Source organism: Rubellimicrobium rubrum (genome assembly GCF_006152115.1).
In the GTDB taxonomy this organism is placed as follows: Bacteria; Pseudomonadota; Alphaproteobacteria; order Rhodobacterales; family Rhodobacteraceae; genus Rubellimicrobium; species Rubellimicrobium rubrum.
The window spans coordinates 1-54020 of sequence record NZ_VDFU01000009.1; the positions used below are offsets into that span (position 1 = coordinate 1).

At 67.7% G+C, this 54020-nt stretch carries 57 protein-coding genes (1 of these 57 running past the window's edge); 32 read left to right on the forward strand and 25 right to left on the reverse strand.

Annotated elements, in window-relative coordinates:
- Positions 1-463, reverse strand: a 463-nt coding sequence (locus tag FHG66_RS09615) for a DUF72 domain-containing protein (protein ID WP_139076545.1), incomplete at its 3' end; no start/stop codon positions are given.
- Positions 464-1065: 602 nt separating this feature from the next.
- Between FHG66_RS09615 and FHG66_RS09620 the strand changes: the two genes are divergently transcribed.
- The gene (locus tag FHG66_RS09620) at positions 1066-1419 is read left to right on the forward strand and encodes a hypothetical protein (protein WP_139076546.1); all 354 of its coding nucleotides are present in this window, start codon (positions 1066-1068) and stop codon (positions 1417-1419) included.
- A gap of 6 nt (positions 1420-1425) precedes the next feature.
- On the opposite strand, the gene FHG66_RS09625 is transcribed toward FHG66_RS09620, so the two are convergent.
- Both FHG66_RS09625 and FHG66_RS09630 read right to left on the reverse strand, forming a co-directional pair.
- A complete protein-coding gene (locus tag FHG66_RS09625; RefSeq protein ID WP_246082542.1) occupies positions 1426-2139 on the reverse strand; it encodes a winged helix-turn-helix domain-containing protein in 714 nt (237 codons plus the stop codon).
- On the reverse strand, positions 2114-2404 hold the full coding sequence (locus FHG66_RS09630; RefSeq protein ID WP_139076547.1) for a hypothetical protein: 291 nt from the start codon (positions 2402-2404) through the stop codon (positions 2114-2116). Before FHG66_RS09630 ends, FHG66_RS09625 begins: the two co-directional genes overlap by 26 nt.
- 176 nt (positions 2405-2580) lie before the next feature.
- Here FHG66_RS09630 and FHG66_RS09635 point away from each other — a divergent pair, with 176 nt between their 5' ends.
- From FHG66_RS09635 to FHG66_RS09645, 3 genes are all read left to right on the forward strand, one after another.
- On the forward strand, positions 2581-3000 hold the full coding sequence (locus FHG66_RS09635; RefSeq protein ID WP_139076548.1) for a hypothetical protein: 420 nt from the start codon (positions 2581-2583) through the stop codon (positions 2998-3000).
- Positions 3001-3237: 237 nt separating this feature from the next.
- A complete protein-coding gene (locus tag FHG66_RS09640) occupies positions 3238-3882 on the forward strand; it encodes a ribonuclease HII (RefSeq protein ID WP_425471721.1) in 645 nt (214 codons plus the stop codon).
- A gap of 87 nt (positions 3883-3969) precedes the next feature.
- A complete protein-coding gene (locus FHG66_RS09645) occupies positions 3970-5079 on the forward strand; it encodes a site-specific DNA-methyltransferase (RefSeq protein WP_139076550.1) in 1110 nt (369 codons plus the stop codon).
- Between the two features lie 181 nt (positions 5080-5260).
- Here the strand turns inward: FHG66_RS09645 and FHG66_RS09650 are convergent, their stop codons facing one another.
- The gene (locus FHG66_RS09650) at positions 5261-6328 is read right to left on the reverse strand and encodes an A/G-specific adenine glycosylase (protein ID WP_139076551.1); all 1068 of its coding nucleotides are present in this window, start codon (positions 6326-6328) and stop codon (positions 5261-5263) included.
- Between the two features lie 73 nt (positions 6329-6401).
- Between FHG66_RS09650 and FHG66_RS09655 the strand changes: the two genes are divergently transcribed.
- The 3 genes from FHG66_RS09655 to FHG66_RS09665 are packed head-to-tail and all read left to right on the forward strand — an operon-like array spanning position 6402 to position 8760.
- Positions 6402-6893, forward strand: a complete 492-nt coding sequence (locus tag FHG66_RS09655) for a DUF721 domain-containing protein (protein ID WP_176556184.1) — start codon at positions 6402-6404, stop codon at positions 6891-6893.
- A 29-nt stretch (positions 6894-6922) separates the two neighbouring features.
- Positions 6923-7618: a DsbA family protein gene (locus FHG66_RS09660; protein WP_139076553.1), complete on the forward strand. Its 696-nt coding sequence runs from the start codon at positions 6923-6925 to the stop codon at positions 7616-7618.
- Entirely contained in the window at positions 7615-8760 is a 1146-nt protein-coding gene (locus FHG66_RS09665) for a CaiB/BaiF CoA transferase family protein (RefSeq protein WP_139076554.1), read from the forward strand. Before FHG66_RS09660 ends, FHG66_RS09665 begins: the two co-directional genes overlap by 4 nt.
- On the opposite strand, the gene lpxK is transcribed toward FHG66_RS09665, so the two are convergent.
- From lpxK to FHG66_RS09695, 6 genes are all read right to left on the reverse strand, one after another.
- Positions 8757-9746 carry a tetraacyldisaccharide 4'-kinase gene (gene lpxK / locus FHG66_RS09670; protein WP_139076555.1) on the reverse strand — a complete coding sequence of 330 codons (990 nt, stop codon included), beginning with the start codon at positions 9744-9746 and terminating at the stop codon, positions 8757-8759. The genes FHG66_RS09665 and lpxK overlap by 4 nt on opposite strands.
- Complete coding sequence (locus FHG66_RS09675) at positions 9746-10987, reverse strand: 3-deoxy-D-manno-octulosonic acid transferase (RefSeq protein WP_139076556.1); 1242 nt, start codon at positions 10985-10987, stop codon at positions 9746-9748. The genes lpxK and FHG66_RS09675 overlap by 1 nt, the downstream gene beginning before the upstream one ends.
- Positions 10988-11000: 13 nt before the next feature.
- The gene (locus FHG66_RS09680) at positions 11001-11246 is read right to left on the reverse strand and encodes a DUF4170 domain-containing protein (RefSeq protein WP_139076557.1); all 246 of its coding nucleotides are present in this window, start codon (positions 11244-11246) and stop codon (positions 11001-11003) included.
- A 66-nt stretch (positions 11247-11312) separates the two neighbouring features.
- Positions 11313-12656, reverse strand: coding sequence for a TldD/PmbA family protein (locus tag FHG66_RS09685; protein ID WP_139076558.1), 1344 nt, complete (start codon positions 12654-12656; stop codon positions 11313-11315).
- Between the two features lie 293 nt (positions 12657-12949).
- Positions 12950-14476 (reverse strand): DUF2125 domain-containing protein, encoded by a 1527-nt coding sequence (locus tag FHG66_RS09690; RefSeq protein WP_139076559.1) that lies wholly within the window; start codon positions 14474-14476, stop codon positions 12950-12952.
- A 178-nt stretch (positions 14477-14654) separates the two neighbouring features.
- The gene (locus FHG66_RS09695; protein WP_139076684.1) at positions 14655-15002 is read right to left on the reverse strand and encodes an HNH endonuclease; all 348 of its coding nucleotides are present in this window, start codon (positions 15000-15002) and stop codon (positions 14655-14657) included.
- Between the two features lie 204 nt (positions 15003-15206).
- Here FHG66_RS09695 and FHG66_RS09700 point away from each other — a divergent pair, with 204 nt between their 5' ends.
- The 5 genes from FHG66_RS09700 to FHG66_RS09720 all read left to right on the forward strand — a co-directional run bounded on the left by FHG66_RS09700 (position 15207) and on the right by FHG66_RS09720 (position 20018).
- Positions 15207-16472 carry a TIGR03862 family flavoprotein gene (locus FHG66_RS09700; protein WP_139076685.1) on the forward strand — a complete coding sequence of 422 codons (1266 nt, stop codon included), beginning with the start codon at positions 15207-15209 and terminating at the stop codon, positions 16470-16472.
- Positions 16473-16502: 30 nt separating this feature from the next.
- Positions 16503-18629 (forward strand): YjbH domain-containing protein, encoded by a 2127-nt coding sequence (locus tag FHG66_RS09705; protein ID WP_139076560.1) that lies wholly within the window; start codon positions 16503-16505, stop codon positions 18627-18629.
- A gap of 104 nt (positions 18630-18733) precedes the next feature.
- Positions 18734-19327 carry a YjbF family lipoprotein gene (locus FHG66_RS09710; RefSeq protein ID WP_176556185.1) on the forward strand — a complete coding sequence of 198 codons (594 nt, stop codon included), beginning with the start codon at positions 18734-18736 and terminating at the stop codon, positions 19325-19327.
- A gap of 98 nt (positions 19328-19425) precedes the next feature.
- Complete coding sequence (locus FHG66_RS09715; protein ID WP_139076562.1) at positions 19426-19656, forward strand: hypothetical protein; 231 nt, start codon at positions 19426-19428, stop codon at positions 19654-19656.
- Positions 19657-19787: 131 nt separating this feature from the next.
- Positions 19788-20018: a hypothetical protein gene (locus tag FHG66_RS09720; RefSeq protein WP_139076563.1), complete on the forward strand. Its 231-nt coding sequence runs from the start codon at positions 19788-19790 to the stop codon at positions 20016-20018.
- Between the two features lie 96 nt (positions 20019-20114).
- On the opposite strand, the gene FHG66_RS09725 is transcribed toward FHG66_RS09720, so the two are convergent.
- From FHG66_RS09725 to FHG66_RS09740, 4 genes are all read right to left on the reverse strand, one after another.
- Entirely contained in the window at positions 20115-21125 is a 1011-nt protein-coding gene (locus FHG66_RS09725) for a DNA polymerase III subunit delta (RefSeq protein ID WP_139076564.1), read from the reverse strand.
- Complete coding sequence (gene lptE, locus FHG66_RS09730) at positions 21122-21604, reverse strand: LPS assembly lipoprotein LptE (RefSeq protein ID WP_246082539.1); 483 nt, start codon at positions 21602-21604, stop codon at positions 21122-21124. The genes FHG66_RS09725 and lptE overlap by 4 nt, the downstream gene beginning before the upstream one ends.
- A 1-nt stretch (position 21605) precedes the next feature.
- Positions 21606-24158: a leucine--tRNA ligase gene (gene leuS, locus FHG66_RS09735; RefSeq protein WP_139076687.1), complete on the reverse strand. Its 2553-nt coding sequence runs from the start codon at positions 24156-24158 to the stop codon at positions 21606-21608.
- A gap of 147 nt (positions 24159-24305) precedes the next feature.
- Entirely contained in the window at positions 24306-25544 is a 1239-nt protein-coding gene (locus tag FHG66_RS09740) for a porin (RefSeq protein ID WP_139076565.1), read from the reverse strand.
- 254 nt (positions 25545-25798) lie between these two features.
- Between FHG66_RS09740 and FHG66_RS09745 the strand changes: the two genes are divergently transcribed.
- On the forward strand, positions 25799-26479 hold the full coding sequence (locus tag FHG66_RS09745) for a YggS family pyridoxal phosphate-dependent enzyme (RefSeq protein ID WP_139076566.1): 681 nt from the start codon (positions 25799-25801) through the stop codon (positions 26477-26479).
- Here the strand turns inward: FHG66_RS09745 and FHG66_RS09750 are convergent.
- Both FHG66_RS09750 and ribA read right to left on the reverse strand, forming a co-directional pair.
- On the reverse strand, positions 26448-26942 hold the full coding sequence (locus FHG66_RS09750) for a L,D-transpeptidase family protein (protein WP_139076688.1): 495 nt from the start codon (positions 26940-26942) through the stop codon (positions 26448-26450). The genes FHG66_RS09745 and FHG66_RS09750 overlap by 32 nt on opposite strands.
- A gap of 2 nt (positions 26943-26944) precedes the next feature.
- Positions 26945-28018: a GTP cyclohydrolase II gene (ribA, locus tag FHG66_RS09755; RefSeq protein ID WP_246082543.1), complete on the reverse strand. Its 1074-nt coding sequence runs from the start codon at positions 28016-28018 to the stop codon at positions 26945-26947.
- Between the two features lie 161 nt (positions 28019-28179).
- Here ribA and FHG66_RS09760 point away from each other — a divergent pair, with 161 nt between their 5' ends.
- The 4 genes from FHG66_RS09760 (at position 28180) to FHG66_RS09775 (ending at position 30837) form a co-directional block, all read left to right on the forward strand.
- The gene (locus FHG66_RS09760) at positions 28180-28866 is read left to right on the forward strand and encodes a response regulator transcription factor (RefSeq protein WP_139076568.1); all 687 of its coding nucleotides are present in this window, start codon (positions 28180-28182) and stop codon (positions 28864-28866) included.
- Between the two features lie 265 nt (positions 28867-29131).
- The gene (locus FHG66_RS09765; protein WP_139076569.1) at positions 29132-29455 is read left to right on the forward strand and encodes a hypothetical protein; all 324 of its coding nucleotides are present in this window, start codon (positions 29132-29134) and stop codon (positions 29453-29455) included.
- A gap of 180 nt (positions 29456-29635) precedes the next feature.
- The gene (locus tag FHG66_RS09770) at positions 29636-29956 is read left to right on the forward strand and encodes a hypothetical protein (protein WP_139076570.1); all 321 of its coding nucleotides are present in this window, start codon (positions 29636-29638) and stop codon (positions 29954-29956) included.
- Between the two features lie 92 nt (positions 29957-30048).
- Positions 30049-30837, forward strand: a complete 789-nt coding sequence (locus FHG66_RS09775) for an exodeoxyribonuclease III (RefSeq protein WP_139076571.1) — start codon at positions 30049-30051, stop codon at positions 30835-30837.
- Here FHG66_RS09775 and FHG66_RS09780 read toward each other — a convergent pair.
- Positions 30834-31472 (reverse strand): SGNH/GDSL hydrolase family protein, encoded by a 639-nt coding sequence (locus FHG66_RS09780; RefSeq protein WP_139076572.1) that lies wholly within the window; start codon positions 31470-31472, stop codon positions 30834-30836. The two genes, FHG66_RS09775 and FHG66_RS09780, sit on opposite strands and share 4 nt — an antisense overlap.
- A gap of 119 nt (positions 31473-31591) precedes the next feature.
- On the opposite strand from FHG66_RS09780, the gene FHG66_RS09785 reads away from it, so the two are divergent.
- Genes FHG66_RS09785 through FHG66_RS09795 form a run of 3 tightly spaced genes read left to right on the forward strand, consistent with a single transcriptional unit; the run spans position 31592 to position 33358 of the window.
- Entirely contained in the window at positions 31592-32479 is an 888-nt protein-coding gene (locus FHG66_RS09785) for a thioredoxin family protein (RefSeq protein WP_139076573.1), read from the forward strand.
- A gap of 25 nt (positions 32480-32504) precedes the next feature.
- On the forward strand, positions 32505-33146 hold the full coding sequence (locus FHG66_RS09790) for an LON peptidase substrate-binding domain-containing protein (RefSeq protein WP_139076574.1): 642 nt from the start codon (positions 32505-32507) through the stop codon (positions 33144-33146).
- Entirely contained in the window at positions 33143-33358 is a 216-nt protein-coding gene (locus FHG66_RS09795) for a Trm112 family protein (RefSeq protein ID WP_139076575.1), read from the forward strand. Before FHG66_RS09790 ends, FHG66_RS09795 begins: the two co-directional genes overlap by 4 nt.
- Before the next feature lie 3 nt (positions 33359-33361).
- Here FHG66_RS09795 and FHG66_RS09800 read toward each other — a convergent pair whose 3' ends face one another.
- Complete coding sequence (locus FHG66_RS09800) at positions 33362-34597, reverse strand: FAD-dependent oxidoreductase (RefSeq protein ID WP_139076576.1); 1236 nt, start codon at positions 34595-34597, stop codon at positions 33362-33364.
- Between the two features lie 176 nt (positions 34598-34773).
- Between FHG66_RS09800 and FHG66_RS09805 the strand changes: the two genes are divergently transcribed.
- The 4 genes from FHG66_RS09805 to FHG66_RS09820 all read left to right on the forward strand — a co-directional run bounded on the left by FHG66_RS09805 (position 34774) and on the right by FHG66_RS09820 (position 41178).
- Positions 34774-36096 (forward strand): amidase, encoded by a 1323-nt coding sequence (locus FHG66_RS09805; protein WP_139076577.1) that lies wholly within the window; start codon positions 34774-34776, stop codon positions 36094-36096.
- 122 nt (positions 36097-36218) lie between these two features.
- Positions 36219-37397, forward strand: coding sequence for an aminotransferase class I/II-fold pyridoxal phosphate-dependent enzyme (locus FHG66_RS09810; protein WP_139076578.1), 1179 nt, complete (start codon positions 36219-36221; stop codon positions 37395-37397).
- Positions 37398-37411: 14 nt separating this feature from the next.
- The gene (locus tag FHG66_RS09815; protein ID WP_139076579.1) at positions 37412-40405 is read left to right on the forward strand and encodes a DNA translocase FtsK; all 2994 of its coding nucleotides are present in this window, start codon (positions 37412-37414) and stop codon (positions 40403-40405) included.
- Between the two features lie 182 nt (positions 40406-40587).
- Positions 40588-41178 (forward strand): LolA family protein, encoded by a 591-nt coding sequence (locus tag FHG66_RS09820; protein WP_139076689.1) that lies wholly within the window; start codon positions 40588-40590, stop codon positions 41176-41178.
- Positions 41179-41255: 77 nt separating this feature from the next.
- Here FHG66_RS09820 and FHG66_RS09825 read toward each other — a convergent pair whose 3' ends face one another.
- Positions 41256-41585, reverse strand: a complete 330-nt coding sequence (locus FHG66_RS09825; RefSeq protein WP_139076580.1) for a hypothetical protein — start codon at positions 41583-41585, stop codon at positions 41256-41258.
- 240 nt (positions 41586-41825) lie between these two features.
- Between FHG66_RS09825 and FHG66_RS09830 the strand changes: the two genes are divergently transcribed.
- The gene (locus FHG66_RS09830; RefSeq protein ID WP_139076581.1) at positions 41826-42302 is read left to right on the forward strand and encodes a hypothetical protein; all 477 of its coding nucleotides are present in this window, start codon (positions 41826-41828) and stop codon (positions 42300-42302) included.
- Here the strand turns inward: FHG66_RS09830 and FHG66_RS09835 are convergent.
- From FHG66_RS09835 to FHG66_RS09845, 3 genes are read right to left on the reverse strand one after another with little or no spacing between them, the layout of a single operon-like run.
- Complete coding sequence (locus FHG66_RS09835) at positions 42299-42952, reverse strand: response regulator (RefSeq protein WP_139076582.1); 654 nt, start codon at positions 42950-42952, stop codon at positions 42299-42301. The genes FHG66_RS09830 and FHG66_RS09835 overlap by 4 nt on opposite strands.
- Positions 42943-44361: a sensor histidine kinase gene (locus tag FHG66_RS09840; RefSeq protein WP_139076583.1), complete on the reverse strand. Its 1419-nt coding sequence runs from the start codon at positions 44359-44361 to the stop codon at positions 42943-42945. The genes FHG66_RS09835 and FHG66_RS09840 overlap by 10 nt, the downstream gene beginning before the upstream one ends.
- 53 nt (positions 44362-44414) lie before the next feature.
- Positions 44415-44996, reverse strand: a complete 582-nt coding sequence (locus FHG66_RS09845) for a transglycosylase SLT domain-containing protein (RefSeq protein WP_139076584.1) — start codon at positions 44994-44996, stop codon at positions 44415-44417.
- Positions 44997-45225: 229 nt separating this feature from the next.
- On the opposite strand from FHG66_RS09845, the gene hspQ reads away from it, so the two are divergent.
- From hspQ to FHG66_RS09865, 4 genes are all read left to right on the forward strand, one after another.
- Positions 45226-45552, forward strand: coding sequence for a heat shock protein HspQ (gene hspQ / locus FHG66_RS09850; RefSeq protein ID WP_139076585.1), 327 nt, complete (start codon positions 45226-45228; stop codon positions 45550-45552).
- A 227-nt stretch (positions 45553-45779) separates the two neighbouring features.
- The gene (locus tag FHG66_RS09855; protein WP_139076586.1) at positions 45780-46238 is read left to right on the forward strand and encodes a GAF domain-containing protein; all 459 of its coding nucleotides are present in this window, start codon (positions 45780-45782) and stop codon (positions 46236-46238) included.
- 47 nt (positions 46239-46285) lie between these two features.
- Positions 46286-46960 (forward strand): GFA family protein, encoded by a 675-nt coding sequence (locus tag FHG66_RS22755; RefSeq protein ID WP_342777486.1) that lies wholly within the window; start codon positions 46286-46288, stop codon positions 46958-46960.
- A gap of 61 nt (positions 46961-47021) precedes the next feature.
- Positions 47022-47669 carry an RluA family pseudouridine synthase gene (locus FHG66_RS09865; protein ID WP_139076587.1) on the forward strand — a complete coding sequence of 216 codons (648 nt, stop codon included), beginning with the start codon at positions 47022-47024 and terminating at the stop codon, positions 47667-47669.
- On the opposite strand, the gene dapA is transcribed toward FHG66_RS09865, so the two are convergent.
- On the reverse strand, positions 47666-48538 hold the full coding sequence (gene dapA / locus FHG66_RS09870; protein ID WP_139076588.1) for a 4-hydroxy-tetrahydrodipicolinate synthase: 873 nt from the start codon (positions 48536-48538) through the stop codon (positions 47666-47668). The genes FHG66_RS09865 and dapA overlap by 4 nt on opposite strands.
- Before the next feature lie 180 nt (positions 48539-48718).
- Here dapA and FHG66_RS09875 point away from each other — a divergent pair, with 180 nt between their 5' ends.
- A complete protein-coding gene (locus FHG66_RS09875; RefSeq protein ID WP_139076589.1) occupies positions 48719-50851 on the forward strand; it encodes a lytic transglycosylase domain-containing protein in 2133 nt (710 codons plus the stop codon).
- Positions 50852-50914: 63 nt separating this feature from the next.
- Positions 50915-51874, forward strand: coding sequence for a BadF/BadG/BcrA/BcrD ATPase family protein (locus FHG66_RS09880; RefSeq protein ID WP_139076590.1), 960 nt, complete (start codon positions 50915-50917; stop codon positions 51872-51874).
- Here the strand turns inward: FHG66_RS09880 and rsmD are convergent.
- Together rsmD and FHG66_RS09890 are read right to left on the reverse strand one after the other, a co-directional pair.
- On the reverse strand, positions 51871-52434 hold the full coding sequence (gene rsmD / locus FHG66_RS09885) for a 16S rRNA (guanine(966)-N(2))-methyltransferase RsmD (protein ID WP_139076591.1): 564 nt from the start codon (positions 52432-52434) through the stop codon (positions 51871-51873). The genes FHG66_RS09880 and rsmD overlap by 4 nt on opposite strands.
- Positions 52435-52444: 10 nt before the next feature.
- Positions 52445-53656, reverse strand: coding sequence for an NAD(P)/FAD-dependent oxidoreductase (locus FHG66_RS09890; RefSeq protein WP_139076592.1), 1212 nt, complete (start codon positions 53654-53656; stop codon positions 52445-52447).
- A 74-nt stretch (positions 53657-53730) separates the two neighbouring features.
- Here FHG66_RS09890 and FHG66_RS09895 point away from each other — a divergent pair, with 74 nt between their 5' ends.
- A protein-coding gene (locus FHG66_RS09895; protein ID WP_139076593.1) for a peroxiredoxin crosses the window boundary here: on the forward strand, positions 53731-54020 show its 5' portion. Its footprint extends 202 nt past the window's final position; only the first 290 of its 492 coding nucleotides appear in the window; it begins with the start codon at positions 53731-53733; its stop codon lies off the right edge, out of view.

Consider the following 54020-nt stretch of genomic DNA (forward strand, 5'->3'; position numbering starts at 1 on the left):
GCAGGCCTCCGGCCTCCGGCGTGAACCAGGACAAATGGCGCGGCTCGCAGACGATGGCGCCGTCAGTGCGCTGCCTCAAGTCCTGGAAGAAGCCGTCCGCCACTTCCGGCTCGAAGGCGAGGCTGGGCGGGAGCTGCACCAGAAGGGGGCCCAGCTTCGATCCCAGTCCGCTGACCTCGGACAGGAACCGATCCAGGAGGTCGCCCGCCTCCCTGAGACGACGCTCGTGGGTGATGGCCTTAGGGACCTTCACGGCAAAGCGGAAGGTCTGCGGGACCGACGTCGCCCATCGCTCGTAGGTCGAGCGGCGATGCGGCTTGTAGAAGGACGAGTTGATCTCGGCCGCGCCGAACACCTGCCCATAGCGCTCCAGATGGCTTCCCGTGGTCGGGAAGGCGTCGGCGTGCTCCTTGGGAACGTTCCATCCGGCCGTGCCGATGTGAATGCTGATGCTGCGTGACATGGCGCTTCAAACAAGGGACCGGGCTGATAGTCAGATTTGGTGCCCTCGACCCGTCCTGGCAACCGGTCCAGCCACCCGCGGAGGCTGCGGTCAGACCTCCGGGTCGGCGGACGGTTCCATCTACCGCTATAGACTGCTCCCGCAGTCGCGCCGGTTGGGACTGCTCCGCAACGCTCGGGTGAGCGAACGGAAAAGATACCGGGTTCTTTAGATCATCGACCGAACACGGACCACTACGGCCGCAAGCAGTGCCCGGCTGATGCCAAAGGCCGACCTGATGGTGTTCTCGCGCGCTCGCTGATGCTGCTTTCGAGCTATAGCCGAGGAGGCCAATCGACTTGGAACCTTTATTCCAACCTCTTGATCGCGCATGACCCAAGTTCTTGGACATTGTTCTCGTAAGTTCCTAGAGGTTGACAACACGGGGTTCAGCCGGGGGCACCACCTCCTTTAGCCTTGATCAGCATGGGTCGAGGCCGTTTCCAGGGCGTGCCGGCTGGCTGAACACTGTGCATTAAGATTAAATGCACGATATTCGGGACTTCCCGAAGCTCAGGGCCTATCCCGGTCGCAGCCAAGCGACGTTTAAGGAAGGTGCCACCGTGAGACCGCCCCGCACTGCCACCCTGGACCTGATGATCGAATTCGTCATCGAGGAACTGATGTCAGGCGACGGGCAAAGGCGTCGGGCCATGGTACGCCGCATGGCCGAACGCTGGCCGGCCGAACCCGCCTTGGCTCTGGTCTATGCGGTCACCTGTGCCACCGAGACAATCGAGGACACGTTCGGCGACTCTGCGGGGCGGGAACCGATGATCCCCTTGGGATACCGCCTGTCCGCGCTCATATCGGCCGATGTCCATGCAGTGCAATGCATGGGACAGATCCCGTCGGTCGCCGCCGACCTTCTGCACTTCTGGCGGCGTGTCGATCCGCTTTTCCTTCGGATGACCTGATCGCTCTCAGACCATCCGGATAGCCGACTTGTCCACCGCCAGGGTATAGCCCTTCCGGGCAATGTTCCGGACCAGGAGCTCGCTGACCATCTGATTGCCCAGGGTGTCGCGCAACCGCTTGATCCGCGTGGCTCCAGCCGCCTCGTCGCAGTTGGCCGGGTCGCGGCCCGAGATCACGCCCTCGATCTGCGCGCCCGACAGCACTTCGTCGTCCATCCGTGCCTCGGCCAGGACCGCCAAGGTCTCGATGGCAGCCTCGGTCAGCTTGAATTCGAAGTTGTTGAGGTAGACCGTGTTCGACTCGCGCGAGATAAGGAGAGAGTTCACCTCGATCCCCTTGCGCTCGATCTGGCCCATGCGGCGGTTCAACGTGACCAGCATGACAAGGAAAGCGACCGCCGCGATCATCATGGCGGTCGCAAAGACCAGCAGCACGAAGATGATGGATCGGTAGGAACCCAGCACCTGCTCGAACGCCGTCCCCGACTGGGCCAGCACCTCCAGCAGCCGAATCTCGCGCTGGGTGGTGAAGTCGGCTTCCACGAACAGCCGCTCAACCCGCGCGTTGAAGGCATTGGCGTCTGGAAGATTGACGAACAGCAGCACCGCCGCCCCGAGCAGGATGGCGACGACGGCCGCGATCCCGACAATGACGGTCCGGTTGCCCCAGACCCGTGCCTCGGCCGAGGTGACGTCAGTATCGGAGGTAAAACTCGCCAGCGCTTTCACGTCTCTCCTCCAGACCCGACTCGCCAAAGGTAGCGATGACCTCGAGGAGTTGCCAGCCATCCGCAGCGAGTCGCGGCCGCAACTCCTGCTGGGCCTCCTGCACGGAGCAGCCGCCAAAGATCTCGGCTACCCCGTACTGAAGCTCCAGCGGCCCGGTTCGCGATGCCCTGTAATCGGCGTAGCACGGCTCCTGGGCGATGGCGCAGGTCGCAGCCAGGGCGCAAACGAGAGACAGGAGGAGAATGCGAAATCTCATGAGATACAAGTGTCCTAGCACGATCCGCTATTCAATAACCGGGTCCTAAACCCCGTGGTGCAGGGCTCGATCAGGCCCAAGCTTAGAGGGTGTCATTGTATGACGTCCACCTCTGGACGATCTGTCGGGCAAGCCGGTCTGCCCCTGTGGCCGATCTTCACGAAAGCCCTGCCGTCATGATTCGACCCTTCGCCACGTCAGCCGTCATCCTGGCGCTCGCCCTGGCGTCGAGCGAGCCTGTCCTGGCCCAAAGCCGGGCCGAGCGGCAGTCCATGGGGGCGGAACGGGGCTCGAATGGCGTCGTCATGGGCCTTGCGGCGCTGGCGGTTCTTGGTCTCGCGATCCATGCGGCGCAGGACGACGATGACGACAAGAAGGATGAGCGACCACGTGTGCCGGCCCGCTGCCTGGTGGACTGGCCCACCCATGATGGTGCCGTGGCGCTTTATGACGCGGACTGCCTGGATCTCGAATACCGGGCGGCTTCGCGCCTGCCGCTGGATTGCGCTGTGACGGTGCGGAGCCATGGACGATTCGTCTCTGGCTTCTCGCCCGACTGCCTGCGCGAGGAAGGCTGGCGGCTGCAGCGAGATTGACCGTTTCGGCCGAAGCCCCCTGTCTCGGGGCTGAAGGCCGGGAAGTGGCGCGGACCCGTCGCCCCAGTGGTCCGTGCCGAACTCAGGGAGGGGCCCTTCGGGGCCTCTCCCGACCAAAGGATCCGGATTGGCGCTGGCTCTTCGCCCCAGTCGGCCTGCGTCATGACGGGGGAGGAGCCCTTCGGGGCTCCTCCCGCAGATCCGGCCCGCTTGCTCCAGAGGGGTCAGGCCGGCCAGATGGGGCGCATGAGAATCACCCCCGACTTTGCCCATGAGGACGCTCTCCTCGCCCAGGGACACCGATGGATTGCCGGCGTGGACGAGGTGGGCCGCGGCCCGCTGGCCGGTCCCGTGGTGGCCGCTGCCGTGATTCTCGATCCCGAGCGCATCCCGGCGGGCCTTTACGACAGCAAGAGCATGACTGCCCGCAGCCGCGACCGCGCCGCTCAGGCCATACGCGAATCGGCGCAGGTGGGTCTGGGAGAAGCCTCGGTCGAGGAAATCGAGACGCTCAACATCCTCCGCGCCACCCATCTGGCGATGCGCCGCGCCTTGGCGGATCTGGGCAGGCCGGTGGATCATGCGCTGATTGACGGCCTGCAGCTGCCTCCGAATCTGGACTGCCCGGCGACCGGCCTCGTGCGCGGCGACTCGCGGAGCCTATCCATCGCAGCGGCCTCGATCGTGGCCAAGGTGTGGCGCGACGGGATCATGGTCACGCTGGCGCAACAGCACCCGGGATACGGCTGGGAGACCAACATGGGTTATGGGTCCAAAAGACACATAACGGCGCTACAGGCCTTGGGTCCGTCCCCATTCCATAGACGAACCTTCAGTCCCGTCCACAAGGTCTTGTGGCAAGCAGAAAAGGTAAGTTCCTGATCACTTTTGGCTTTTGACAGTCTCCTTCGCTGACCTCAACTTATCCCCAACCAGAGCGGAACAATTCGCCGGTTCATGAGGCAGTGAATGGCAGAAACGGCAGTGGCGGAGCGCCTGAACGGCGCTCTGAACAGGATACTTGCAGGCGATTGCATCGAAGTCATGCGTCGCCTGCCGGACGCGAGCGTGGACCTCGTGTTCGCTGATCCCCCCTACAACCTTCAATTGAAGGGGGAACTGCACCGGCCCGACAACTCCCGCGTCAATGGCGTGGAAGAAGGTTGGGACCGGTTCAGCAGCTTCGGCGATTACGACCGGTTCACCCGCGAATGGCTGCGCGAAGCGCAGCGCGTCCTGAAGCCCCACGGGGCGATCTGGGTGATCGGATCCTACCACAACATCTTTCGCCTCGGGGCCGAGCTCCAGAACCAGGGCTTCTGGATCCTGAACGACGTCGTGTGGCGCAAGTCGAACCCCATGCCCAACTTCCGGGGCAAGCGGCTGACCAACGCCCATGAGACACTGATCTGGGCCTCCAAAGCAGAGGCCTCGAAGTACACCTTCAACTACGACGCGCTGAAGGCGCTGAACGAAGGTGTGCAGATGCGGTCGGACTGGGTCCTGCCGATCTGCACCGGGCATGAGCGGCTCAAGGGCGAGGACGGGGCCAAGGCGCATCCGACCCAGAAGCCCGAGTCGCTCCTGCACCGGATCATCCTGGCGACGACCAACCCAGGCGACGTGGTGCTCGATCCGTTCTTCGGGACGGGCACCACGGGCGCCGTGGCCAAGCGCCTGGGCCGCGACTTCATCGGCATCGAACGCGAGGACTCCTACCGCAAGGCGGCCGAGGCGCGCATCGCCCAGATCCGCCGACTCGACAGCGTCGCGCTGGAGACGACCTCCTCCAAGAAGGCCGAACCTCGCGTCGCCTTCGGTGTCCTCGTGGAACGCGGCATGCTCCGTCCGGGCGAGGAGCTTTGGTCCTTGGGGGGGCGTCACAAGGCCAAGGTCCGAGCCGACGGCACCCTTGTGGGCCAGGACGTGAAGGGGTCGATCCATCAGGTGGGCGCGCATCTCGAAGGCGCCCCATCCTGCAACGGCTGGACCTATTGGCACTTCCGGCGTGACGGCGGCTACGTCCCCATCGACGTCCTGCGCCAGCAGGTCCGTGCGGAGATGGCCCAGCACCACTGAGATTCAGGAAATTGGCCCACCCGTTCTGGGTGGGCCTCAGATCCGCCGGAGCCGGCGAGCGCCCTCATGCGCCCGGCTCCCACCTGGGCCCTGCCGTCGGCTCGCTACCCGGCAGGGCCTTTTTTCTTCTTATCGCCGGACTGTGCCCCGGAATCAACACCACATCGTGGGGTTGAGTCGTTCAAGCCTGAACAGTCGGTTCAGCATCCGCGATCAATGGCGACGTCAGGGCCACGGCCAGCACCCGGCGCATGACCGTCGGGATCATGTCCGGACTGAAGCGGTCGGCCGGAACGAAGGACGCCTGGCCGGCTTGCGTGTCCAACGGCAGGCGCGCGACCATGACGCGCAAGCCCAGAGCGAAATGCGAGAACCCGTGTCGCGCCTCGGTGTTGAGCGCGGTCCAGGGGCCAGCGACAGGGGGCGGCGCCTCCTCTTCGCCGCGGTCCCAGGCCGAGCCGGGCCAGCCCAGCATCCCACCCAGCATCCGGTCCGCCCCCCGTGTCTCCAAGAGCCAGGCGCCATCTTCGCGCCGCCCGACATAGACGACCCCACGCCTTTGGGGCACCTCCCGCTTGGGCGGCTTCACGGGCCGGTCCTTCTGGACGCCCCGCTTGCGGGCAAGGCAGGGCTCGCGCCAGGGACAGACCACGCAGGCGGGCGAGCGCGGAGTGCAGATCGTGGCTCCCAGGTCCATCACTGCTTGGGCATGGTCGCCAGGACGCTCGGATGGCGTGAGGGAATCGGCATAGGCCCGGATCTCGTTGCGGGCGGCAGGAAGCGGTGTGGCGATATCGAAGACGCGCGTCATCACCCGCTCGACGTTGCCGTCCACCACGACGGCCCGCTGCCCAAAGGCGATCGAGGCGACCGACGCTGCCGTGTAGGCCCCGATCCCCGGAAGGGTGCGCAGCTCCGCCTCGGTTCGCGGGAACCCGCCACAGGCCGCGACGGCCCTCGCACAGGCCAAGAGGTTGCGAGCCCGGGCATAGTAACCCAGGCCTGCCCATTCGGCCATGACATCGGCGTCCTCGGCCGCCGCAAGCGCCTCCACCGTCGGCCAGCGGGCAGTGAAGCGCTCGAAATAACCTTTCACTGCCGCCACGGTGGTCTGTTGCAGCATGACCTCGGAGAGCCACACCCGGTACGGGTCCGGCTTGGCGCCCGAGCCCGGCGGCACGCGCCAGGGCAGGGTCCGGGCGTGGCGGTCGTACCATGCCAGCAGGTCGTTCGAGAGATCCGCGTTCATTCTTCCGTTCCGGGGGCTGTCGCCGCTGCACCCGCCGGCCTATCATCAAGCGGACCACAGGAAAGCTGATGTCGTGAGCCGTCACGGTTATTTCACCCCCGCCTCGGACCTCCTGCGCGCAAAGATCCGCGAGTTGGGAGAGGCGCGGGGCTTCTCGGCCACGCGTCTCCTCACCCATTGGCCCGAGATCGTGGGAGAATCCATTGCCGCCATCGCCAAGCCGCTGGAGGTTCGCCACCCCCGAGGCAAGAAGGCTGCGGAGGAGGGCGCGACGCTCACCATCCTGGCGCTGGGCGCTGCGGCGCTGCGGCTCGAGATGGAAAAGGAGCGGCTGCGCGAGCGGGTGAATGCCTGCTACGGCTACAACGCCATTGCCAAGATCCGGATCAAGCAAGCGGGGCCCGAGTCCTTCACCGCCGGTCCGGCCCCTGTCCAGCGGCCCCCTGTCACAAGCTCCGTGCCCCCGAGCCCGTCCGAACCTCTTGCCAATGGCGTGAGCGACACGGAATTGAGACTTGCGCTCGCTGCGCTCGCCGCCAATGTCCTGTCGAAGTCCCGGACCTGACGGGACACCCGCAATTTCGAGGCCCGTCCATGAAGAGACCCGTCCTTTTCGCCGCCCTGACTTCCGTGTTCGCTTTGGGGGGGACGGCGTTGCCGTTGTCCGCCTGGGCGCAGGAAGCCGCGACGCCGACCCCGGACGCTGCCTCCGAGCAGGCCGCTACCCCCGACCAGACGGCCGAGGCCGAGCCTGTCACGATCCCGGACATGGCGCAGGGTGCCGAGGACGCGCCGGTCACCATCATCGAATACGGCTCCTTCACCTGTCCGCACTGTGCGGCCTTCCACGCTGATCAGTACCAGCAGCTCAAGACCGACTACATCGACACCGGCAAGGTGCGCTTCGTCTTCCGCGAGGTCTACTTCGACCGATTCGGCCTATGGGCCTCGATGATCGCGCGTTGCGGCGGCGAGATGCGCTTCTTCGGGATCAGCGACATCCTTTACGACACCCAGCGCGAATGGATCGGTGAAGGCGACCCGGCCGCCATCGCCGACAACCTCCGTCGGATCGGCAAGACCGCCGGGATGGACGACGCCACGCTCGATGCCTGCCTCAAGGACGAGACGCAGGCCGAGGCGCTGGTCGCCTGGTACACCGAAAACGCCGAGCGCGACGGCATCCAGTCCACGCCGACCTTCATCATCAACGGCGAGACGCATTCCAACATGGCCTACGAGGAGCTGCAGCAGATCCTCGAGGCGGAGCTGACCGAAACCGCGCAGTGACCGCCGGACGCCCCCCGCTCGATGGCCTGAGGGTTCTCGAGCTTGCTCGCATCCTGGCCGGCCCTTGGGCCGGTCAGTTGTTGTCGGACCTGGGCGCGACCGTGGTGAAGGTCGAAAGCCCCGAGGGTGACGACACCCGCCGCTGGGGCCCGCCGTTCATCGACCATGACGGGGAGTCGGCGGCCGCCTACTTCCACGCCTGCAACAGGGGGAAGCGGTCGGTCGTCGCTGACTTCGCGACCCAGGAGGGCCAAGAGACCGTGCGCCGCCTCGCGGCCGGGGCCGACGTGGTGATCGAGAACTTCAAGCTAGGCGGTCTTGATCGCTATGGGTTGGGCTGGGAGGCGCTGTCCGCCTCGAACCCCCGGCTCGTCTGGTGCTCGATCACCGGATTCGGCCAGGACGGGCCTTATGCCCACCGGGCGGGCTACGACTACATCGTGCAGGGCATGTCGGGGCTGATGTCCGTCACGGGCGATCCCGGCGGCGAGCCGCAGAAGGTCGGGGTCGCCGTGACCGACATCTTTACCGGGCTTTATGCCGCCACGGCGATCCTGGCGGCGATCCATCAGCGGAACGCGACCGGAACGGGCCAGCGGATCGACATGGCGCTGCTTGACGTCGCCACGGCCATCACCGCCAATCAGGCCATGAACTACTTGGCCAGCGGCGTCGCCCCCATGCGGATGGGCAATGCGCATCCGAATATCGTTCCCTATCAGGTTTTTTCCTGTGCCGACGGGCACGCGATCGTGGCGGTGGGCAACGATGGCCAGTTCCGCCGCCTTTGCAGCCTGCTCGGGCTCGAAGCCCTGGCGAGCGACCCGGCCTATGCGACGAACCCCGCCCGCCTGATCCACCGAGCGACCTTGGTGCCGATCCTTCAGGATGCCATGCTTCGGCTGACGCGCGACGATCTCCTCGGGCGGTGCGAGGCGCAGGGCGTTCCGGCCGGTCCGATCAACGACATGGCCGATGTCTTTGCCGATCCGCAGGTCGTCGCGCGAAGGCTGCGGATTGACCCGGATGGCGTGCCGGGGGTCCGAACTCCTATCGTCTTCTCGGACGCTTCTCTCTCGCTCGACCGGGCTTCGCCGCGCCTTGGGGAGCATCAGGACACCCTGTCCGCCCCCTGGGGCTAGCCAAGGCCCAACCGGGCCAGCGCCGCATCGAGCGGGCCCCAATCGTCGAGGTGCAGCCGCACTGGCACGGTGAGCACGCGGGCGCGAAAGGCCGGAGGCAGCCGCGCGGCGTCCTTTTCGGTGGTGACGAGTTGCGCGCCCAAGCGAGCCGCATCGGCCTCGAGCCGCTGCAGCAGCGACGGCCCCAGCGGCTGGTGGTCGTCGAAGGACCTGGTTGCCACGATGTCGGCCCCAAGATCCCGGAGGGTGGCGAAGAACTTCTCGGGCTGCCCGATGCCGGCAAAGGCCAAGGTTCGGAGGCCGGCCCAGGGCATCCCTGTGGGCAGCGGGCGCAACTCGCCCCGGATATGCGGACGCCCGTCCATCATGGGCCCCCAGCGGTGCGTGAAGCGGTCCTGGGCGGCGGCGTCTCCGACCGAGATGACCGCATCCGCTCGCGCCAGCCCCACGCGAACCGGTTCGCGCAGCGGTCCAGCCGGGATCGCCCGTCCATTTCCCCAGCCACGCGCCGCGTCCACGACAATGCAGGACAGAGTCTTTCGGACGGACGGGTTCTGGAAGCCGTCGTCGAGTAGCACTGCCGAAGCACCGGCGGCTTCGGCCGCCCGGACACCCGCTGCGCGGTCCCGCGAAATCCAGGTGGGGACAAAGGCCGACAGGAGCAGGGGTTCGTCGCCCACCTCCTCGGCGGAATGGGAGGGAAGAACCTGCATGGGCCCGGCCAGCCGGCCTCCATGCCCCCGCGACACCACATGCACCGCGACGTTCCAGGCCAGGAGCCGCTCGGCCAGCGCGATGGCCAACGGGGTCTTGCCCGTCCCGCCCGCATCGAGGTTCCCCACGCAGATCACCGGAACGGCGGCCTCGTGGGGCGCACCCCGGGCCAACCGCCGCGCCGTCAGCCCGGCGTAGAGCATCCCCAACGGGCTCAGGACGCGGGCGGGCCAGCCGCCGTCCGGATCATACCACCAGTGTGGCGGACGCATCAGGCGCTCGTCACCGCGCCAAGCGCGGGCATGGTGACGCCAAGGTCGCCGGTGGTCTGTTCCCGGGCCAGATGCTCGCGGATCAGGTCGGCCACCCTGTTCGCCACATCTGCGCCTTGGGTTGCCACGTCCCAGCCGGCATGGGCCATGGCCGCGGCACGGTCGGATGCGAGCAGCGCCTCGACCGCGCGGCCGAGTTCGGCGCCGTTCAAGACGACGCGCGCCGCGCCCGCGGCATCCAGGCGCGCCCAGACCTCATCGAAGGGGGCCTTTGCCGGGCCATGAATCAGGGCCGACCCCAGTGCTGCGCCTTCGAACGGGTGACGACCGCTTGGGCCGCCCAAGAGCGTGCCGCCCATGAAGGTGACAGGGGCCAGCCGAAGCCACATCCCCATCTCGCCGGTGCCGTCGGCGAGGTACACCTGCGTGTCGTCCTCGGGCTCGTTGCCATCGGCCCTCAAAGCCACCGTGAGGCCGGCCTCGGTCAGTGCCTTGGCCATGGCAGGCGCATCCTCGGTGGACCGGGGAGCAAGGATGAGAAGGAGCCGATGGGCGCTGCGGCTCGCGTGGCGATGCGCTGCGACCACGGCGGGCAGTTCGGACAAGGGCAGATCCCCGGCCAGCCAGACGGGGCGGGCACCGATGGTCTGCGCCAGGTCGCGCCTCTCGCGTTCGTTGCAGGGGAGGACGGGTGATGGGGCATCCAGCGGCGGCGCGATCTCCAGCCGGTCCTCGGGCAGGCCCGCGCGCCACAGCCGCTCGGCGGCGGCGTCGCCCGTCACCAGCGCCCGATCGAACAGCGGCACCACCGCCCGGCCGAGGCCCGGCCATCGGGCCCCGCGCTCCAGCAGTTGCGGTTCTGGCGCGCCCTCGACCAGCAGCTTCGGCATTCGCGCCAGGGACAGCAGAGCCGGCCGCAGCCCGCCGCCGGCCCAAAGCAGCAGGTCTGGCCGCCAATGGTCCAGAAAGGCGCGCGCAGCCGGCATGGTGTCCACGGGGGCCGGCCGCAAGATCACGCGTGGGGGCGTGGCGGGCGGTTCGACGTACCGGGGCAGGGTCAGCAGAAGGGAGGTTTCGGACTCCAGGCGTTCGGCCATGGCGAGGACAGGCGGCAGGCGCTCTGCACTGTCGGCGTGGACCCAAAGGAGCGGCCCGTCCGGACGGGGCGGCTCCGCCTCTGTGCTTGAGCCGCCGGGACCAGCCAGCAGCAGGTAGGCCCCGAGCGCCAGGGATCGGGGCATCGCGTGCCGCAGGTCAGTGCCCAAGCTCTTCGGTGGCGGAGGCGGCCACCTCCTCGTCCCGGAGTCGGTGAATATGGGCAATGAAGTAACGCATGTGGGCGTTGTCCACGGTGCGCTGCGCTTCGGCCTTCCAGGCCGTGAAGGCCGAGGCGTAGTCGGGGAACATGCCCACCATGTGGATCTTGTCGACGTCACGAAACACGTTCTTCGTGGGATCGACGAGTTCGCCGCCAAAGACGAGATGCAGGCGCTGGGTCATGGAATGCTCCTTTGAAGAACGCGCCGCACCCTAAGCAAATAACCCTGAGGGTCAAGTTAACGGCGATCAGTCCCCCGCGAGCGTCATGCTCTCGACGAGAAGGGATGGGACCACCCGAGTCAGCCAGGGTCGCGCGTCATTGGCCGGAATGATGCGTCGCAGCATGTCCCTAAGGTTGCCCGCGATGGTGCATTCATTCACCGGATAGGCGATCTCTCCATTCTCCACCCAGAAGCCCGACGCCCCGCGGGAGTAGTCGCCCGTGTTCGGATTGATCGTCGAGCCGATCAGAGAGGTCACGAGAAGGCCCGTGCCCATCTGCCGCATCAGGTCCTCGGGGGTGGCTTCGCCTTGGGTGAGGGCAATGTTCGTGACGGATGGCGATGGCGTGCCGCTCGGGCTTCGCGCGGCGTTGCCCGTGCTCTCGAGTCCGAGGCGCCGGGCCGAGGCGAGGTCCAGCGTCCAGGTCGCGAGCTGCCCTTTGTCCACGATCGGGCGCGAGCGGGTCGGCAATCCTTCTGCGTCCCACAGTCGCGAGGCCGGGCTGCGCGGACGGTGCGGATCCTCGGTCAGGGACAGGTGATCGGGCAGGACCTGCGTTCCCATGGCGTCGCGCAGGAAGGACGAGCCCCGCGCGATGGCCGCGCCGTTGATGGCGGAGAGGAGATGGCCGATGAGCGACGAGGACACCCGCTCGTCGTACAGGATCGGGAAGGTTCCGGTCCGGGGCTTGCGTGATCCTTCCCGCGCGGCGGCCCGCTCTCCCGCGGTGCGGCCGATCTCCTCGGGGCTGCGAAGATCGGCGGCAAAGACCCGCGAGTCCCAGTCGTAGTCCCGCTCCATTCCCGTGCCGGTTCCGCTGATCGCTCCGCAGGAAAAGCCGTGGTCGCTTCGGCTGTAGCTGGCCGAAAAGCCGTTGGTTGCCGCCAAGGCCACCTCGCGCCGGGACCAGCCGGCCGAGGCGGACACGACTTGCGTCACGCCGGGCACCGCCAGCGCCGCGGCTTCGGCCTCACGGGCGCGGGCCTCCAGAGCGGCGGGCTCGGGGTCGGCGGCGGGATCCGTCAGCTCAAGGCGATCGGCATCGCGGTCCTGCGCCAGTTGGCCAGGGTCGGCCAAGCCAACCGAAGGATCCTCCGGAGCTTCGCGCGCCATGGCGACCGCGCGCTCGGCCATGGCGGCCAGCGTGGCGTCACGACGGTCCGAGGAGGACACCACCGCCTGACGATGTCCGATCATCACGCGAAGGCCGAGGTCGATTCCCTCGGCCCGCTGCGCCTCCTCCAGCGTCCCGTGGCGGACCTCGACGGACACCTGGGTGCCCTGCACCACCAAGGCGTCGGCCGACTCGGCGCCCGCTGCGCGGGCCGCGTCGAGTAGGCGGGCGGTGAGGTCCTGAAGCGATGCCATGGCGCGTCCTTTTCTGTCCCCGTCCGAGTTAGGCTGCCTTGGGAACCGGGGCAAGCATGGTCGGGAGGCACGCTCAGCCGTAAGGACGAGCCCGGTCCTCGTCCTGAGGATTGACCTTCATGAGCCGGAGGGGGTGGTTCGTTCTCCGGCTCACCTGAGGGTTGAGCCTCCGGGTCAAGGCACGGCGCACCAACTAGGTCCACCCACCCCGGACCGACGAGGACAGCATGCAATCCGCCACGAAGTGGTGGAGCAGGGTTCCCCGCCGGGCCGGTGGGACGGCCTTGACCGCCTCACTGCAGCCGCTGGCCGTTCGCGAGAAGCTGGCCGTCCTCCGTCACCTCGATGCGCGAGGTGAGCTGGTCGTCGCCCACGGGCGTGGTGAAGGCCCCCAGCATCATGCGCGCGCCCATCACCTGATCCTCGGGCAGGAGACCCAGCGCAACAAGGCCATCGATGAGCCCGTTCACGCCGTTCAACTGAAGGTCCACCGCACCCGCCGGGCGGGGCACGCCCGGGAAGGTCGTCAGGTCCGAGTTGTCGAAGGTGAACGCGCCGCTTCCCGTGATCTCGGCCCCGCCGAAGGTAATGCGGAGGTCGTTCAGGTCGGCCGAGTTCACCTGCGCCGGCATCTCGGCCGCGGCCATGGCTTCGGCCTGGGCAGGATCGACGGCATCGAACAGGAGCGTCGCCGTGCCGGTCATGTCGAGCACAAGGGACGCCGGATCGTGCGGCAGCAGTCCCTGCGGGTCGAACATTCCCCAGATCTCCTCGTTGAGGGCAAGATCGGTGAGGTTCAGGCCCAGAGCCCAGGGCGCGGGAGCCTGCGTCTTGGACAACGGCATCTCGAAGGTGATGCCGTACTGGGCGATGCTGGCCGTGATCGGCATGGGCATGGCCGAGGTCGTCACGTCCAGCGCCACGTTCTTGGCCGTGGAGTTGTAGGCCACCGCGTCTTTGCTGAGCCGGAAGCTCATCTCGCTGCCTTGGGTCGTGAAGTTCCCGCTGCTCGTGCCCGAGCTGTCGGTCATCTCGAACATGTAGCTGCCGTTCGCCGTCGTGTAGCCGCCGTCCACCGCCATGCCATTCATCAGCAGCATCTCCGGATCGGTCGCCGGATCGAGGGGCAGGGTAACCGCGGCCTGCGTGGCCACAGTGTTCACCTTGCCGGACAGCATGAGGTGCGACCCGTCCTCGGGGTTGGTGGCGTCGATCAGCAGGTCCATCGAGGCCGCGCCGAGGTCGTAGCCCAAATCGCGCATCGTGCCGGTGTTCGAAGTATAGCGGCCCGACACGTCGTTGAACGCAAGAAGAGCCTCGGCCGGGACATCGGACCCGCCCTCGCTAAGGCGGTCGAGCTCGACGGCGTAGCGGGCTGCCGCGACATCGTAGGTAAGTGCGCCGGGATCGCCCGACACCGTCATCGTCATGCCGTTCTGGCGCAGCGCGAGCGCAATCTCGGACGCCTCCGAACCTGTTCCGGGGTCGGCGGGCGTGGTGATGGTGATCGGGTATTCCTCGGACATGGTCACCGTGACCGTGCCATCGCCGTTTTCCGTGAACACCAGCTCGGGCAGGTTGCCCGTGGCGGTCGAGCCGTCCTCGCCGGTGATGTCGAAGCCGAGGTCGGTCACGGTAAGGACATCGCCCTCCTGCGACTCCGAGCCGATCGTGACGGCATCCTCGCCGTAAAGGCCCATCTGGGCCTTCCAGTCGTCCCAGACCTGCTGCGCCGTGACATCCGCGAAGGCTGGGCCCGCCGACAAGGCCACGAGCAGGGCAGTGGCCGAAACGGCCAGGTTGGGCTTGAATGCGGTCATCGAAGAACTCCCTGATGAATGTAGCGCCCCTTCCCTCGCCCGTGCAGCAAAGGGCGGTCAAGGTCGGGTTTTCGGCACTCGGGCCGGACCTTAGGGCCGGGCAGGACGGCAAGGAAGGGAAAAGCGGGCCGCAGCGTTGCCCATTCCGGGAAACTCCGTGCGAGCAGCCCGCGAGGATCTAGCGGCGGCCGCGCGCCTTGGGCACCCGCGACAGGAAGTGCGGCGGGCGCTTGGACACCCATTCGATGAACCGGGCCAAGCGGGGGTGGGCGCGCAGGGCCTCAGGCGTGGCGTAGTCGCGCGCCAACTCGGCCTCGCTCAGGGTCGCGTGGATTTCCTTGTGGCAGATGTGGTGCAGCAGAACCGTCGGCCCGCCCTTGCCGCCCTTCAGCTTCGGGACAAGGTGATGAAGGCTCTTGGGCGCGTCCGGAGGGATCGGCCGGTCGCACAGGGCGCAGACCGGGTCCGCCTCGGGAGAGTCGGCCGGCTCAGGGTCGGAGTGGCGTGTTCGTCGCGCGCGGGCCATGGATCCACAGATCGGAACGGCGCCACGCTCGGACAAGCGCAGCGGCACGAAACGCTCGCGACAGTGATCGCCCGCGGCCCTGGCCCGTCTTGCGGAACCGACCGGCCGCTGGCACCGCTGCCCCCAGGAGCATCGTGAGGAGCCCGCCTGTTGCCACTGCCCCCATCGGACGCAGGTCCATCACCCCCGGACGAGACGGCACAAATCATCGATCACCCGGGGGCGCTCGTGGTCGGTGGGGGTCCTGCCGGCCTTGCCGCGGCAGAGGTCCTGTCCGATGCGGGGTGGCCCGTCCTTCTGGCCGATGCCATGCCGTCGCCCGCGCGCAAGTTCCTGATGGCGGGGAAGTCGGGACTGAACCTGACCAAGGACGAGCCGCGCGACCTGTTCCACGCCGCCTATGCGCCGGACGGGGCGATGCCGCCGGCCCTGGACGCCGCGCTGCGGGGCTTCGGATCGGCCGAGGTGATGGACTGGGCTCGCGGCCTTGGGCAGGAGGTGTTCACGGGCTCCACCGGGCGGGTTTTTCCGACCGCATGGAAGGCGTCGCCCCTTCTGCGCGCTTGGCTCAGCCGATTGAACGGCCGACAGGTCGCCCTGATGCCCCGCTGGCGCTGGATCGGTTTCGATAAGGACCTGTCGCGCTTTGACACGCCCGATGGGCCGCGCTTCGTCCGCCCCGGCGCGACGATCCTGGCCATGGGCGGAGCGAGCTGGCGCCGGCTTGGCTCGGATGGCGAATGGGCGCGATGCTTCGGCGATGTGACCCCATTCTCCCCTTCGAACATGGGCCTGCTCGCCACCTGGTCCCCCCACATGGCTCGCCACCTGGGCGAGCCCGTCAAGGGCGGGGCCTGGAGCGCGGGCGGCCTGACCTCGCGCGGCGAGGTGGTAGTTTCGGCGCGCGGGCTGGAGGGTGGTGGCCTTTATCCCCTATCACGGCCTTTGAGGGAGGGAGCCCCCCTAACGCTGGACCTGTTCCCCGACCTGACCGAGGAGGCGCTTCGGCAGAAGCTCGGGTCCCGCGGGCGCGAGAGCCTCGGCAACCGCCTGCGCAAGCGACTCGGGCTTGAAGGGGTGCGTGCGGCGCTCCTGCAGGAATGGGGCCGTCCCTTGCCGGACGACCTGCCTCCCCTGCTCAAGCGGCTCCCTGTGCGCCATGACGGGCCGCGACCGCTGGACGAGGCGATCTCGACCGCCGGGGGGCTCCGCTTCGGGGCGCTCAGCGATCGTCTCATGCTCCGGGACCGGCCGGGCGTCTTCGCGGCGGGCGAGATGCTGGATTGGGAGGCTCCGACGGGGGGCTACCTTCTCACGGCTTGCCTGGCCACGGGCCGGCTGGCGGGGCAGGGCGCCGCGGCCTGGCTGGACGGCCATGGGTCCGGCCGATCCCCGGAGGAGCGGGAACCGGCAGAAAAGCCCGCATTGGTGGGCCGGCTCGGCTTCCCATCGACGCCGGCTTCGGATTAGGTGGTCGGGACCACGACGAGGGGACCCGCCATGGCTCTATCCTACCGCCTCGGCACCGCGAGCGCTCTCGCCTTGCTGCTAGCGGGCACCAGTCTGGCGCAGGACCGCGCCGTGACCTACACGCTGTATGGCACGCCAGGCCTGCTCGAGATGCCGTCGGCTCTCAGTGCCGACGACGGAGAGATCGCAGGCACCGTCGGCTACTTCGGTGGCCAGCTCCGCACGTCGTTCACCTTCCAGGTCACGCCGCGGCTGTCCGGAACCTTCCGGTACACGGGCATCCCCGACTACTCGGAGGGCGATGATGCGTTCTGGGACCGCAGCTTCGACCTGCGCTTCCGCTTCAACGACGAGGGGCGCTACCTTCCGGCCCTTGCCGTGGGGCTTCAGGATTTCCTGGGCACCGGCGTCTATTCGGCCGAATACCTCGTTGCCACCAAGACCGTGGGCGACGCCTTCCGGGTGACCGCCGGCCTGGGATGGGGACGGTTGGGAACGTACAACGGCTTCTCCAATCCCCTCGGTGCCCTGGGCGAGCGCTTCGAGACCCGGCCCGATGTCTTCGAGTCGGGGGATGAAGGAGGCACGCCGGGCGTGGAGGCCTTTTTCCGGGGTGACGCTGCCTTTTTCGGCGGCCTCGAATGGGCCCCCAGCGAGCGTTGGATCCTAAAAGCCGAGTATTCGTCCGACGATGCCTATCTCGACAGCCAGGGCGATCCCCTGTTCGACCGCGACTCTCCGCTGAACTTCGGCGTGACCTGGCGGCCGCTGCCGGGCGTGCAACTGGGCCTAGGTTATCTTTACGGGACGCAGCTGTCCTTCACGGGCACGGTGACTGTGAACCCGAACAACCGTCCTTTCGGCGCAGGCTTCGATCCCGCGCCGCAGCCAGTGGCTGTCCGGGCCGAGGCCTTGCGCGCCGCCCAGAGCTGGGACCGTTCCACCCTGCCCGAGGCGACGCTGCGCGACCGCCTCCGCGAGGCACTGCGGACCGAAGGAATCGAACTCCTGTCGGTGGACCTGACCGACCGCAGCGCCCGTCTGCGCTACAGCAACACCCGCTATCGGGCCGAGGCGCAGGCCATGGGCCGGGTGGCCCGCATCCTGACCCAAGAGCTTCCCCCTTCCATCGAGAGCTTGACCCTCGAGCCCGTGCAGAGCGGCATCCCGCTGTCGGCCGTGACCTTCGCGCGCTCCAGCATCGAGGCGTACGAGAACGAGGTCGGGGGCACGGCGGCCAGCCTTGATCAGGCCGCCTTTGGCAACGCCGGCAGTGCGGCGGGCCTTGTGCCCGTGCCGCCCGGCCGCGACGCCTTCACCTGGGGCCTGCGCCCTTACTTCGGGCTCCTTCTCTTCAACGCGGACGACAACTTCCGTGTGAGCTTCGGGGCCGAACTGTCGGCAGCCTACCGAATCAGGCCGAACCTGATCCTGTCAGGGGCGATCCGCCAGCCTCTCCTGCGCAGCGGGGGCGAAGGCGCCGACGAGGAGGAGCCGATCAACGGCATTCCGGTCGTGCGCCGGAATGCGGGCCTGTACGGGGACGACGGCAACCCCACGCTCGAGGATTTGACGCTGGCCTATTACGGACGGCCCGGGCGCGACCTCTTCAGCCGCGTGACCGTCGGTTATCTCGAATCGATGTATGGCGGGGTTTCGGCCGAGGTTCTCTGGAAACCCGTGGAGTCGCGCTTGGGTGTCGGCGCCGAGGTCAACTACGCCGTACAGCGCGACTACGATCAGCTGTTCGAGTTCCGGGACTACGACACCGTCACCGGGCACGTTTCGGCCTACTACGACTTCGGCAACGGCTTCCACGGCCAAGTCGACGCCGGCCGCTATCTTGCCGGTGACTGGGGTGCCACCGTGACTCTGGACCGTGAGTTCGAGAACGGCTGGAGCGTGGGGGGGTACTTCACCCTGACGGATATCTCCTTCGAAGACTTCGGTGAGGGATCCTTTGACAAGGGCATCCGGGTGACGATCCCGCTGGACTTCGCCCTGGGCCGACCCACCCGGCGCGAGGTGTCCAACACCCTGCGCTCGCTCAACCGCGACGGCGGCGCACGGCTCAACGTCGATGGGCGGCTCTACGACACGGTGCGCCAGGGACATTACGGGGATCTCGAGGATTCATGGGGGCGGTTCTGGAGATGAGGCAGACGATCTGGGGGGCGCTGGCCGCCCTTGCTCTGGCAGGCTGCTCCGGAGAGAGCGGGCCGGGGAACGCTCCTTCGCAGGAGGACGCAGGTGGCGGGGCTGTGGCGGGGGCCGTATCGCAGCTTCAGGGCTTCATCGGTGGTTTGAACTCCCGATCCGAGGTCAGCGCACAGCGGAGCATCCCGGGAGGCTTTACCTCCGAGGCGATCGCGGCAGAACCAGGCGCCTACCGCCTGGTGCAGGTCAACGCGCTCGGCCTCCTGGAGCCGGCGCGGGTGATTCAGGGGAACGGGAGCGAGATCACTCTCGCCCTCCAGTCCGGGCCTACGGCGGCCTATGACGGCGGCGTCCTGGTCGCGACACGTGGCTTTGGGGATGATCTCATGGTAATGGACTCGGCCGGGGTCCTATCCGCGCTGCAATCGGGCGGCGGCTCGGTGTCCAGAAGGATGGAAACGCTGAACGGACAGGATCAGATCCAAACATTCCTGTTTAATTGCACGATCACTTCGGCGGGCAGCGAAGCGGTCAATTTGGGCGTGCGCGCGATTCCCCTTCGTCGGATGGATGAGCGGTGCCAGGGTGACGCCATTATCTTCAACAATATCTATTGGTTGGACGACGCAGGCAGCATTGCCGCGTCACGGCAGTATGTGTCGCCGACTGTGGCATATTTGCGCAGCAATCGGCTTTGACTCGCCAAGCTCGGCGTCGTCCAAAGCAAAATTGTTGAGTCGGCTCGCCAATGAAGCTACGTCTGTCTCAACGCTTTGTTACTAACTGGAGTAGAGACATGCGCCTCACCAAAGCCCTCCTGGCTTCTGCCGTTGCTGCAACCCTGGCCAGCCAAGCCGTCGCCGGTGGCTTCGCCCCCGTCGTGGTTGACGCCGCGCCCGTCGAGCCCGTGGTCGTCGTGGAGCCGGAAGCTCCCCGTTCGACCTTTGGCATCCTGCTCCCGCTCGCGCTGCTGGGTGGCCTCGTGGCCCTCGCCGTCGCTTCGGACGACGAGTCGGAAGACGAGTGAACAGTGATCTAATTGCCGCAAGGCAATGAGGTTCAGCAAGGCAGGCCGGTCGGCCTGCCTTGTTTCGTTCAGGGTCGAATGCCATGATCGTGAAGACGGCCCCGGCCGTGCATATCCAAAGGAGCAGTCACATGACCTATCTCAAGTCCCTCGTGCTCGCCGCCGCCGCGGCGACCCTGGCCAGCCAAGCCGTTGCCGGTGGCTTCGCCCCCGTCGTGGTTGACGCCGCGCCTGTCGCCCCCGTCGAAGTCGTTGAGCCCGCCGCTCCCCGTTCGACCTTCGGCATCCTGCTGCCGCTCGCCCTCCTGGGCGGCCTGGTGGCCCTCGCCGTCGCTTCGGACGACGAGTCGGAAGACGAATAAGCCCGGCTGCCATTCGGCAATCGGACGATGCCAAGGCAGGCCGCGAGGCCTGCCTTGAGCGTTTCAAGGGGGGTCCGATGCTGATCCGGCTAGTTCTCAGGTCGCCAGTCGCATCAGCGCCCGTTCGACCAAGGCACGATCCGGCATCCGTCCTCCCGACCTCAGCGCCAGATCCAGATCGATGAGCGTCCGTAGCGCATCCTCGATCCTCTCACGCCGCCACGACTCGGCCGCGCGGGCCAGGGCCTGTCGGCGCGGACCGCCAACCGGCGGCCGCAGTCCCGCCAGACCGGCCTGCACACCCCCCGGATCGCTTGCCACCGTCAGCAGCGCACGGAAATGCCGAAGCGATTGGATCGTCACGGTCACCGGTCCTACGCCCTGCGCGCCCAGCCCCACCAGCAAGGGCCCGATCTGATCCCGGCGCCCAGCCGTGACCGCCGCCAGGAGATCATCCACTTCGGCCTCCTCCGCCTGAGGGGCGAGTGCCGCGACCGTTGCAAGGTCGAGGAAGCCATCGCTGTCCAGCTGGTGAAGGGAAAGCCGCTCCACGAGGCCACGGAAGTCCCCCGGAGGCAGCGAATGCGCCAGACTCACCAGATAATCTCGCGCGGCAGCCTCCGTGCGCTCCAGCCCGGCTGCGCGCAGCATGTCCACGACCTCGCCTTCGGTCAGAGGGTCGTCGTAGAGCGTGATAGCGGCGGTTTCGCGCCGGCTTTCCATCAGCTTGCGAAGCGCGCCCTTGGCGGCGAGACTCGTCCCGGTCAGGATAAGACGCGCATCGGCGGGCGTCCAAGTCTCCATGGCGCTTGATACCGCTGGGGCCACGCCGTCGGTCGCATCCTCGACCAGCACGGCCCGGGGGCCCGGAAAAAACCCGACGGCCTTCAGCGCGTCGAGAACCAGCGCCGGATCGCGTCGTACATCGGGACCGGACAACCGTTCAAGCCGCATCTCGGCCTCGCCCTGCGGTCCCAGGAGGGTGGCCAAGAGGTCAGCCCTGGCCTGGGCCACGCGTGCGCCGTCCTCCCCGGTGATGAGAATGGCGGCTATGGCCGGGTCGGGCCGCTTCAGGAATGCCTTCGCATCCCTCGTCGAGAGCTTCAAGGAAGGGTTCCCGGCGGAAGCAGCGCGAGCCGCGTCACCACATCATCGGCGAGAAGGATCATCAGGCGCTCCCGTGCGTCCTCCTCGGCCGAACGGGTCGCGACGATGGTGCCGGTGGCCGAGTAGCCCGCAAAACCGGTCGCTTCTCCTTGCGCCAGCACCGCGCCCGAGTCCGCAGCCAAAAGCCGCCACGGCGCCCGGCCCTCAAGGTTGTAGCGGGTGATTGCGCCATCCGGCGTGACGGCGGCCGAGACTTCCTCGACCACCGGATCCACGGCGAGCCTGAGTGTTGGCGCTTCCGTCTGTCCCAGCCGGTCTTCCAGGCGGGCGCGAAGACGGAAACCGTCCTGCGTATCCGGTGCCTCGACCGTCACGCGGTCCCTCAGCGCCCGGCCCACGCCACCGGGGGCATGGACCGGTGCGAATCCGCAGGCGGCGAGGATCAGAGGCGCCGCCAGCAGCGCTCTCCGGCTGATCACCTCAGGCCACAACGTTGACGATCCGGCCGGGCACCACGATGACCTTCTTGGGCGCGACCCCGTCCAGGCTCCGTGACACTGCCTCAAGGGCCAGACGCTCGATCTCTGCGACGGCGAGGTCCCGGGCCACCTGGATCTCGCCCCGGCGCTTGCCGTTCACCTGGATCGGCAGGGTGATGCTATCCTCGACCAGCATCGCCCGGTCCGCCTTGGGCCAAGGCGCCTGAGCGCAAAGCCCGTCGCCGCCCAGAAGCGTCCAGAGCTCCTCGGACAGGTGCGGCGTCATCGGCGCCATCAGCTGGACCAGGGTGCGCGCCGCCTTCTGCTTGACCCCGGCACCGGCGTCCGATTTCGACAGCATGTTGGTGAAGCCGTAAAGCTTCGCGATCGCGGCGTTGAAGCCGAAGCTCTCGATGACTTGGGACACCTCGTGGACGATCTTGTGCCGCGCCCGCTCCAGTGCGGTATCTGCGACGGCGTTGGGTTTGTCCTGCGACGAGGCCGCCTCGTGGGCCAGACGCCAGACGCGCGACAGATGCTTGTAGGCCGCCTCGGCCCCTGAAGCCGTCCATTCCACGTCCCGCTCTGGCGGAGAGTCGGAGAGCACGAACCAGCGGGCGGTATCGGCCCCATAGGTCGCGACGATGCCGACCGGGTCCACGACGTTTTTCTTGGACTTGGACATCTTCGCCGAGGAGATCACCTCGACCGGCGCGCCGGTGTCCTTGAGCTTGCCGCCTTCGACCTCTTCCGGAAAGTGGTAGACCGGGCGGCCGTTCTCGTCGCGGCTTTGGTATATCTCGTGGGTCACCATGCCTTGCGTGAACAGCGCATCGAAGGGCTCGCGCGCGCTCGCGGGCAGGTGCCCCGTTTTCACCATCGCCCGGGCAAAGAAGCGCGAATAGAGCAAGTGCAGGATCGCATGCTCGATGCCGCCGATGTACTGGTCGACGTTCATCCAGTAGGCGGCCTCGTCCATTTCGGTTGGGGTGACAGCCTGTGGCGCGGTGAAGCGAGCGTAATACCAGCTCGAGTCCACGAAGGTGTCCATCGTGTCCGTCTCGCGCCGGGCCTCCTTGCCGCATTGGGGGCAGGGGGCGCGTCCCCAGGTCGGATGCCGGTCGAGCGGGTTGCCCGGACGGTCGAAAGTGACGTCTTCGGGCAATTCAACAGGCAGTTGATCCCGCGGCACCGGCACCGCGCCACAATCAGCGCAATGGATCACCGGGATCGGGCAACCCCAGTAGCGCTGCCGGGACAGGAGCCAGTCGCGGAGCCGGTAGCGGGTGACGCCCTTGCCCCAGCCCTCCGCTTCGGCTTGGGCGACCGCAGCCTCGACGCCTTGATCGGAGGTTTGGACCTCTTCTCCCGCAAACAGCTTCACGTAACGGACGGGCTCGGACTTCTGGGGGGTGAAGGCGTCCGCGCCTTCCTCGGGGCGGACATGCTCTCCTTGGGCGGGAACGAAGGTCGATACCACCGGCAACTGGTACTTGCGGGCGAAATCCAAGTCGCGGCCGTCATGCGCCGGGCAGCCGAAGATCGCGCCGGTGCCGTAGTCCATCAGGATGAAGTTGGCGATCCAGACCGGCAACTCCCAGGAGTCGTCCAGCGGGTGCCGCACGCGCAGTCCGGTGTCGATGCCGGTCTTCTCGGCGGTTTCGATGGCCTCCTCGGTGGTGCCCCCCTTGCGGGCTTCCTCGCAGTAGGCCGCAATCGATGGGTCCTCGGCGGACAAGGCCTTGGCCAGCGGATGGTCGGGCGACACCGCGACGAAGCTCGCCCCCAGCAGGGTGTCGGGGCGGGTGGTGTACACGGGAATGGAGTCGAAGCCCTGTGCCGGCTCGGTCATCTGGAAGGCCAGTTCCAGCCCGCGCGAGCGGCCGATCCAGTTCGCCTGCATCAGCTTCACCTTGGCGGGCCAGTCGTCCAGGCCGTCCAATGCGTCCAGCAGATCCCCGGCCATATCCGAGATCTTGAAGAACCACTGCGTGAGCTCACGCCGCTCGACCTCCGCGCCCGAGCGCCAGCCCTTGCCGTCCACGACCTGCTCGTTGGCGAGCACGGTCATCTCGACCGGGTCCCAGTTCACGACGGCGGCTCGGCGGGTGACGAGGTCGGCATCCAGCATGTCGAGGAACAGCGCCTGCTGCTGGCCGTAGTACTCCGGGTCGCAGGTGGCGAATTCCCGGCTCCAGTCGATGGAAAAGCCCAAGGGCTTCATCTGCCCGCGCATGTCGGCGATGTTGGCGTAGGTCCAATCCTTAGGGTGCCCCCCGCTGGCCATGGCCGCGTTCTCGGCCGGAAGGCCGAAGGCATCCCAGCCCATCGGGTGCAGCACGGCATGACCCGTGGCCCGCCGATGGCGCGCCACCACGTCGCCCATGGTGTAGTTGCGGACGTGCCCCATGTGGATGCGCCCGGATGGATAAGGGAACATCTCGAGGACATAGTACTTCGGCTTCTCGGGATCGGCCTTGGCGCGGAAGCAGCCCGCCTCGTCCCAGGCCGCCTGCCAGCGGGCTTCGATCGTGGGGGCGGAGTAGGGGGGCATGTCGGGGCGGGACATGGGCGATCCTTCGGGCATCAGGGGACGGCTCCGGTCATGGCCGAGCGGGTTTCTCTTGTCCAGAGCGGGATGCCGCAAAGAAGAAGGGCGGCCCCGAAGGACCGCCCCCAATTCCGTTCGATCCGGGAAGGATCAGAACTCGAGCGACAGGGCGACCGTGGTGCCCGCTTCGTATTCGCGAGCGCCTTCCTCGTCCTCGTCGGCGTAGGAGGCGATCAGCTCGGCGCCGTTGCCCAGGTCGTACTCGACGCCGACGTAGCCGCCGTCTTCCTGGATGTAGCCGGCGTAGACTTCGAGGCCGGCGCCCGATTCGTAGCCGAACTCGATGCCGTAGTTGGAGTCTTCGTCATCGTCGTCGCCGGCGTTCTCGGCGTCGCCCTCAGCTTCGTCATCGTTGTCGTCGTTGCCGTCATCCTCGAGTTCGTAGAAGGCCGAAACCGAGAGCGGGCCCGAAGCGTAGTCAGCCGACACACCGAACGAATTGTCGAAATCGTCTTCGGTCGTGTCAGTCGCGTCGCTGGCATCGTCGTTTTCGAGCACGTAGTACGCGCCGAGCGTCACGGGGCCGAACGGGTAGGCGACTTCCAGGCCGAGCGAGGAGTCTTCCTGCGTCAGGTTGCGGGCGTAGGCGGCCGACACGTCAGCGCCGCCGAACGTGGTGCCGACGGAGATACCGAACACTTCATAGGGTTCGAAATCGTCGTCGATGGTGTAAACATCTTCGTTAGCTTCCGACTCGTCGACGTCGGGGGTGGTCTCGTCGTCTTCGATCAGCGCTACCGCGTCCGACTCTTCCTGGTAGGCGACGGAGTAGGTGAAGGTGCTGATCGTGCCCGAGGCGCCGAACGACAGTTGGTCGAGGTCATCCTCGGGAACGTCGTTCTCGTTGTCGGCGACGTTGTACGAGATCGCGGCCTCAACGCCGCTGTAGATGATGTCGCCACGGAGGACGACTTCGCCGTCCTGCTCCGAGAAGTCGTCGGCCAGCATCTCGCCCGCCGGATCCCAGTGGGTTTCAGCAGCGTAGGCGGTGTCGCCGAAGAACAGGCCGCCGGCTTCGGTGGTCAGCGAGAGCACGAAGTCGTTGTCGACGTTCACGCCATCGTCGTCGGCGCTGTCGCCGCCGTCGCTGTCGTCGACGATCTCAAGCGTGAAGCTGGCCGCGGCGGTCAGGCCGTTGTTCAGTTCCTGCGAAAGGGTGACGCCCAGGTTGGCTTCCCAGTAGAAGCCGTCCGAGCCTTCGCCGTCGCGGAGTTCGTCGCCATTGTCGAGGTTGTAGGCAAGCTCAGCACTACCGCCAAAAGTGACTTCAGCGGCAGCCGCGCCCGCGAAGGCGACGATCGAGGCCGAGGCCAGCAGGATGCGTTTCATGGTTTCCCTCGTGTTGTGCATTCCCGAGAATGCCAGTCCGACTAGCATTGAAGCGTGTTTGCGCCCTCAGGGGGCCACATTCAACAGTCTCGGAAGCGTGATGAGGGTGCGCCAGGAAATTGATGCAGCCGGGCCACACAGGTGGAAGGCCGCCCGATGCCATGGCAAGAAGGGATCTGCAAGCGGTCAGCTAGGGCGGAGAACGGCGTCGCCCAGCGGGCCGTGGCATTTCCGATAAGGGTGGGACGACAGACATGCAAGGACTCCGGACGATCCGATCGCGCCTCAGGGAGGCGGAGACGCGGGTAGGGCGCGCACCGAATTCCGTGACGCTTATCGCCGTGTCCAAAACCCAGCCCGAGGACCGGGTCAGGGCCGTGCTGCAGGACGGGCAGCGCGTGTTCGGAGAGAACCGGGTTCAGGAGGCTCAGTCCCGCTGGACCCCTCTGCGCGAGGAGGTAGGCGGAATAGACCTCCATCTGATCGGTCCGCTCCAGACCAACAAGGCGCGTGCCGCCGTGGAGTTGTTTGGGACGATCCACACCCTCGACCGGCCGCGGTTGGCCGAGACCTTGGCCCGGCTGGCGCAGGAGCGGGGCGCCTCGCCCGAGGTGTTCGTGCAGGTCAACACCGGGCGGGAGGTCCAGAAGGCCGGTTGCCCCCCCGAGGAGGCCGATGCGCTGGTCGCCCGCTCGCGCGAGCTGGGACTGCCCGTCGTGGGCCTGATGTGCATCCCGCCCGACGGCGAGGATCCTGTGCCGCACTTCCGCCTGCTGCGAGAGATCGCCGGGCGAAACGGGCTGTCGGGCCTGTCCATGGGGATGAGCGGCGACTTCGAGGAGGCGGTGGCCGAGGGGGCGACCCATGTGCGGGTGGGCTCCGCGATCTTCGGGGCGCGCGACGTCAGCGCACCACCAGTCGCGACCGGGGCGTAAGCCGCTCCGCGATCCAGCGAAGGCCGTCAGGCTGGAGCGCGATGCACCCGGCCGTGGGAGCACCGGGCCTGCGCCAGCGGTGGACAAAGATCGCCGAGCCTCGACCGGGCACCGGCGGTGACAGGTTCCAGTCGGTCACCAGCACGAGGTCATAGAGCGGGTCCGCCCGCCGCAGCCGTTCGTGAGAGGGCTGGTAAGGCGCGCGGACCAAGGTGTTGTAGGCTGGGTCGGCCGGATCGTCCGACCAAAGGTCGCAAGGCAGGATGGGGACAGCTTCGGCCGTCGGTCTTTGCATCCGGTCGGGCCGGTAAAGCACGGCCGCGATGCCATGCGCCCCCCGCGGGGTGCATCCGTCGCCCTCTCGCTTGTCCGAGGTCAGGCCGCGCCGGCCCCTGGTGCAAGGGAACATCCGTCCCCGAAAGCGCAGCCCGCGCGGTGTCACAACAAGGTCGTCGCGGGTCACCCTCAAAGCAGGTGTCCCGACTTCGCGGCCTTGGTGGCGAGGTAGGCGGCGTTGTGGTCGTTGAGCCCCACCTGCAGCGGCACCCTTTCCGTCACCCGCAGGCCCGCTTCCTCCATCCGCGCGACCTTGCGCGGGTTGTTGGTCAGGAGGCGGACCGCCGAGAATCCCAGCGCCCTCAGCATCTGCGCGCCCACGCGGAAGTCGCGCTCGTCATCCTCGAAGCCCAGGCGGTGGTTGGCCTCGACGGTGTCGAACCCCTGATCCTGGAGCGAGTAGGCCCGCATCTTGTTGGCCAGACCGATCCCGCGTCCCTCCTGATCGAGATAAAGCAGCACCCCGGCCCCATCCTCGGCCATCCGGGCCAGCGCCGCATGAAGCTGGGGGCCGCAGTCGCATTTGAGGCTCCCCAGCAGGTCGCCGGTGAAGCAGGCCGAATGAAGCCGCGCCAGCACCGGCCGGTCGCGCGGCGGGCTCCCGATCTCCACGGCCACATGCTCGGCCTCGTCGAGCGGCGAGCGGAAGACATGGACCCGCCCGGCCTGCGAGACGGCCAGGGGCACGCGCGCCGACACCAACTCGGCCAAAGGGGCGGGATGGATGTCGAGGGCCAGGGAGGCAGGCAGTCGCACCAGCCCTTCGGGTACAGGCCCCGTGTGGGGAACCAGCAGCGCCGCCGGCAAAAGGCGCGCCGACTTGGCCAGCCGCAGCGCGGCTCGGGCCAAAAGGGGGGCCGGGCCTTCCTCTCCGCGGAGGGAGGAGAACGGGCCTTTCATCGGCTGGGCCAGATCCTCGGCCGGGTCGGCGGTGGCATGGACCCAGGTCACATCAGCGTCGGACGGAACCCGTACGCGCCCCAAGTCGCCGTCATAGACTCGCGCTCTCAGCGTCTCGGCCCGGCGCGCGGTGATCGCCAGCGCGACCTCGCCCATGGCGCGCAACTCCTGCAGGCGGCGCGCGGTCGCAGTCTCGGCGGCTACGGCTAGGGCGTCCTGGCCCTCATGGCTGAGGAGCACAGGCACACCGATCCGCATATCCGCGCGGGCTCGGGCCAGGCGTTCGCCATTGCTGAGGTCGATAGGATGGTTCATGCCCCATTCGATACCCTGCGCGCCGGCGGATTGAAACATTGCGCCCCACGGCGACACATGGGCGTGAGAGATGTTGCGAAGCCATTGGAGTGGAAGGGGTTCCTTCCCATCTTGGCCCTGTGAACCACAGTGATCACACGGAGGCCGCGATGGCGCAGCTCAAGAAGATTCTTCTGGTGGACGACGACGACGATCTGCGCGAGGCCTTGTCCGAGCAGCTCGTGATGACCGAGGATTTCGATGTGTTCGAGGCCACCACCGGCCAGGACGCGCTGACCAAGACCAAGGCGGGCCTGTTCGACCTCGTGATCCTGGATGTCGGCTTGCCCGATACTGATGGCCGCGAGCTCGCCCGCGTGATGCGCAAGCAGGGCGTGAAGTGCCCGGTCGTGATGCTGACGGGCCACGACTCGGATTCGGACACGATCCTCGGACTTGATGCCGGCGCGAACGATTACGTGACCAAGCCGTTCAAGTTCCCGGTCCTCCTTGCCCGTCTCCGCGCCCAGCTCCGCACCCACGAGCAGTCCGAGGACGCCATCTTCCAGCTTGGCCCCTACACCTTCCGGCCCGCCCAGAAGCTCCTCCTTACCGAGGACGAGAAGAAGGTGCGGTTGACCGAGAAGGAGACCAACATCCTCAAGTTCCTGTACCGTGCGCAGGATGGCGTGGTGCCGCGCGATGTGCTGCTGCACGAGGTCTGGGGCTACAACGCGGGCGTGACGACCCACACGCTCGAGACCCACATCTACCGCCTGCGGCAGAAGATCGAGCCCGACCCCTCGAACGCGCGTCTGCTGGTGACCGAGTCCGGCGGCTATCGCCTGGTTGCTTGAGCGTCGCCTTTTTTGGTTGACCCAGCGGAACAACCATAAGGTTAGCGTGTTCCTTCCATGACCCCCGATGGCGGGGCAAGGCCATCATCCCTCCCTGTTGGACTTGGCCCGGAGTTCGCTCCGGGCCCTTTTTCTGCAGCGGGGAAATTTTCGCACGGAGAGGTTGTCCGCCCGATGCAATCGGCGCGGACAAGGCGTATATGGATGGTCGAGGGACGCATGATGCGCCCCCTGACGGGCCCATTGCCCTGCTATAGGACCGAAGATGCTCTCGACCCGCCTCGCTTCCGCTCTTGCCCTGACCGTGTTGGCCATTCCCGCCCATGCGCAGGACGCGAGCTACGAGATCGTCAACAACAGCGGCCTCGCGCTCATGGAGTTCTACACCTCCGTCGCCGACGAGGGGAGCTTCGGAGAGGATCTCCTGGCAGCCCAGGTCCTGGCCTCGGGCGAGACGGCGACCGTCACGATCCCCGACGGCACCGCGAGCTGCGACCGCGATCTCCGCATCCTATTCGAGGATGGGTCGGAGATGTATGATCGCGTCAATGTCTGCGACACGGCAAGCTATACTCTGAGCCCCAGCTGATCCGGCGGGCCCCGGGCCATCGTTGCGGGCGCCGACCGAAGGGTCAGGCGCCCTTTTTCTTGGGGAGAATGGCGCAAGGCGGGTTTTTCCGACCCGCGGCGCAGGAATTCCAGACCTGACGGACAAGGCGGGCGGGCCTATTACCGCTCCATTGCACAGCCTTTTCGTTCAGGAGATTTCATGACCCGCCTCGCCGCTTTCGCGTCCGCCCTGACCCTTGCCGCCCTGTCCGCCTTCCCGGCCGCCGCCCAGACTTATTCGGTCCGCTTCCAGAACAGCTCGGGCGCGACGGTGTACCGGATCTACTCGTCACCCACTCACAACAGCTCCTGGGAGCAGGACCTGCTCGGGGCGAGCGTTCTGTATCCGGGCCAGGGTCTCGATGTGATCATCCACAACGTGGCGAACTGCCATTACGATGTCCTGATCGAGTGGGAGACGGGTTACCAGCAGACCGACACCTTCGATCTGTGCGCCTACAACCAGTACACGATCCACTGATCGGCCCTCCTCCTCCCTGCCGATCATCGGGCCGCCGGGTTCCCCTCGGCGGCCCGTCCCGTTAAGGAGGGCCCCGTCCTGCGGAGACCGCCATGCCCCTGACCCTCGCCACCTGGAACATCAACTCGGTCCGCCTTCGGGAAGGGCTCGTGGCCCGCCTCCTGCGCGAGGAGGACCCGGACGTCCTCTGCCTGCAGGAGTGCAAGTCTCCGACCGAAAAGATCCCCGTCGCGACCTTTGCCGCGCTGGGCTACCACCACGTCGTGATGCGCGGGCAGAAGGGCTACAACGGCGTCGCGATCTTCTCCAAGCGGCCTATCCAGGATGCAGGCAGCGTGGACTTCGCCGGTCTCGACCACGCCCGCCATGTCGCGGCCCGGCTCGACTGCGGGGCGATGATCCACAATGTGTACGTTCCCGCCGGGGGCGACATCCCCGACCGCGATCAGAACGTGAAGTTCGGCCAGAAGCTCGACTTCTTCACCCATCTTCGCGACCACTTCCACGCTGACCGCCCGTCGCGGGCGATCCTCGTGGGCGACCTCAACGTCGCGCCGCTCGAGGATGACGTCTGGTCCCACAAGCAGATGCTCAAGGTCGTGAGCCACACCCCCATCGAGGTGGAGCATTTCGAGGAGGCGCGGGAGGCCGGGGGCTGGACGGACGTGACCCGCCTCGACCAGCCACAGGGCAAGCTCTATTCGTGGTGGTCCTATCGGGCGCCGGACTGGGTGACCTCGGACCGGGGACGCAGGCTCGACCATGTCTGGGCCACGCGCGACATCATCGGGGCTGCGCATGGAAGCCGGGTGCTCAAGGACGCGCGCGCCTGGGACGGGCCCTCGGACCACGTCCCGGTCTTTGCGACCTTCGACATCTAGAGGCGCTGGACCGCCTCGGCCACCGCCTCGCCCAACTGCCGATGCGCCTCGGGCTCGAAGTGGATGCCGTCCGTAGGGCTGACCTCGATGACCGATCCGGCATCGAGGAAGCCCGCGCTACGCGCCTCGGCCAGTGCCCGGTAAAGCGCGGGAAGCTGCAGCGACTTCTCTCGGGCTCCCGTGAACTCGGACATGATGGGGCCCTGCTCCAGCACCGGCGGCGGGCAGATCACCAGAACACGGAAGCCGCCATGGCGCTGCTGCACCTCCAGGCTCGTGGCGATGTCGAGAAGCCCGGCGATGCCCGCCGTGATCCGTTCGGGCGTCGCGCCGAAGCGGGTCTTGGTGTCGTTGGTGCCCAGCATGATCGTCAGGGCGTCGATGGGGCCGTGGCTTTGCAGGGCGATCTTGAGGCCGTCACGCCCGTCCATGTGGGCGCCCATCACCGGGTCGGGAAACTGCGCGGTCCGGCCGGGAAGCCCTTCCTCCACGATGTCCCAGTCCGGCAACAGGCCCGCCGCGACGCGCGTCCACCGCGTGTGCGCGTCGAAGCGCCAATAGGGCTCCCCGCGGGTGACGATGGGCGGCGAGCCGTGGGTGTTGCTGTCGCCAAAGCAGAGCAGGGTGCGGGTCATGGGTCGGGCTCCTCGCGTGGTCGGCATCAGGCTAGGGCCGCACCAGCGACCGGTCAAACGCCCCTTCACCTTCGGGCCAGAGACGCACATATAACGGCGAACCCATCAGGAGGGACATCATGGCGCAAGCGGCGCAGGCGCGGGACATCATCGACGGGACCGATGCGGGCTTCATGACGGAGGTGATCGAAGCCTCGCGCGAAGTGCCGGTCATCGTCGATTTCTGGGCCACCTGGTGCGGCCCCTGCAAGACGCTCGGGCCTGCCATCGAGGCGGCCGTCAAGAAGCAGAACGGCAAGGTCCGGCTCGTCAAGATCGACGTGGACAAGAACCCTGCCTTCGCGGGGCAGCTTCGCGTCCAATCCATCCCGACGGTCTATGCCTTCTGGCAGGGGCAGCCGGTGGACGGCTTCCAGGGCGCCCTGCCGCCCAGCCAGGTGGACCAGTTCGTCGCCAAGGTGGCCGACCTCGCGGGCGACGGCGGCCTCGACGAGGCCATCGCGGCGGCCGAGCAGATGCTGGACGAAGGCGCGGTGGTCGACGCCGCCCAGACCTTCGCGGCGATCCTACAGGAGGACGGCGAGAACCCCCGCGCCTATGCGGGCCTCGTGCGGGCGATGATCCTCGCCAACGATCTTGACCAGGCCGAGGCGATCCTGAACGGAGCCCCCGCCAGCATCGCGACGAAGCCCGAACTCGAAGCCGTGCGCGCCCAGATCGGGCTGGCGCGGCAGGCGGCCAAGGCCGGTCCCGTGGCCGATCTCCAGGCCCGGGTCGAGGCGAATCCCAGCGACCATCAGGCGCGCTTCGACCTCGCCACGGCGCTGCACGCGTCGGGTCAGGTGCAGGAGGCGGTGGACCAGCTCCTCGAGATCTTCCGGCGCGACCGGGAGTGGAACGACGGCGCGGCCAAGACGCAGCTTTTCACCATCTTCGATGCCTTGCCGGCCAAGGATCCGATCGCGCTGGCGGGCCGTCGGAAACTGTCGTCCCTCATCTTTGCCTAAGGCTTGTGCGACCTAGATCGGCATCATGCCATTGTCCTCCGACCTGCCAGATACGATCGCGATCTTCCCCTTGCCGGGCGCGCTGCTCCTGCCCAGGGCCAAGTTGCCCTTGCACATCTTCGAGCCGCGGTACCTCGCGATGATCGATGATGCGCTCAAGACCCAGACACGGCTGGTCGGCATGATCCAGCCTTTCGAGACCCCGTCCGGCGCGGACCGGCTTCACAGCATCGGTTGTGCCGGGCGGGTGACGGCATTTTCGGAAACCGAGGACGGCCGCTACATGGTCACGCTTTCGGGCGTGTCGCGCTTTCGCGTGCAGCGGGAGGTGGAGGGGTTCACGCCCTATCGCCGCTGCGAGGTATCCTGGTCGGGCTTCGAACGCGACCGCGGCCTGACCGAACGGGACCCCGACCTTGATCGCGACCCGTTCCTTGACCTCCTCAACCGCTTCTTTCAAAGCCAGGGGCTCTCGACCGATTGGGACACGGTGCGCGAAGCCGAGGATGAACTCCTGATCAACTCCCTTTCAATGCTTTGCCCCTTCCCGCCCGAGGACAAGCAAGCCCTTCTCGAGGCCCCCACCTTGCCCACTCGGCGCGAAACGCTGGTCACGCTGATCGAATTCTCGCTCCATGGCGGCGAGACAGGCGAGATGATGCAATGACGGACGCCGCAGCCTCCTCCGTTCCCGAGGAGCCCAAGGGCCCCGGATTCGATCCCCGCATGGTCGAGGCGCTGGTCTGCCCGCAGACCCATGGCGTCCTGATCTACGACGCCGAGCGGCAGGAACTGGTGAGCCGCGCCGCCCACCTTGCCTATCCGATCCGGGACGGGATCCCGATCATGCTCGCCAGCGAGGCGAGAGGGCTCGACTGACTCTTATCGCATCAGGCGTGGCAGGTCTCCGGTAAGCCCCGCCGCTTCGCGGATGAAGGCCCTGCGCAGCGGGGGCAGGCGGTTCACCAGCCCCAACCCTAGATCCCGCACCAACCGGAGAGGGCGCGAGTCGTTCGAGAACAGCCGGTTGAAGCCGTCCGTGGCCAGCGCCAAGGTTGCCGTGTCGAACCGCCTCCACTTGGCATAGCGTTCGAGCACCGGCGCCGTCCCGACATCCTCGCCCCGCGCACGGGCTTCGGCCAAGACCTCGGCCAAGGCTGCGACGTCGCGAAGGCCCGCATTGAGCCCTTGGCCGGCGATGGGATGAACACCGTGGGCCGCGTCGCCCACCAACGCCAGACGCGGTGCCATGAAGCTTTTGGCCAAGGTCAGGCCCAAGGGATAGGCGAAGCGCGGACCATCGAGGCGGATCGGCCCGAGGAAGCTGCCGAAGACCGGCCGGAGCGCGGCCAGGAACGCGTCGTCGTCCATGGTCATCAGCGCCTTGGCGCGCTCGTCCGTTTCGCTCCAGACGATGGAGGAGCGGTTGCCGATCAGGGGCAGGATGGCCAGCGGACCCGACGGCAGGAACAACTGAAAAGCCGTGCCCCGATGCGAGCGCTCATGCGCGACCGTGCAGGTGACGGCGGTCTGGCCATAGCCCCAGGCCATCCGCCCGATCCCGGCGCGCCGAGCCGTGCCGCTGTCACGCCCATCGGCTCCGACCAGCAGCCGACCCTCCAACCGTGATCCATCCGCAAGCGCCACGGCCGCAAAGCCCGCCCCGATATCTTGGGCGACCACCGTCGCTCCGCGCCGGACAAGGACGCGGGGCTCCGCGGCCAGGCTTGCGTCCAAGGCCGCGCGCAGGTGCCGGTCCTCGACCATGTGCCCCATGGGGCCTTCCTCGATCTCGGCATGATCGAAGGCGAGGTGAAGAGGGGAGGGGGCCTCGCCCGGGCGGCCGTCCGCGACCTTGATGGCGAGCATGGGCTGCGCCTGGTTGGCCAAGCGCGCCCAGACCCCCAGATGCGTGAGCAGCCTGCGCGAGGCCAAGGCCAGGGCATAGGAGCGGCCATTTTCACGCCCGTCTCCCATCTCTGGGGGGCGCGCGTCGATCAGCGTCACCGAAAACCCTTCCTGCGCCAGCGCCAGCGCCAAGGCGGGCCCTGCCAGGCCGCCGCCCACGATGAGGACGTCATGAGGGAACTCGGTGGGGGAGGGGGGCTGCTGGGTCATGGCTGGTGATATGGCTCGGGGAGGCATGGTTGTCACGGGGCCGCACGGAGGCCTGTCCTGTCGCCAGGGGTTGGCCTTGTCTCATCGGTCGGAAACAATGGCGGCGAACAGGCGGGGTTGCTTCACCATCCGGAGCGGAGAACCCCAGAACGGCGTCAGCGGGCAAGGGGCACGGCATGGACTGGAGGACGACCACGGCAGCCGATCTGGGCCGAGCCATTGCGGCAGGACAGGCCGACCCGGTCGAGGTGACCGACGCCTTCCTCGATGCTGCGGAAAGGCATGAGTTGTGCGGCCGGATCTATGCCCGGCTGGCGCCCGACCGCGCCCGTGCCGAGGCTCGTGCCGCCCGCGATCGCGCCCGGTCGGGGTTGCTGCGCGGCCCGTTGGACGGCGTGCCGCTGTCCTGGAAGGATCTCTTCGACTCGGCGGGCATACGGACCGAGGCCGGAACCGCGCTGCTGGCCGGCCGAACGCCCGAGAGGGATGCGGGGGTGCTGCGGACGGCGACCCTGGCCGGGACCGTATGCCTGGGCAAGACCCACATGACCGAGTTCGCCTTCTCGGGCCTTGGCCTGAACCCCGTCACCGCCACCCCGCCCAACCGGTACGACCCGGACCGTCTCGCCGGCGGATCGTCCTCGGGCGCGGCCGCATCGGTGGCCTATGGGCTGGCGGCAGGGGCGGTGGGCTCGGACACCGGCGGCTCGATCCGGCTGCCCTCGGCTTGGAACGACTTGGTGGGCTTCAAGCCAGCTCATGGGAGCCTGCCCCTGGACGGTGTGGTTCCCCTGATCCCGTCCTTCGACACGATCGGTCCCTTGGCCCGCAGCGTCGAGGATGCCGCCCTGATCTGGCAGGTGATGGGCGGCCCCCGGGTGGACCTGTCAGGGGCCGATCTGGCGGGCGTCCGGATCGGGCTGCTGCGGACCGTCGTGGGCGACGACCTCGATCCCGAGCCGGCCCAGGCGCTCGAGGATGGCATGGAGCGGATGGCCCGGGCGGGTGCGCAGGTGACGGACCTCGAGCTTCCCGACCTCCCCCTCGCCTATGACCTGGGTTCCGCGCTTTATGCCGCCGAAGCTTGGGCCTGCTGGCGCGAGCGCATCGAAGGGAGCGAGGACAAGGTCTTCGCTCCGGTCCTGGCCCGCATCTCCTCGGGCCGCGACATCCTGGCTGCCGACTGGATCGCCGGAACGGCAGACCTGCAACGGCTGCGCCTCCGCGCCTGGGAGGCCATGGCGGGCTTCGATGCCGTCCTTTGCGCCACTGCGCCGATCCTGCCCCCTTTGGCTGCCGCGATGACGGCCGACCACGACCTGTTCCGGGTGACGAATCTGAAGGCGCTCCGCAACACCCGGATGGCGAACCTGCTGGGCCTCACCTCGATCTCGGTGCCCGCCGGGAGGCTGTCCTGCGGGCTGCTGCTAAGCGCGCTGCCGGGGCGCGAAGGCAGAATGTTAAGATTGGCGCAGGCAACCTTAAGGAACTTGGCCTAAATGCCACAGCAGCTCTTGTACCCCTGCTCGATTCGCTGCTGGATTTCTGGACAGACCGCCTGGGCGGACGATACTCTGGCTTCAAGCCGGGGCACGCGACGACCCTGGATCATGAGGCAGTGATGGCGGCACCTGCGCGGTTCTCGGACCTTCCGGACTATGCATTTCCGCGTCTGCGGAAACTGCTGGACGCGCACGCCCCAGGCGGCGAACCCATCGCCATGTCCATCGGAGAGCCGACGCATCCGATGCCGCCCTTCCTGGGCGAGGTCATCGCCGCGAATCTCCAGGGCTTCGCCTCCTATCCGCCCAACGAGGGCACGCCCGAGCTGCTCGGGGCGATCTCGGGCTGGCTCGGTCGCCGCTACGACGTCGCGGTCGCGCCCGATCGGATCCTGGTGCTCAACGGCACGCGCGAGGGGCTTTACAACGTCGCGATGGCGCTCTGCCCCGAGACGAAGAACGGGCAGCGTCCGGCGGTGCTGATCCCGAACCCGTTCTACCAGGTCTACATGGTGGCCAGCCTGTCGGTCGGGGCCGAGCCCGTCTTCGTGCCCGCCACCGCCGAGACCGGGCACCTCCCGGACTACGCCTCCCTTCCGGCCGAGGTGCTGGACCGCGTGGCCCTGGCGTATATCTGCTCGCCCGCGAATCCGCAGGGCGCGGTGGCGGACCGGGCTTATTGGACGCACCTGCTGCAACTCGCCGAGAAGCACGATTTCATCGTTCTCGCCGACGAGTGCTACTCCGAGGTTTATCGTGATACGCCTCCTGACGGAGCGCTGGCAGCGGCCAAGGCCATAGGCTGCGACCCCGAGCGGGTGGTCGCGTTCCATTCCCTGTCCAAGCGGTCGAACTTGGCGGGCCTGCGTTCCGGCTTCGCGGCGGGCGGCCCCCAGGCCATCGCCCGGATGCGCCAACTCCGATCCTATGCAGGCGCCCCCTTGCCGCTGCCGTTGCAGCGTGTGGCCGAGAGGGCCTGGGCCGACGAGGGGCATGTGACCGCCTCGCGCGCGCTCTACCAGGACAAGTACCGCATCGCGGACGAGGTTCTGGGCGGCGTGCCGGGCTACATGCCCCCGCAGGCCGGTTTCTTTCTCTGGCTTCCGGTGGAAGACGGCGAGGCGGCGGCCCTTCGGCTCTGGCGCGAGGCCGGGGTGCGGGTGCTGCCCGGGGCCTACCTCGCCAAGGATGCGGGACAGGGCAATCCGGGCGAGGGATACATCCGGGTCGCCCTTGTGGCCGGGACTGATGATGTGCGGCGTGGGCTCAGGCTCATCCGCGACGTGCTATATAGGTAAGGAGGAGGCGACCCATGGCCTATCAGACACGCGACCGCGCCCCCCTCCTGGATAGCCAGACCCAGGCGTCTCTTGAAAAACGAGGCAAGGAGCTGGTGGGGCTGTCGCTCATCGCGGTGGGCCTGCTCGCCACGATGATGCTTGCCAGTTATTCGCCGGAGGATCCGAACTGGCTCCTGGCCTCGGACGCCCCGACGCAGAACTGGCTGGGACGGTTCGGGGCCTCGATCGCGCACCCGCTGATGATGATCGTCGGCCGGGCCTCCTGGGGCATCCCGCTCGTTCTGTGCACCTGGGGTCTCCGCCTCGCGACGCACCGGGCCGAGGAGCGGGCGCGCACCGTCTTTGCGCCGATCTTCATCGCCGTGCTGGCTGCCGCCTTTGCTACGCTCCCGCCCGGCGAGGGCTGGACCCAAAGCTACGGGCCGGGCGGGCTTTTCGGCGACACCGCGCTGGGATTCCTCCTCACGGTCGTGCCGCTCGGCAGCCTTCTCGTGTCTCTGCTGGTGGCCGCCATCACCGCAGCGCTCGGGCTTTTCGTGCTGGGCGTCACCGGGGCCGAGATCCGGGTGGCCCGGCAGCGCACCGCACTGGGGCTGGTGCTGGCCTACGCCTGGGCGCTGCGGACCGCTGCGCGGGGGCTTCTGCTCGCGCTCGACGCCTACGAGATCGCGCTTCACCGCATCCGCGACATGATGGCCGAGCGCGCCGCCCGCATCGCCGCCGAGCAGGCGCGCCATGAGGAAGAGCAGCAGGCGATCCGAGCTTTGCCCGAGCCTGCGCCCCATGTGATGCCGGGTTCTCCCCGCACCACCGCCATCATGCGCCCGCAGCCGGGATCTGCGTCGCACAGCGCGCGTTCGCGCAACATGCCGCCTCCGTTCGGCGTTACGGACGCCGATCCGGAGGACGAGGACGGGTTGGAGCCCGAGGATTTCCACGACGACAGCTTTTGGCACGAGCCCGCATCGACCCGGCCTGCGATTCCGCCCGCGCCGGCCTTTCTGTCAACGCCTGCTCCGGATCATGCGCCCACCCCCGCTGCCATGGCGCTGTCGCTGGCGCCGAGCTTCCTTGGCAACCTGCTGCGCCGCGCTAGGGGCGAGGCCGAGCCGGCCACCACCCCCGAGGACGAGCACCGCGGCGAGCGGATCAAGGCCCGCATCGGCGACGCTATCCGTGCCCGCAAGCAGACCGCCCCCGCTGCCGACATCATCGAGCACGATTTTGAGGAGCCGATCCCGGTCGCCCGCCGAATTGCGCCGGCTGCCGCTCAGCGCCCCGAGCCGGTCGTGCCCGCTGCTCCCCGCCGGGGTGAAGTGCCGGCCCGGGCTGCGGCCACGCCGGCTCCGGTGATGCGCGTCACGGTCCCAGAACCCGAAACCCTGGATGAGGGTGGCGAAGAGGATCTGCCCGAGATCGCGCCCGTTCCGGCCCGACAGGCCCCTATCCCGCGCATGGCGGCCCCGGCCCCGAAGCCTGTTCCCAAGGCTCCGGCCGCCATGACCTATGCCCCGCCGCCCATGGACCTCCTGACGGACCCGGCGGACATCCAACGGCACCACCTCCCCGACGAGTCCCTGTCCGAGAACGCCCGCGCCTTGGAGCAGGTTCTCGACGACTTCGGCGTCAAGGGCGAGATCACATCGGTCCGTCCTGGGCCCGTAGTCACCATGTACGAGCTGGAACCCGCGCCGGGTCTCAAGGCGTCTCGCGTGATCGGCTTGGCTGACGACATCGCCCGCAACATGTCGGCGCTGTCGGCGCGCGTCTCCACGGTCCCCGGCCGCAACGTGATCGGCATCGAGCTTCCCAACGAGAAGCGCGAGAAGGTGGTTCTGCGCGAGATCCTCGCCGCCCACGCCTTCGACGACGTGCAGATGCGGTTGCCCCTGGCCCTGGGCAAGGACATCGGGGGCGAGCCCATCGTCGCGAACTTGGCTAAGATGCCGCACCTCCTGATTGCGGGAACCACCGGCTCCGGTAAGTCGGTTGCGATCAACACCATGATCCTGTCGCTCCTTTACAAGCTCACGCCCGAGGAATGCCGGCTGATCATGATCGACCCCAAGATGCTGGAGCTGTCGGTCTATGACGGCATCCCGCACCTCCTGAGCCCCGTCGTCACCGACCCCAAGAAGGCGGTCGTCGCCCTGAAATGGGTCGTGGGTGAGATGGAGGAACGCTACCGCAAGATGTCCAAGATGGGCGTCCGCAACATCGAGGGCTACAACGGCCGCGTCCGCGACGCGCTGGAGCGGGGCGAGATGTTCTCGCGCACCGTCCAGACCGGCTTCGACGACGACACGGGCGATCCGGTCTTCGAAACCGACGAGTTCATGCCCGAGATCCTGCCCTTCATCGTCGTCATCGTGGACGAGATGGCCGACCTGATGATGGTGGCCGGCAAGGAGATCGAGGCCTGCATCCAGCGCCTTGCCCAGATGGCGCGAGCCTCGGGCATCCACCTCATCATGGCGACGCAGCGCCCGTCGGTGGACGTCATCACCGGCACGATCAAGGCAAACTTCCCGACCCGGATCAGCTTCCAGGTGACCTCCAAGATCGATTCGCGCACCATTCTGGGCGAACAGGGGGCCGAGCAGCTCCTGGGTCAGGGCGACATGCTCTACATGGCCGGCGGCGGGCGCATCACCCGCATCCACGGCCCCTTCTGCTCGGATGAGGAGGTCGAGGAGATCGTGACCTATCTCAAGGCCTATGGCCCGCCCGACTATGTGGGGTCGGTCCTCGAGGAACCGCCAGAGGACGGAGAGTCGTCCGGCACCACCCTGCCGACCGGCAACGAGACCGAGGACGCGCTTTACGACATGGCGGTGCAGATCGTGGCGCGGGACCGCAAATGCTCCACGAGCTACATCCAGCGCAAGCTCGCCATCGGCTACAACAAGGCCGCCCGTCTGGTGGAGCAGATGGAAGAGGAAGGGGTGGTGACGCCTGCCAATCATGTGGGCAAGCGCGAGATCCTGGTGCCCGAGGCGCACTGAGGGCCCCCCGACGGACTGCCCCGACGGCCTACCACGACGGCGCGCCCCAACCGGCGCGCCGTTCGCGTTCCGGTGATCGTCACCACCTTTCGATCTGACGTTATCGCTTGTCGCTCGGGCTTCGGGCAGGACGGCGCTATATGGATCGCTGACGCTCGAACCCCTGAAAGGATCTGCCCATGATGCGCCGCCTCGCCCTTGCCGCCCTGGTCGCGCTCGCGCCCATAGCGGCCCTGGCCCAGCAGCTCTCGCTGGGCGAGATCTCGGCTTATCTGAATTCGATCCAGACCGCGGCCGGCGGTTTCACGCAGGTCAACGTGGACGGGAGCGTTTCCACAGGGAACGTCTACATCAAGCGCCCCGGCCGCATCCGTTTCGAGTACGCGGACGGGAACAGCCTGTTCCTGGCGGGAGGCGGCCAGGTCGCCGTGTTCGACGCCGCCTCGAACGAAGGACCCCAGCGCTTTCCGCTGAGCGAGACGCCGCTGTCGATCATCTTGGCCGGGAACGTGGATCTGTCACGGGCGGGCATGGTCACGGGCCATACATCGGACGGAACGTCGACCATCGTCACGGCCCAGGATCCCCAGCACCCGGATTACGGATCGATCCAGCTTGTCTTTACCGCCGCCCCGGTCGAGTTGCGGCAATGGATCGTCACGGACGGGAGTGGCACGCAGACCACCGTCATCCTGAACGACATGCGGACCGGCGTGCAGATCGGCGACCGAGCGTTCAATATTCAGGCCGAGATGCAGGACTGGGGGCGCTGATCCCCCGGGCGCTGACCTCTCGACAGCAAAGGCCCCGGTCCCGCGACCGGAGCCTTTCTCATCCTTGGCCTTTGGCGTCAGCCACGGCACTCCGGATGCTCGCTGACGTCATGGGCGTCATCGCAGCCCGAACCGCCCGGAACGCGCGGACGGCCACCATGGCCACCCCCGCGTGAATCGTCCCGGCGGTCGTCGCCCGCCCCGCGACCGCCGCGATGGTCGCCGCCGCCCCGGTCATCGCGGCCCTGGCCGCGGCCGCGCCGGTCGAAGATGCCTGCATCGTTGCCCAACCCAGCATAGGCCTGCGCCCCTGCGACATGGGTGCCCGTGCCGAACTCGGCGGCGGAGCCAGGCGCCGCTCCGAGGACAAGGGCGGCCAGGGTGGCGGTCAGAAGAAGCGTTCTCATGGTGCAGGTCCTTCGCACTGGTGTGATCGATGGACCCAATCTGCCCTTCATTGGCACGTCGCGGCACCGACCCCGGTCCCCCGATCCTGGGCCTATCTGCTGGACCTGTGGCCCCCGTCGGATCGGACCTTGGTCTGGGGCGGGCAGAAGGCCCGTTAACGGGACTTTGGTCCGTCGTGTGAAGCCGATGCAGGATGCTACATTGACGGTGAAGAACCCCTGGCCCCGAGCGCATCCGCCATGACCCCGCCCGTTCTCCAAAGCCGCCGCCACGCTCTCGGCCTCCTTGGCTGGACCCTGGTGCTTGGGGCGACACCGGCCGGCCTTTGGGGGGCTGGTCCGGCTTGGGCGCGGGACGGAGAGGACGACAGTGGCCGCGGCAACGGCAGAGACCGCGACGACGATGACCGCGACGATGGAGACGGCCAAGGCCGTGGTCGCGGACGTGGACGGGGCGGGGATGATGGACCTGACGATCGCGATGATCATGGGCGCGCCGGTGGTCAGGGGCCGGGCGCGCGAGAGGGCAGCCCGACCAGCGAGGGGGGATCACGCGACAATGGCCAGCGCCTGCGCGACGTCACGGTCCGCTACTCGGATGGCTGGGTCGAACGCATCGTCAGCGGTCGCTACGAGCTCATCGACCACCAGAGCCGTCTGGTCGTGCGCCGGACCGCGACGGCGGACGATTTCACCCGGATGATCGCACTCCGCTAGGTTTTGCGGGTCTCGGGCCAGCCTTCCCGGGCGATTAGAGCGGCCTCGGTCCGGTTCCTGGCCTGAAGCTTCTGAAGGATGGCGGTCATGTAGTGCTTGACCGTCTTTTCCTGGAGATCGAGGTCGCGCGCGACCTCCTTGTTGCTCTTGCCTTCGGCCACGCGCCGCAGGATGTCCTCCTCGCGCTTGGTCAGTGTATCGAGCGGGGTCGCCACCTTCTGCGCCCGCGGCGCGTTCAGCGCGGCCAGCACCTTCATGGCCAGGGACGGGGCCACATAGGTCCGTCCCTCGGCCAGGTCCGCCACGATCCCCACCAGTTCGCGCGCGCCCACGCCCTTGAGGATGTAGCCCGACGCGCCGGCCTTGAGCGCCTGCATCACGTCGTCGTCTTCCTCCGACACGGTGAGCATGGCGCAGCGGGGTGGCTGGTCGAGCAGCATGATCCGTCGCAGCGTCGCGATCCCGCCGCCGGGCATGGAAATGTCGAGAAGCGCCAGATCCGGCTTTTCGCGCAGGATGGCGGCTTCAGCCTCAGGCCCGGACGCGGCTTCCGCGACGACCGCGAATCGGCCCGATTCGGCGAGGGTGCGGGTCACCCCGTCGCGGTAGAGCGGATGATCGTCGGCGACGACGATGCGGATCAGGTCCATGCGGGCCCTCCGGTCTCTAGGGTCATGATGATCTCGGCCCCGCCCTCGGGGCGGGCCCGTGCGACGAAGCTGCCGCCCAGGCTTTCGACACGGTCGCGCAGGCCCGCGAGGCCCATGCCACCCGTCCGGGGATCAGGCGGCAGCCCGGGACCCCTGTCGCGCACGGCCAGCGTCAGTTCGCCAACGGTGCAAGCGAGGTCCACTTCGAGCGCCTTGCCTCCGGCGTGGCGGCCGGCGTTTCCCAAGCCTTCCTGGACGAACCGGAAGATGCAGATCCGCGCGGCAGGGCCCAGGTTCGGATCGTCGGCGCACTGGACGCGGAGGCTGACAGCCTGACCGGTCCTGGCTTCATGGGCCTCCACTGCGCCGCCGGCAATTGCTGCCACCGGCCGGGCGGCGATGTCGGGAAGCTGGAGTCCCCGCGACAGAGCCCGCACCTCGGCCATCGCCTCAGAAATAGCCGCGGCCACCCGATCGAGGTCGGTCTCGGCGGCCTGGTCGCCTAGCCGATCGCGGAGGGCGTCAAGCCGGAGCGCCGCATAGGCCAGATGCTGGGCCGGCCCGTCATGGAGGTCCGCGCCGATGCCGCGCATGGTCCGATCGGCCTGCGCTGCCGCGCGTCCTGCCGCGGCCTGGATGCGAAGGCGGAGTTCGTAGTTGCGGGTCGACAGCTCCCGCAGTTCCACAAGGCGCTGGTCCAAGGCGCGTCGCTGCGCTTCGATGGTGCGGCTTCCCCCCAGAACGATGCCATAAAGGATCGAGCCGAGGAGCAGGGTGGTCGCCGCCACGGCCCCCCACGCGCCGGCCTGCGCCGCTCGCAGGTCGCGCGCCAGTTCAGGCGCGACCTCGTAGAACTCGGCCACGGCGATGACCCGCCCCGACCACACTTCGCGGATAGGGGAGTAGATCTCCAGCAGCGGGAGGCCCAAAGCGGCTTCGGCGCTGTTCTCCTCCTCGTCGAGTTCGTCGAACGAGGCGACGACCTGCCCTTCCCAGGCCTCGCGTAGATCGTCGGTCAGGCCGAAGTTGCGTCCGATGATCGCGTCGTTCTCGGCCCAGATGACGGTTCCGTCGCCGCTCCAGAACTTGAAGGAAACGACTCGCTCGCCCAAGGGGGTGTTGACGAAGATTTCCTCAAGGGCCCGCCGTGCGCCCGGCGACAACTCGGGTGAGGCTGACAGCTGCTGGCTGATGGGTGCGATGACACTGTCGATATACAGCGCCGTCGCATTGGCCGAGTTGCGCGTCACGGCCTCCTCCAGCCGTGCCGTCAGGATGGATCCAATGGCCAGGGTCGCCAAGACCAGCACGACACTCGAGGCCACCGCGAATCGCGTGGCCAGCGACAGGCGGCTCCACCGGGCCGCCAGACTGTCGGAACTGTCCGGGCTGGTCGCGACGATCGTCATGGCCCCATTATCGCCCGGCGGTGGGGCGGGCGAAACGGTCTTTGGTCCGACGCTCAGGCGCGGCGGCAGGAATGAAGTTGCGCATCGTACATGGCCGCGCGTTCGCCCAGATCCTGCGCGACGCGCATGAGCCAAGCCTTTTCGCGGTAGCTCTGCCGCGCGAAGCCCGACCGCCCTTCGTGATAGGCCAGATACTGGTTGGTGGTGTCGTTGAGCGGGACGCCCAGCTCGGCCGTGGTTTGCGCCATGTACCAACCCATGAAGTCGGTCGCGTCGAAGATGTCGTCCCGCCGCCCGCCGCCCCGCGCACGCTGGTATTCGGCCCATGTGCCGTCCAGCGCCTGGCTGTAGCCATAGGCCGAGGACTGGCGCCCCACCGGGATCACGCCCAGGGCGTACTGATGCGGCGTCCGTGCGTTCCCGATGAACTTGGATTCCTGGTAGATGATGGCCATCTGGACCGCGACGGGAACGCCCCACTGGCGTTCGGTGGCGCGGAAGGCCCGCTGGTACGAAGGCCGCTGCTCCAGGATGCGGCAGGCGTTGTCCAGGTCACGGGGCGCGGAATACTCCCGATTGCCGCCGCAGGCCGCCACAAGGAGGACCAGCGCCAACACGCGCAGTTGCTTGCTCATCGCCCGATGTCCCTCGACTCGTCCACGGGGTCGGCCCCGCCTGTTGTTGCGGCCAGTCTAGCGCAAGAGCAGGCGGCAGGAAACCGGGTTTGCTCATGCAGGGCCCGAACCGAAGGCCTGCGGTCGACTGTTAACGCCAACGACACGGAGTGTTTCATGACCAAAACATGGCAAAATTGTGGACTTTTCAGAGACTGAGGCTTCTTATTCGAGCTGAGAGGGCCGGATCATGCGCACCACCGTCGCGAAGTACAACTTGGGCCAAGTGCTCCGCCATCGGACGCGTCCGTTCCGGGGCGTGGTGTTCGACATCGATGCGACGTTCTCCAGGACCGAGGACTGGTATCAGGCCATCCCCGAAGATGTCCGGCCCTGCCGGGATCAGCCCTTCTACCATCTCCTCGCCGAGAACGACGAGAGCGCCTACGTGGCTTATGTGTCCGAACAGAACCTCGTGCCGGACAATTCGGGCCAACCGGTGGAGCATCCAGACCTTCGCGACCTGTTCGGACCGTTTCAGGATGGGCACTACGCGCTTCAGGCGCAGCTCAACTGATCGGGTCCGGCCGCTTCCCCGGCTTGGATCACGCGGTGGGGGCTGCGTCATCCGGGCCGGGAAAGCCATGCCGTGCAGCTACCCTGCCCAGGCGACCGGGCCCGGCTGGGGAAGGAATCGGGCGGCACCAAGGCGCCTCATGCCCACAGCGTTGCGTGCACGGAAACAGGTCTTGCCTTTGCTCCTGCGCCCAGGCGTGATGCAGACCGATCCGGACCGGAGGCACCATGCGCGTCGATTATGAGGACTTGCGTCGCAACATCCTCGCCCTGACGGAGGGTGAGGACGACGCCGTGGCCCTGATGGCGACCGTCGCCTGCGAGGTTCACCATGCCGATGACCGCTTCGACTGGACCGGCTTCTACCGGGTGGTCGCGCCCGGTCTGCTCAAGATCGGTCCCTACCAGGGCGGGCATGGCTGCCTCGTGATTCCGTTCGAGCGGGGCGTCTGTGGCGCAGCCGCCCGCACGGGCGAGATCCAACTCGTCCCTGACGTGGAGGCCTTTCCGGGCCATATCGCCTGCTCCTCCTCCACCCGGAGCGAGATCGTGCTCCCGGTGCTGGACGGCGCGGGGCGTCTGATCGGCGTGTTCGACATCGACAGCGACCAAGCCGCCGCTTTTGATGAGACAGACGCGCGGGGGCTCCAGACGATTCTGGCCGCTGCCTTTTCCCGGGTGTCGTGAAGGGTTCCTGTCATTGCGGCGCTGTCCGCTTCGAGGTTCGCGGCGACGTGCGGCGGACCTCCTTCTGCCACTGCTCCCAGTGCCGAAGGCAGTCCGGCGGGGTCTGGGCCTCGGCGGACATCGCGCGCGAAGCTCTGGAGATCGAGGGGCCAGTCCGCTGGTTCGCTGCCAGCCCCAAGGCCCGGCGGGGCTTCTGCCCTGAGTGCGGAGCCTACCTGTTCTGGGAGGCCGACGGGTCGGGCGAGATCGCCTTTGGGCTCGGCGCGGTGGATGGGCCAACTGGCCTGACAGTGACGCGGCATCTGTTCGTGACGGACGTGCTGCCTTTGCCCCAAGGTCCGGTCCAGGGGACCTGCCTGTGTGGCGAAGTCAGCGTGACCCTGGAGGATAACTCTGGTGAGGTGACGGCCTGTCATTGCGTCCAGTGCCGCAAGGTGTCGGGCCATCTGCCCTTCAGCCTGGACGACCCCGACCGCCGCGCGCGGATGGAAGGGGACCTTGCGACCTATCGCAGCCCTGGGGGCGCTGTTCGTCGGTTCTGCCCTCACTGCGGCAGCAAGATCGCCTTCGACGGGGCCGAGGGTCTCAGATCGGTCTATATCGGGCTCTTCGACCTTCTCGGGGGCCACAGGCCAGACCTGCACATCTTCACGGCCTACAAGGGCGACTACTACGCGCTGCCAGCCCAGTCCCGGGCTTATCCCGGCGCTGGCCCGGCTTGAACCGGGCCCACTAGCAGCGGCTACCCTTGCCACCAGCGCCCTCGTCAGCCAGATGCCCGCCATGGACGCCACCTATAACCCGCCGCAAGACCCGCTCAGGATCCTCCATGACGACCACGAACTGGTCTTCGTGGACAAGCCTGCGGGCCTCCTCTCGGTCCCTGGCAAGGGCGAGCACCTGGCCGACTGCCTGATCGAGAGGGTGCGTAGGGTGTTCCCGACCGTCCTGCTGGTCCACCGGCTCGACCGCGACACCTCGGGCGTGATGGTCTTCGCACTGACTCCGCTCGCCCAAAGGCATCTGGGCTGGCAATTCGAGGAGCGGACGACGAAAAAGGCTTATGTCGCCCGGCTTTGGGGCGAGATGGCCGAAAAGGAAGGCACGGTGGACCGCCCGATCATGGTGGACTGGCCGAACCGCCCCAAGCAGATGATCCACCCGGACGGCCGCCCCGCCGTGACCCATTGGAAAGTCCTCAAGCGCGGTGATGGCGAGACGCGGGTTCGGCTCCACCCCGAGACGGGCCGCTCCCACCAGTTGCGGGTCCACATGGCATCGCTGGGTCACCCGATCCTGGGCGACCCGTTCTATGCCGAAGGGCCCGCGCGCGAGAATTACGAGCGCCTGATGCTCCACGCCGAAAGCCTTCAGGTCCGCCACCCCGACGGGGGGCGGACCCTGCGCATCGCCGCGCCCGCGCCGTTCTAGTTGATCAGGCCCGCGTGCCGCATCGCCGCCTGAATCGCGTCCTTGACGCGGCCGGTCGGCGGCAGCAGCGGCGAGCGGACCTCCTCCGAGCACAGCCCGAGGACCGACAGCGCGTACTTTGCCCCGGCCACGCCCGGCTCCAGGAAGATCGCCTCGTGCAGCGGCATGAGCCGATCCTGGTAGTCCAGGGCGCTCTTGTAGTCGCCGCGCAGCGTCGCCTCCTGGAACTCGGCGCAGAGACGCGGCGCGACGTTGGCGGTCACGCTGATGCACCCCCGCCCGCCATGGGCGTTGAAGCCCAGTGCGGTCGCATCCTCGCCCGACAACTGGCAGAAGTCCGTGCCGCAGGTGATCCGCTGCTTGGGCACGCGGCTCAGGTCGCCGGTCGCGTCCTTGACGCCGACGATCATCGGGAGCCGGGCCAGTTCACCCATGGTGACAGGCGTCATATCCACGACCGACCGACCGGGGATGTTGTAGATCACGATGGGAAGGCCCACCTCGGCCGCGGCACGGAAATGGGCGATGAGGCCCGCCTGGGTGGGCTTGTTGTAATACGGTGTAACAACCAGGGCCGCCGCCGCGCCCGCGCGCTTGGCCGCCTCCACGAGCCGTACCGTCTCGATGGTGTTGTTCGACCCGGCGCCTGCGATCACCGGCACCCGCCCGGCAGCCAGCTTGACCACCGTCTTGACCACGAAATCATGTTCCTCGTGGCTCAGGGTCGGGCTTTCGCCGGTCGTGCCCACGGGCACCAGCCCGTGCGAGCCTTCGGCGATCTGCCATTCCACCAGACGTTTCAGCGCATCCAGGTCGAGCTTGCCATCGCGGAAGGGGGTGACGAGGGCGGGAAGCGAGCCCTGGAACATTTCGGCGATCCTTTCCGTTGATCCACCAGACGGAACGGGGCGGTGTGACCCCGGCATCACGGCGCGGGAACCCCTAGACGGTTTTCCGCCGACTGCCAAGTTAGTGACTTGTTCGTTGACGGCACGCCTGCAACCCTGAGATGGAATTCCCTCGAATCCTTCTCCCGGACCAGGCGCCCCATGCGATTCTCGGAACTCCCTGCCTTTGCCTTCCGGCGCCTGGCGGCGTCCTCCCTTGTTCTGTCCATCGCCGCAGGTGCGGCCATGGCGGAATCGACCGCCGTATCGGCTCTGCGCGAGGCCACGCGCGAGGCGCGGTCCGGCGACTGGGAAAGCGCCTTCGCCGCCGCCGAGGATGGAGGACCGGTGGTCGAGGCCATCCTTGACTGGCAGGCGCTGCGCGACTCCGGGGGCGAGTTCCACGAATACGCGACCTTCATCACCGAGCATCCGGACTGGCCCGATCTGGACAGCCTGCGTGCGAACGGCGAGACGTCGATCCCCGCCAGTGCCTCGCCCGATGAGGTCCTGACCTATTTCGGCGAAGCCTTGCCGCAGACGGGGCAGGGGGCGCGCGCCCTGGCGCGTGCGCTGGTGGCCCAAGGGCGCGAGGACGACGCCCGCGCCATGCTGGAAAAGGTGTGGCTGACCCAGCCGCTCAACGACGCCGGACAGGCCGCCTTGGTCCAGGCCTATGGCGATTGGCTCGAGCCGCTCCACGCGCAGCGCGCGGAGGCCATGCTCTGGCGCTGGCGCACTTCGGACGCCGAGCGGATGCTGTCGCTGCTGCCCGATGAGCGGCGCGCCCTAGTGCGGGCGCGCATGGCGCTGATCCGGGGCGGCAACGCCCGCGACCTGATCGCCAAGATTCCGGGCGGTCTCCGGGACGATCCGGGCCTGGCCTATGACCGCTATAACCATCTGGCCGAGGACGGCGACTACAGCGAGGCGCTGGCGATCCTCAAGGCGCGGAGCAAGTCGGCTGAGGATCTGGGCGAGCCCTTCCGCTGGGCCGCGTGGCGTGCGCAGATCGTCCGCTGGCTCATGCGCGAAGGGCGCGCGCAGGAAGCCTACGACTTGGCAGCGAGCCATCACCTTTCCGAGCCGAGCGACGTTTACGCCGATCTTGAATGGCTGGCCGGCTATCTGAGCCTGCGTTATCTTGATGATCCCGAGCGTGCGCTCGCGCATTTCCAGGCCTCTGAGAAGGCCGTCAAGGGCCCCATCGCCGCCTCGCGCGCTGCATACTGGCAGGGGCGGGCCGAAGATGAGATCGGAGTCTTCGACGCCGCAGCCTTTTCCTATGCACGGGGCGCGCGCCATCAGACTGCCTTCTACGGGCTTCTTTCGGCCGAGCGTCTGGGCTTGTCCCTGGACCCGCGCCTGACGGGGCAGGAGGACTTCGGGGACTGGCGCAAGTCACCAGCCATGGCGGGTGACCTGACGCAGGCCATGCTGCTGCTGCTTGCCGCGGGGGATCGTGACGACGCCCTTCGCTTCACGCTCCAGCTTGCTCGGACGCTGGACCGAACGGGCATGGGGCAGCTTGGCAACCTGCTGGAGCAAATGCAGGAACCCTACATGGCCGTTCTGGCCGGAAAGGCCGCCGTGGAGCGCGGGGTCGTGATCCCGACCGCATACTTCCCGCTCCACCCGATGGCCCGGCAGGACTGGCCGGTCGAGCCTGAACTGGCGCTGTCCATCGCGCGGCGCGAATCCGAGTTCAACGCGGGCGTCGCATCGCCGGTCGGTGCGCAGGGCTTGATGCAACTCATGCCCGCCACGGCGCGCGAGGTCGCGGGCGACCTGCGATTGCCCTATTCGCGCGACCGGCTCACCGACTGGGAGTATAACGCCACGCTGGGCACGCAGTACCTCGCCATGCTGGAGCAGATGTTCGGGACTTCGCCAGTGCTGATCGCGGCCGGCTATAACGCCGGTCCCGGTCGGCCCCGTCAGTGGATGGGCCAGCGCGGCGACATCCGCGACGCCGAGGTGGATGTCGTCGATTGGATCGAGCACATCCCATTCGCCGAGACCCGCACTTACGTGATGCGCGTCGCCGAATCGATCCCGATCTATCGGGCCCGTTTGACCGGGGTGACAGGGCCGGTGCAGTTCACAGCCCTGCTCAGGGGGCAACCACCGCATATCCGACCCTTGGCGCGGCCATTCCTGGTCGCCACGGCCGATCTGATGCCGGTCGAGCGGATATCCACCTCTTCGGCGCCGCGTGCCATTGCCAAGGAAGCTGCCATCGAGGTCGATGGTCAAGCCCGGCTCCGTCCCCTGGCTCGTCCCGACGAGGGCTGAATCGGGCTGACGGGTCTGACCGCTTCGTGCCACTCTGCCCTTGCACAGCGGCAGGGGGCGTGAATGGCGAACGGGGGCGCATGGGTCGCAGCGCTCGATGGCGGCGGCACCAAGACCGCGATTGCTCTGGCCGATCGGCGCGCCGAACTGACCATTCTGCCCGAAGGGCGCGGCTGCAACCCCCAGGACGGCCCCGGCTGGGATCAGGTGCTTCGCGAAAGCCTGAACCGGGCGTTGCACAGGCCGGGCGGTCTGGCCGCCGTGGTCCTCGGGTTGCCGGGGCATGGCGAGGTGCCGGCCCACGACGCGGCCACGCGTGACCTGCTGCGCCGCACGCTGCCCGTTCCCTACGAGCCCATGAACGACGTGGCTCTCGCCCATCTTGGCGCGTTCGGCGATGGCGCGGGCGTGCTTGTTCTCTCGGGGACGGGGTCCATGGCCGTGGCTCGCGGTCCGCAAGGGGTCGTGCGCGTGGGCGGATGGGGGGATGTGCTCGGGGACGAGGGCAGCGCCGCCTGGATCGGTCGCGAGGCGTTATCCTTGGCCACACGGGCTCTCGACGGCCGCGCGCCAGAAGCTGTCCTCTTTGCCCGGGCACTCGTGCTCCGGCTTGGCCCCCAGGCGCAGGGCGACTTTGCCCCCCTGACTTGGCTCATGGTCCAATCGGGGACGCCACGCTCGGCCGTAGCGGCAGTGGCGCGCATCGTGGACGAGCTGGCCGCGCAAGGCCATGAGCCCGCGCAGCGCCTGCTCTGGCGCGCGGCGGCCGAGCTTGCGCGCATGGCCCGCGTCGCGGCGGCGCGGGCTGGGCTTGGTGCCTCCATGTCCTGGGTCGCAGCTGGCGGCGCCTTCCGAAGCGTGCTGCTGCGCGACGGAGTGGCCCGCGATCTTGGCCGGCCCCCCGTTCCTCCGCAGATGACGACCTTGGGCGGCGGCCTCTTGCGGGCGGCACGGCGGGCCGGATGGTACCCGGACCGTGCCTGGGCTGCCCGGGTGGATGCCCAACTGCGGGCCTGGACCTAGCCCTCGACCCGCAGGAGCGTCACGGTCGTTCCGCCATAGCTTCGGCGGTCGAGAAGTCCGGTTCCGGGCAGCGGCATCATCGGCCCCGCTTCCTCCCAGACCACGACCGCTTCGGGCGCGAGCCAGCCCCCCTTGAGTGCCGCCCCAAGCGCCTGCGTCCCAAGCTCTTTCCCATAAGGCGGGTCCAGGAAGACAAGGGTGAAGGGCGGCTCAGTGTTAGCGGTCAGGCGGGTCGCATCCAGCGACAGGAGCCGCGCCTGTCCATCGCGCTTGGCCAAGCGGAGGTTTTCTCGAATAAGGCGCTGGCCCACGCGTCCCTGCTCCACCAGAACCGCCTCGGACGCGCCCCGCGACAGGGCCTCCAACGCCAGGGCGCCGGTCCCGGCGAACAGGTCGAGCACGCGCGCGCCCGGCACCGAGTCGCCGAAGCGTCCGCCTTGCAGCAGATTGAAGATCGCCTCGCGCACCCGGTCGCTCGTGGGTCGCAGATGCGCTGCCGCGTCGCCCTCGCCGACCTCGGCAAGCTTCAGGCCCCGGTTGGCGCCACCGACGATCCTCACCAGCGAGGCCTCATGCCTTGAGCAGCGCCTTGAGGTCGGTGGCCGGGTCGATGACCACCTCCGGCGCGGGCGACTTCCCGGCCTCCAGGAGCCGCTTGCCGATCATGTAGGCGCGCGAGTCGTTCATGGCGTCCACTGCCACCAGTCGGTCCCCGGAGTAGTACCAGTGCGACAGGCCGCCGCCGATTTCCCGGACGAAGACCCGGTCATAGCCGGTGTTGAGCCCGGCAATCTGCAGCTTGGTGTCGTACTGGTCCGACCAGAACCAGGGCTGGGCAACATAGGGCGTGTTCGCCCCCATGATGTTCCGGGCCACCGCCTCGGCCTGATCGATGGCGTTGCCCACCGACTCCAGCCGGATTCGCCCGTCCCCATGGGGCAGGGACGCGCAGTCCCCCGCCGCCCAGACATGCGGGGCCGAGGTGCGCCCGTATTCGTCCGTCCTGATGCCGTTCTCCACCTCGATGCCCGCGCTCTCCGCCAGCTTGGTGTTCGGCACCACGCCGACGCCGACCAGCACGAGGTCCACGGGGATCTCCTCACCGGTGGACAACACCGCGCCTCGCACATGGCCGTTCTCGCCCAGCAGCCCTTCAAGGCCGACGCTTTCGCGGATTGTCACGCCCATGGCGGCGTGGAGCCTGCGGAAATAGTCGGAGGTCTCGGGCGAGGCCACGCGCTGCAGGATGCGGGGGGCCATCTCGACCAACGTGACCGCCAGCCCCCGCTTGGCGCAGACCGCCGCTGCCTCGAGGCCGATATAGCCGCCCCCCACGACAAGGACGCGCTTGCCCTCTGCCAGCTCGGGTGCCAGACGGTCGGCGTCGCGGATGTCGCGCATGACCAGAACGCCGTCGAGGTCGCCCCCGATCGCCGCTGGAAGCCGGCGGGGGGTGGAGCCGGTGGTCAGCGCCAGCTCGTCGTAAGGGACCACTCCGCCGGTGACGAGGCTGACCTCCCTGCGTCCGGTGTCGATGAACGCGACCTCGGCCCCCAGGCGAAGGTCGATACCCTGCTCGGCATAGAAGCTCTCGGGCCGCAGATAGAGCCGCTCACGCGCCAGTTCGCCCAGCAGGTAGTCCTTGGACAGCGGCGGGCGCTGGTAGGGGGGGTGGGGCTCGGCCCCGATGAGGGTGATCTGGCCGTCGAAGCCGTCCTCGCGCAGCCGCGCCGTCAGCGCCAGCCCCGCTTGGCCCGCACCCACCACCACAACATGGGTCATGCCGCCCCCCTCCCGCTTGACGGCAGGCAACCTATCCTCCCTTGCTGCACGCGCAATCGCAAAAGAGGATTCCCATGGCGGTCAAGGCTGGCGAACGGATGCCCGAGGGCAAGCTTCTGAAGATGGGTGCGAACGGCGTGGACGGCGTAGACACGCGCGACCTGTTCGCCGGTCGGCGGGTGGTCGTGTTCGGGCTGCCCGGCGCCTTCACCGGCACCTGCTCGACGGCGCATGTGCCCAGCTACATGCGGGTGATGCCTTCCCTTACCGCGCGGGGCGTGGACGAGGTCATCTGCGTGGCGGCCAACGATCCTTGGGTGATGAAGGCCTGGGGCGAGGCGACCGGGGCGGCCTCGGCGGGCAT

Excerpts from the sequence above, each read along its gene's own strand:
- FHG66_RS09785 (WP_139076573.1), top strand. The coding sequence starts at position 31,592 with ATGGCGCAAGCGGCGCAGGCGCGGGACATCATCGACGGGACCGATGCG.
- FHG66_RS09680 (WP_139076557.1), bottom strand. The coding sequence starts at position 11,246 with ATGACCCAGCGCCTGCATCTCGTCTTTGGCGGCGAACTCGTCGATCCC.
- dapA (WP_139076588.1), bottom strand. The coding sequence starts at position 48,538 with ATGTTCCAGGGCTCGCTTCCCGCCCTCGTCACCCCCTTCCGCGATGGC.
- FHG66_RS09740 (WP_139076565.1), bottom strand. The coding sequence starts at position 25,544 with ATGAAACGCATCCTGCTGGCCTCGGCCTCGATCGTCGCCTTCGCGGGC.
- FHG66_RS09645 (WP_139076550.1), top strand. The coding sequence starts at position 3,970 with ATGGCAGAAACGGCAGTGGCGGAGCGCCTGAACGGCGCTCTGAACAGG.
- FHG66_RS09635 (WP_139076548.1), top strand. The coding sequence starts at position 2,581 with ATGATTCGACCCTTCGCCACGTCAGCCGTCATCCTGGCGCTCGCCCTG.
- hspQ (WP_139076585.1), top strand. The coding sequence starts at position 45,226 with ATGCGCACCACCGTCGCGAAGTACAACTTGGGCCAAGTGCTCCGCCAT.
- FHG66_RS09820 (WP_139076689.1), top strand. The coding sequence starts at position 40,588 with ATGCGCCGCCTCGCCCTTGCCGCCCTGGTCGCGCTCGCGCCCATAGCG.
- lpxK (WP_139076555.1), bottom strand. The coding sequence starts at position 9,746 with ATGCGTCCGCCACACTGGTGGTATGATCCGGACGGCGGCTGGCCCGCC.
- FHG66_RS09695 (WP_139076684.1), bottom strand. The coding sequence starts at position 15,002 with ATGGCCCGCGCGCGACGAACACGCCACTCCGACCCTGAGCCGGCCGAC.
- FHG66_RS09760 (WP_139076568.1), top strand. The coding sequence starts at position 28,180 with ATGGCGCAGCTCAAGAAGATTCTTCTGGTGGACGACGACGACGATCTG.
- FHG66_RS09835 (WP_139076582.1), bottom strand. The coding sequence starts at position 42,952 with ATGGACCTGATCCGCATCGTCGTCGCCGACGATCATCCGCTCTACCGC.
- FHG66_RS09815 (WP_139076579.1), top strand. The coding sequence starts at position 37,412 with ATGGCCTATCAGACACGCGACCGCGCCCCCCTCCTGGATAGCCAGACC.
- FHG66_RS09690 (WP_139076559.1), bottom strand. The coding sequence starts at position 14,476 with ATGACCGCATTCAAGCCCAACCTGGCCGTTTCGGCCACTGCCCTGCTC.
- FHG66_RS09855 (WP_139076586.1), top strand. The coding sequence starts at position 45,780 with ATGCGCGTCGATTATGAGGACTTGCGTCGCAACATCCTCGCCCTGACG.
- FHG66_RS09675 (WP_139076556.1), bottom strand. The coding sequence starts at position 10,987 with ATGCCCCGATCCCTGGCGCTCGGGGCCTACCTGCTGCTGGCTGGTCCC.
- FHG66_RS09720 (WP_139076563.1), top strand. The coding sequence starts at position 19,788 with ATGACCTATCTCAAGTCCCTCGTGCTCGCCGCCGCCGCGGCGACCCTG.
- FHG66_RS09660 (WP_139076553.1), top strand. The coding sequence starts at position 6,923 with ATGAAGAGACCCGTCCTTTTCGCCGCCCTGACTTCCGTGTTCGCTTTG.
- FHG66_RS09705 (WP_139076560.1), top strand. The coding sequence starts at position 16,503 with ATGGCTCTATCCTACCGCCTCGGCACCGCGAGCGCTCTCGCCTTGCTG.
- FHG66_RS09810 (WP_139076578.1), top strand. The coding sequence starts at position 36,219 with ATGGCGGCACCTGCGCGGTTCTCGGACCTTCCGGACTATGCATTTCCG.
- FHG66_RS09875 (WP_139076589.1), top strand. The coding sequence starts at position 48,719 with ATGCGATTCTCGGAACTCCCTGCCTTTGCCTTCCGGCGCCTGGCGGCG.
- FHG66_RS09650 (WP_139076551.1), bottom strand. The coding sequence starts at position 6,328 with ATGAACGCGGATCTCTCGAACGACCTGCTGGCATGGTACGACCGCCAC.
- FHG66_RS09790 (WP_139076574.1), top strand. The coding sequence starts at position 32,505 with ATGCCATTGTCCTCCGACCTGCCAGATACGATCGCGATCTTCCCCTTG.
- FHG66_RS09830 (WP_139076581.1), top strand. The coding sequence starts at position 41,826 with ATGACCCCGCCCGTTCTCCAAAGCCGCCGCCACGCTCTCGGCCTCCTT.
- leuS (WP_139076687.1), bottom strand. The coding sequence starts at position 24,158 with ATGCCCCCCTACTCCGCCCCCACGATCGAAGCCCGCTGGCAGGCGGCC.
- FHG66_RS09765 (WP_139076569.1), top strand. The coding sequence starts at position 29,132 with ATGCTCTCGACCCGCCTCGCTTCCGCTCTTGCCCTGACCGTGTTGGCC.
- FHG66_RS09840 (WP_139076583.1), bottom strand. The coding sequence starts at position 44,361 with ATGACGATCGTCGCGACCAGCCCGGACAGTTCCGACAGTCTGGCGGCC.
- FHG66_RS09780 (WP_139076572.1), bottom strand. The coding sequence starts at position 31,472 with ATGACCCGCACCCTGCTCTGCTTTGGCGACAGCAACACCCACGGCTCG.
- FHG66_RS09630 (WP_139076547.1), bottom strand. The coding sequence starts at position 2,404 with ATGAGATTTCGCATTCTCCTCCTGTCTCTCGTTTGCGCCCTGGCTGCG.
- FHG66_RS09880 (WP_139076590.1), top strand. The coding sequence starts at position 50,915 with ATGGCGAACGGGGGCGCATGGGTCGCAGCGCTCGATGGCGGCGGCACC.
- FHG66_RS09865 (WP_139076587.1), top strand. The coding sequence starts at position 47,022 with ATGGACGCCACCTATAACCCGCCGCAAGACCCGCTCAGGATCCTCCAT.
- FHG66_RS09805 (WP_139076577.1), top strand. The coding sequence starts at position 34,774 with ATGGACTGGAGGACGACCACGGCAGCCGATCTGGGCCGAGCCATTGCG.
- FHG66_RS09685 (WP_139076558.1), bottom strand. The coding sequence starts at position 12,656 with ATGGCATCGCTTCAGGACCTCACCGCCCGCCTACTCGACGCGGCCCGC.
- FHG66_RS09715 (WP_139076562.1), top strand. The coding sequence starts at position 19,426 with ATGCGCCTCACCAAAGCCCTCCTGGCTTCTGCCGTTGCTGCAACCCTG.
- FHG66_RS09795 (WP_139076575.1), top strand. The coding sequence starts at position 33,143 with ATGACGGACGCCGCAGCCTCCTCCGTTCCCGAGGAGCCCAAGGGCCCC.
- FHG66_RS09845 (WP_139076584.1), bottom strand. The coding sequence starts at position 44,996 with ATGAGCAAGCAACTGCGCGTGTTGGCGCTGGTCCTCCTTGTGGCGGCC.
- FHG66_RS09770 (WP_139076570.1), top strand. The coding sequence starts at position 29,636 with ATGACCCGCCTCGCCGCTTTCGCGTCCGCCCTGACCCTTGCCGCCCTG.
- FHG66_RS09775 (WP_139076571.1), top strand. The coding sequence starts at position 30,049 with ATGCCCCTGACCCTCGCCACCTGGAACATCAACTCGGTCCGCCTTCGG.
- FHG66_RS09640 (WP_425471721.1), top strand. The coding sequence starts at position 3,238 with ATGGGGCGCATGAGAATCACCCCCGACTTTGCCCATGAGGACGCTCTC.
- FHG66_RS09745 (WP_139076566.1), top strand. The coding sequence starts at position 25,799 with ATGCAAGGACTCCGGACGATCCGATCGCGCCTCAGGGAGGCGGAGACG.
- FHG66_RS09825 (WP_139076580.1), bottom strand. The coding sequence starts at position 41,585 with ATGAGAACGCTTCTTCTGACCGCCACCCTGGCCGCCCTTGTCCTCGGA.
- FHG66_RS09890 (WP_139076592.1), bottom strand. The coding sequence starts at position 53,656 with ATGACCCATGTTGTGGTGGTGGGTGCGGGCCAAGCGGGGCTGGCGCTG.
- FHG66_RS09800 (WP_139076576.1), bottom strand. The coding sequence starts at position 34,597 with ATGACCCAGCAGCCCCCCTCCCCCACCGAGTTCCCTCATGACGTCCTC.